At 71.1% G+C, this 53312-nt stretch carries 44 protein-coding genes and 1 tRNA gene; 25 read left to right on the forward strand and 20 right to left on the reverse strand.

The window, feature by feature from the left end; genetic code table 11:
- Window positions 1–153: 153 nt before the first annotated feature.
- From FJ309_10860 to FJ309_10870, 3 genes are all read left to right on the forward strand, one after another.
- A complete protein-coding gene (locus FJ309_10860; protein MBM3955097.1) occupies window positions 154–1194 on the forward strand; it encodes an iron-containing alcohol dehydrogenase in 1041 nt (346 codons plus the stop codon).
- Between the two features lie 9 nt (window positions 1195–1203).
- Window positions 1204–2409, forward strand: a complete 1206-nt coding sequence (locus tag FJ309_10865; protein MBM3955098.1) for an MFS transporter — start codon at window positions 1204–1206, stop codon at window positions 2407–2409.
- A 137-nt stretch (window positions 2410–2546) separates the two neighbouring features.
- Window positions 2547–3074 (forward strand): GNAT family N-acetyltransferase, encoded by a 528-nt coding sequence (locus tag FJ309_10870; GenBank protein ID MBM3955099.1) that lies wholly within the window; start codon window positions 2547–2549, stop codon window positions 3072–3074.
- A gap of 59 nt (window positions 3075–3133) precedes the next feature.
- On the opposite strand, the gene FJ309_10875 is transcribed toward FJ309_10870, so the two are convergent.
- The 5 genes from FJ309_10875 to FJ309_10895 all read right to left on the reverse strand — a co-directional run bounded on the left by FJ309_10875 (window position 3134) and on the right by FJ309_10895 (window position 5457).
- Window positions 3134–3568: a hypothetical protein gene (locus tag FJ309_10875; GenBank protein ID MBM3955100.1), complete on the reverse strand. Its 435-nt coding sequence runs from the start codon at window positions 3566–3568 to the stop codon at window positions 3134–3136.
- Entirely contained in the window at window positions 3565–4518 is a 954-nt protein-coding gene (locus FJ309_10880; GenBank protein MBM3955101.1) for an SPFH/Band 7/PHB domain protein, read from the reverse strand. Before FJ309_10880 ends, FJ309_10875 begins: the two co-directional genes overlap by 4 nt.
- 167 nt (window positions 4519–4685) lie before the next feature.
- On the reverse strand, window positions 4686–4865 hold the full coding sequence (locus FJ309_10885) for a hypothetical protein (GenBank protein MBM3955102.1): 180 nt from the start codon (window positions 4863–4865) through the stop codon (window positions 4686–4688).
- 51 nt (window positions 4866–4916) lie between these two features.
- On the reverse strand, window positions 4917–5213 hold the full coding sequence (locus FJ309_10890; protein ID MBM3955103.1) for an FmdB family transcriptional regulator: 297 nt from the start codon (window positions 5211–5213) through the stop codon (window positions 4917–4919).
- Between the two features lie 169 nt (window positions 5214–5382).
- Window positions 5383–5457: transfer RNA gene (locus tag FJ309_10895), tRNA-Pro, on the reverse strand.
- Between the two features lie 405 nt (window positions 5458–5862).
- Here FJ309_10895 and FJ309_10900 point away from each other — a divergent pair.
- Window positions 5863–7167: a glycosyltransferase gene (locus tag FJ309_10900; GenBank protein MBM3955104.1), complete on the forward strand. Its 1305-nt coding sequence runs from the start codon at window positions 5863–5865 to the stop codon at window positions 7165–7167.
- A gap of 30 nt (window positions 7168–7197) precedes the next feature.
- On the opposite strand, the gene recJ is transcribed toward FJ309_10900, so the two are convergent.
- Window positions 7198–8991 (reverse strand): single-stranded-DNA-specific exonuclease RecJ, encoded by a 1794-nt coding sequence (gene recJ / locus FJ309_10905; GenBank protein ID MBM3955105.1) that lies wholly within the window; start codon window positions 8989–8991, stop codon window positions 7198–7200.
- 132 nt (window positions 8992–9123) lie between these two features.
- On the opposite strand from recJ, the gene FJ309_10910 reads away from it, so the two are divergent.
- Window positions 9124–9606 (forward strand): YkgJ family cysteine cluster protein, encoded by a 483-nt coding sequence (locus tag FJ309_10910; GenBank protein ID MBM3955106.1) that lies wholly within the window; start codon window positions 9124–9126, stop codon window positions 9604–9606.
- A gap of 66 nt (window positions 9607–9672) precedes the next feature.
- On the opposite strand, the gene FJ309_10915 is transcribed toward FJ309_10910, so the two are convergent.
- Window positions 9673–10971, reverse strand: a complete 1299-nt coding sequence (locus tag FJ309_10915; protein ID MBM3955107.1) for a GAF domain-containing protein — start codon at window positions 10969–10971, stop codon at window positions 9673–9675.
- A gap of 122 nt (window positions 10972–11093) precedes the next feature.
- Between FJ309_10915 and FJ309_10920 the strand changes: the two genes are divergently transcribed.
- Window positions 11094–12149 carry an AAA family ATPase gene (locus tag FJ309_10920; protein ID MBM3955108.1) on the forward strand — a complete coding sequence of 352 codons (1056 nt, stop codon included), beginning with the start codon at window positions 11094–11096 and terminating at the stop codon, window positions 12147–12149.
- A gap of 4 nt (window positions 12150–12153) precedes the next feature.
- Window positions 12154–14049, forward strand: coding sequence for a peptidase (locus FJ309_10925; protein MBM3955109.1), 1896 nt, complete (start codon window positions 12154–12156; stop codon window positions 14047–14049).
- Between the two features lie 11 nt (window positions 14050–14060).
- Here the strand turns inward: FJ309_10925 and FJ309_10930 are convergent, their stop codons facing one another.
- Both FJ309_10930 and FJ309_10935 read right to left on the reverse strand, forming a co-directional pair.
- Window positions 14061–15494 carry a DUF1501 domain-containing protein gene (locus FJ309_10930; protein MBM3955110.1) on the reverse strand — a complete coding sequence of 478 codons (1434 nt, stop codon included), beginning with the start codon at window positions 15492–15494 and terminating at the stop codon, window positions 14061–14063.
- A 10-nt stretch (window positions 15495–15504) separates the two neighbouring features.
- Window positions 15505–18588 carry a DUF1553 domain-containing protein gene (locus tag FJ309_10935; GenBank protein ID MBM3955111.1) on the reverse strand — a complete coding sequence of 1028 codons (3084 nt, stop codon included), beginning with the start codon at window positions 18586–18588 and terminating at the stop codon, window positions 15505–15507.
- A 142-nt stretch (window positions 18589–18730) separates the two neighbouring features.
- On the opposite strand from FJ309_10935, the gene hisS reads away from it, so the two are divergent.
- Complete coding sequence (hisS, locus tag FJ309_10940) at window positions 18731–20071, forward strand: histidine--tRNA ligase (protein ID MBM3955112.1); 1341 nt, start codon at window positions 18731–18733, stop codon at window positions 20069–20071.
- 10 nt (window positions 20072–20081) lie between these two features.
- Here the strand turns inward: hisS and FJ309_10945 are convergent, their stop codons facing one another.
- Window positions 20082–21128, reverse strand: a complete 1047-nt coding sequence (locus tag FJ309_10945) for a hypothetical protein (GenBank protein ID MBM3955113.1) — start codon at window positions 21126–21128, stop codon at window positions 20082–20084.
- Window positions 21129–21389: 261 nt separating this feature from the next.
- On the opposite strand from FJ309_10945, the gene FJ309_10950 reads away from it, so the two are divergent.
- On the forward strand, window positions 21390–22091 hold the full coding sequence (locus tag FJ309_10950) for a zinc metallopeptidase (GenBank protein MBM3955114.1): 702 nt from the start codon (window positions 21390–21392) through the stop codon (window positions 22089–22091).
- A 43-nt stretch (window positions 22092–22134) separates the two neighbouring features.
- Here FJ309_10950 and FJ309_10955 read toward each other — a convergent pair whose 3' ends face one another.
- Complete coding sequence (locus FJ309_10955; GenBank protein MBM3955115.1) at window positions 22135–24552, reverse strand: DUF4159 domain-containing protein; 2418 nt, start codon at window positions 24550–24552, stop codon at window positions 22135–22137.
- Between the two features lie 213 nt (window positions 24553–24765).
- Between FJ309_10955 and FJ309_10960 the strand changes: the two genes are divergently transcribed.
- From FJ309_10960 to FJ309_10985, 6 genes are all read left to right on the forward strand, one after another.
- Window positions 24766–25755, forward strand: coding sequence for a MoxR family ATPase (locus FJ309_10960; protein ID MBM3955116.1), 990 nt, complete (start codon window positions 24766–24768; stop codon window positions 25753–25755).
- Between the two features lie 75 nt (window positions 25756–25830).
- A complete protein-coding gene (locus FJ309_10965) occupies window positions 25831–26730 on the forward strand; it encodes a DUF58 domain-containing protein (protein MBM3955117.1) in 900 nt (299 codons plus the stop codon).
- 44 nt (window positions 26731–26774) lie between these two features.
- The gene (locus FJ309_10970) at window positions 26775–29033 is read left to right on the forward strand and encodes a hypothetical protein (protein ID MBM3955118.1); all 2259 of its coding nucleotides are present in this window, start codon (window positions 26775–26777) and stop codon (window positions 29031–29033) included.
- Window positions 29030–31330: a hypothetical protein gene (locus FJ309_10975; GenBank protein MBM3955119.1), complete on the forward strand. Its 2301-nt coding sequence runs from the start codon at window positions 29030–29032 to the stop codon at window positions 31328–31330. Before FJ309_10970 ends, FJ309_10975 begins: the two co-directional genes overlap by 4 nt.
- Window positions 31331–31454: 124 nt before the next feature.
- A complete protein-coding gene (locus FJ309_10980) occupies window positions 31455–33008 on the forward strand; it encodes a HAMP domain-containing protein (protein MBM3955120.1) in 1554 nt (517 codons plus the stop codon).
- A 53-nt stretch (window positions 33009–33061) separates the two neighbouring features.
- Complete coding sequence (locus FJ309_10985; protein ID MBM3955121.1) at window positions 33062–34432, forward strand: sigma-54-dependent Fis family transcriptional regulator; 1371 nt, start codon at window positions 33062–33064, stop codon at window positions 34430–34432.
- Window positions 34433–34529: 97 nt separating this feature from the next.
- Here FJ309_10985 and lexA read toward each other — a convergent pair whose 3' ends face one another.
- The 7 genes from lexA to FJ309_11020 form a co-directional block, all read right to left on the reverse strand.
- A complete protein-coding gene (gene lexA, locus FJ309_10990) occupies window positions 34530–35189 on the reverse strand; it encodes a transcriptional repressor LexA (GenBank protein MBM3955122.1) in 660 nt (219 codons plus the stop codon).
- A 334-nt stretch (window positions 35190–35523) separates the two neighbouring features.
- On the reverse strand, window positions 35524–36063 hold the full coding sequence (locus FJ309_10995) for a hypothetical protein (protein ID MBM3955123.1): 540 nt from the start codon (window positions 36061–36063) through the stop codon (window positions 35524–35526).
- A 143-nt stretch (window positions 36064–36206) separates the two neighbouring features.
- Complete coding sequence (rpsG, locus tag FJ309_11000) at window positions 36207–36677, reverse strand: 30S ribosomal protein S7 (protein MBM3955124.1); 471 nt, start codon at window positions 36675–36677, stop codon at window positions 36207–36209.
- A gap of 6 nt (window positions 36678–36683) precedes the next feature.
- Window positions 36684–37052 carry a 30S ribosomal protein S12 gene (locus FJ309_11005; protein MBM3955125.1) on the reverse strand — a complete coding sequence of 123 codons (369 nt, stop codon included), beginning with the start codon at window positions 37050–37052 and terminating at the stop codon, window positions 36684–36686.
- Between the two features lie 143 nt (window positions 37053–37195).
- Window positions 37196–38038, reverse strand: a complete 843-nt coding sequence (locus FJ309_11010) for a formylmethanofuran dehydrogenase subunit C (protein ID MBM3955126.1) — start codon at window positions 38036–38038, stop codon at window positions 37196–37198.
- A gap of 195 nt (window positions 38039–38233) precedes the next feature.
- Complete coding sequence (locus FJ309_11015; protein ID MBM3955127.1) at window positions 38234–38620, reverse strand: Hsp20/alpha crystallin family protein; 387 nt, start codon at window positions 38618–38620, stop codon at window positions 38234–38236.
- 62 nt (window positions 38621–38682) lie between these two features.
- Entirely contained in the window at window positions 38683–39153 is a 471-nt protein-coding gene (locus FJ309_11020) for an Hsp20/alpha crystallin family protein (protein MBM3955128.1), read from the reverse strand.
- A gap of 376 nt (window positions 39154–39529) precedes the next feature.
- On the opposite strand from FJ309_11020, the gene FJ309_11025 reads away from it, so the two are divergent.
- The 6 genes from FJ309_11025 to FJ309_11050 all read left to right on the forward strand — a co-directional run bounded on the left by FJ309_11025 (window position 39530) and on the right by FJ309_11050 (window position 45323).
- Window positions 39530–40132: a beta-hydroxyacyl-ACP dehydratase gene (locus FJ309_11025; protein ID MBM3955129.1), complete on the forward strand. Its 603-nt coding sequence runs from the start codon at window positions 39530–39532 to the stop codon at window positions 40130–40132.
- Window positions 40133–40419: 287 nt separating this feature from the next.
- Window positions 40420–40812: an acyl carrier protein gene (locus tag FJ309_11030; protein ID MBM3955130.1), complete on the forward strand. Its 393-nt coding sequence runs from the start codon at window positions 40420–40422 to the stop codon at window positions 40810–40812.
- Between the two features lie 190 nt (window positions 40813–41002).
- Window positions 41003–41503: a beta-hydroxyacyl-ACP dehydratase gene (locus tag FJ309_11035; protein ID MBM3955131.1), complete on the forward strand. Its 501-nt coding sequence runs from the start codon at window positions 41003–41005 to the stop codon at window positions 41501–41503.
- A 131-nt stretch (window positions 41504–41634) separates the two neighbouring features.
- On the forward strand, window positions 41635–42930 hold the full coding sequence (locus FJ309_11040) for a beta-ketoacyl-[acyl-carrier-protein] synthase family protein (GenBank protein MBM3955132.1): 1296 nt from the start codon (window positions 41635–41637) through the stop codon (window positions 42928–42930).
- 221 nt (window positions 42931–43151) lie between these two features.
- Window positions 43152–43679 carry a hypothetical protein gene (locus FJ309_11045; protein ID MBM3955133.1) on the forward strand — a complete coding sequence of 176 codons (528 nt, stop codon included), beginning with the start codon at window positions 43152–43154 and terminating at the stop codon, window positions 43677–43679.
- 123 nt (window positions 43680–43802) lie between these two features.
- Window positions 43803–45323 (forward strand): MFS transporter, encoded by a 1521-nt coding sequence (locus FJ309_11050; protein MBM3955134.1) that lies wholly within the window; start codon window positions 43803–43805, stop codon window positions 45321–45323.
- 51 nt (window positions 45324–45374) lie between these two features.
- Here FJ309_11050 and FJ309_11055 read toward each other — a convergent pair whose 3' ends face one another.
- Window positions 45375–46907, reverse strand: coding sequence for a serine protease (locus FJ309_11055; protein ID MBM3955135.1), 1533 nt, complete (start codon window positions 46905–46907; stop codon window positions 45375–45377).
- Window positions 46908–47015: 108 nt separating this feature from the next.
- Window positions 47016–47672, reverse strand: a complete 657-nt coding sequence (locus FJ309_11060) for a DUF454 domain-containing protein (GenBank protein MBM3955136.1) — start codon at window positions 47670–47672, stop codon at window positions 47016–47018.
- Here FJ309_11060 and FJ309_11065 point away from each other — a divergent pair.
- From FJ309_11065 to FJ309_11080, 4 genes are all read left to right on the forward strand, one after another.
- On the forward strand, window positions 47671–48714 hold the full coding sequence (locus FJ309_11065) for a fructose-bisphosphate aldolase class II (GenBank protein ID MBM3955137.1): 1044 nt from the start codon (window positions 47671–47673) through the stop codon (window positions 48712–48714). The two genes, FJ309_11060 and FJ309_11065, sit on opposite strands and share 2 nt — an antisense overlap.
- A 135-nt stretch (window positions 48715–48849) precedes the next feature.
- Window positions 48850–49908 carry a KpsF/GutQ family sugar-phosphate isomerase gene (locus tag FJ309_11070; protein ID MBM3955138.1) on the forward strand — a complete coding sequence of 353 codons (1059 nt, stop codon included), beginning with the start codon at window positions 48850–48852 and terminating at the stop codon, window positions 49906–49908.
- A 27-nt stretch (window positions 49909–49935) separates the two neighbouring features.
- The gene (locus FJ309_11075) at window positions 49936–50478 is read left to right on the forward strand and encodes a phenylphosphate carboxylase subunit delta (GenBank protein MBM3955139.1); all 543 of its coding nucleotides are present in this window, start codon (window positions 49936–49938) and stop codon (window positions 50476–50478) included.
- A gap of 19 nt (window positions 50479–50497) precedes the next feature.
- Window positions 50498–53312 (forward strand): hypothetical protein (locus FJ309_11080; GenBank protein ID MBM3955140.1); only part of this gene is annotated, 2815 nt, incomplete at its 3' end.

Below are 53312 nucleotides of genomic sequence, written 5' to 3' on the forward strand. Positions count from 1 at the left end.
GGACCGCCGCATCCGTGCGGCGGGGGCGCTGGTTTCACGCGGCAAAGCCATCCTGGCCTTTGCCGGCTGGAGGGACCGCCGCATCCGTGCGGCGGGGGCGAGTGAGGGTCGGCGCGGTAGCCTGCTCGGACGATTCCCGCCGAGAGAGCCGCCATGGACCGCCTCCGGAATGCCCGCTACGACGTCGTCTACGGCAGCGGCTGCTCCGCGGAGCTCGTCGCCGCTGCCGCTGGCAGCCGAGTGCTGCTGGTCACGGATCCGTCGCTGTGGAAGGCCTACGGCGATCGGTTTGCCGTGCTCGAGCCGCAGCTGGTCATGACCCGCTCGATGGAGTCACGCGTCCTCGAGGAAGAGCATGCCGCCCTTGGGCCGTTCGATCTGGCGGTCGGCCTCGGCGGCGGCATGGCGATGGACATCGCCAAGTACCACGCCTGGAAAGCCGGCCGGCCGGTCTATCAGGTGCCGACGGCGATTTCGGTCGACGCCATGTTTTCCTACCCGATCGCGCTCCGCGTCGACGGCAAGGTGCAGTATGTCGGCGAGATGATTCCCGAGAAGATCTACTGCGATTTTGCCATCGTCCGATCGGCCCCGCCGGTGATGAACCGCTCCGGGGTCTGCGATCTGCTCAGTTGCCATACCGCCCTGTTCGACTGGAAGCTGGCCGTGGCTCGTGGTCACGGCCGGATGGACGACGAGCTCTGGCAGCGGACGTCCGGGATCCTCGCCGATGTCAAGGAGAACCTCGCCGAGATCCACGACGTCAGCGAACGGGGGCTGCGGATGCTGATGGAGGGGTTTCGGTTCGTGGCCGTCGAAAACCTCCGCGTCGGCCACTGCCAATACGAGGAGGGGTCCGAGCACTTTTTTTACTACTGCCTGGAGTCGCTGACGCGGAAGCATTTCCTCCACGGCAAGGTGGTCAACCTCGGGATCTTCCTGATGAGCCTGCTCCAGGAAAACGAGCCGGAGGCGATCCAGTCGATCCTCGACCGTGCCGGGGTGCCGATCCATCCTGACTCGATGGGGATCGGCTACGCCGATGTCCGCGAGGCACTGCGGACCTGCAACCGCTATGTCCGCGACAAGGGCTACAGCTACTCGATCCTCAACGAGCGCGAGATCACCGAGTCGTTCATCGACCGGGCGCTCGATTTGCTCCGTTCCCGGTTCGATCCGACCGCGGGCGCGTGACGGCTGCCGATGACCACGAGGCTGACGGAAGAGACGCGGTTCCGGGCGGCCCACTTCCTGTTCTGGGCCATGTCGGCGGCGGTGCTCGGCTACTGGGTGATGTACTTCGAGGGGGAGCGGCAGCTCGCCGCCTCGGAGATCGGCGTGATGATGTCGCTGTCCGTCGGGGCGGCGCTGGTCGGGCAGTATGCCTTCGGACTTCTCTGCGACCATCTGCGAAGCAGCCGCTGGCCGATCGTCGCCGCCGCGCTGTCGTTCGCGGCGGTCGCCGCCGCGCTGCCGTTGGTGACCGGTACCGTCTGGATCCGCGTCGCGCTGGCGCTGCTCGGCTTCTTCCAGCAGCCGATCGGCCCGATGCTCGACGCCTGGACCCTGCGGTTCCTCGATCGCGAGGGCGCGGCGCACCGGTTCGGGAGGATCCGCGGCTTCGGCTCGCTCGGTTGGGCGGTCACCGCCCTGGCAACGGCGTTTCTCGTCGTCGGCGTCTCGTGGAACGCGCTGTTCATCGTCGCCGTCGTCGCCGCGGTGCTCCTCGCCGCGGTAGTCGCCATGCTACCGGCCGCGGCCGCGGCGGACGACGGGCGGATGGCGAACAAGGCATCGTTCGCTCCGGGGCGGGCCCTGGCCCGCCTCGGAGCGAATCCACGCTACGTGTTCCTGCTCGCCGTCGTGTTCCTGATGTATCTCGGTGTGCAGACGACGTTCAATTACCAGGGGCTGTTGATCAAGGGGGCCGGCGGCGGAGTCATCGAACTGGGGTGGACGTTCTTCTTCGGGGTGATGTGCGAGATGCCGGCGATGTTCCTGGCGGCGTGGTGGCTGCCGCGTTCGTCCCCCCGGCGGCTGATGATCGTCGCCGGCATCCTCTACATGGTGCGTTACGCCCTGATCATCTTCTTCCAGACGGCATGGATCGTCACGGCGACCGCCTGCCTCGAAGGGCTGGCGTTCGGCCTGCTGCTGTCGGCGCTGCGCGCTGCCGTGTTCGCGGTCGTCGACGAGGAGGTGCAGACCCTGGCGATGACCGTCGTCGATGCGACGTTCCTCGGCCTGACCGTTCTCGTCGGCGGGGTGGTGGGTGGCTGGGTGATCGAGCGGTCCTCGGTCTTCCATCTCGTCGCCGCCTGTGCCGCGTGCAGTGGCATCGCCGTCGGGCTCCTCATGGCCGGCGGACGGTTCGACGTGCCGGCCGCGGCGGAGCGATCGTCGTCATGAGCGTGCCGCACACGGGGGGACGCCCGGAAAGGGACGCGATGAACGGCTTCTCGATCCGCAGGGGAACCGTCGCCGACGACGCGGCGGCGGCGTACGTCTGCCTCAAGACCGGAGACCACGGCGCCGACGGGGAGGGACTGTACCGCGATGATCCCGCAGCGCTCGGTCGCATCTATGTCGGTCCGTACCTCGCCTTCGAGCCCGATCTGAGCCTGATCCTCGAAGACGAGTCTGGCGTCTGCGGCTACACGCTCGGGGCGTTCGACTCGCGGTCGTTCTACGAGCGCTACGAGCGGGAATGGCGACCGCGGCTGGTCGCCCGGTTTCCTCTCCCCGGTGGCGATCCGGCGAACTGGACGCGCACGCAGTCGGTCCACGCCCTCTACCACCGCCCGTGTTACGACTGCCCAGAGCCCTATCACCAGTATCCGTCGCACCTCCACATCGATCTCCTCGAGCGGGCCTGTGGCCAAGGCCACGGACGGCGGATGATGGAGGCGGTGATGGACAAGCTCGCGGCTCGCGGATCACCCGGCGCCCATGTCGGCGTCAGCGCCCGCAACGCCCGGGCGTTGGGGTTCTACGCCCGGCTCGGGTTTCACGAGCTGCTGCGGACGGGATCGGCGACCGACGGAACCGTCTATCTGGGAAAACTGTTCCGCTGAGCCGGCGGTGGTGCCGCATCGACCAGCCGCTCACGATGTCCCTCGGGCCGGTTCCCGGTTCACTCGCGGCGGACGATCAGTTCGATCCCCTCGACGCCGGCCACGATGCCGCGCTCACCGCTGGAGAGGGATTCACCGTGCACCGCCCTGGCCTGCCACGCCGTCCCCCGGTGTCGCACGGTCCCGGCGGCCTGGTCGGTGACGGGCGTCTCCACCACCACTGCCGCACCGACGTGGTCCAGGTAGCCGTGACGATAGCGGAAAGAGCGAAGGAGGAGCGGCCGGAGCACGAACGCGGATGCCGGCGCCGCGGTCGCCGCCAAGACGATTTGCCACGGCGTCGACAGCGTGGCTCCCGCCGCCAACAGCGCGCCGACGGCCAACGCTCCCAGACCACAGAAAATCAGGACCGCTGCCCCCGAGGCGAGCTCGAGCGCCACCAGCGCGAATCCCAACGCGAGCCAGATCGTCGACGGTGTGAGCATGTCGCTCATCGGATCCTCCCTGGTTCCGGCGCGTCTCCGGACCGTCCTCCCTTGTCCGACTGCTTGACGACCGACATCGCCGCCGCGATCACCCCACCGAGGTCGGCGAAATTCGCCGGCAGGATCATCGTGTTGGTCTCCTTGGCGAGCTTGCCGTACTGCTCGACGACCCGCTCGGCGACACGGAGCTGGACCGCTTCGAGACCGCCCTCGGCACGGATCGCCTCGGCAACACGGCGGATGCCCTGCGCGGTGGCCTCGGCGACGGCGATGATCGCCGACGCCTCTCCCTCCGCCTGGTTGATCTGCTGCTGCCGCAACGCTTCCGACTCGAGCACCACCTTCTGCTTTTGCCCCTCGGCCATGTTGACGGCCGACTGCTGCTGCCCTTCGGATTGGAGGATCGTGGCCCGCTTCTCACGCTCCGCCTGCATCTGCTTTTCCATCGCCACCAGCACGGTATCCGGCGGGGTGATGTTCTTGATCTCGTACCGGAGCACCTTGACCCCCCAACCTGATGCCGCCTCGTCGATCGCGGCGACGACGGCGGCGTTGATGTTGGCACGCTCCTCGAAACACTTGTCGAGCACGATCTTCCCGATCTCGGAACGCATCGTTGTCTGCGCCAGTTGCGTCACCGCGAAGGTGTAGTTCGCGATCCCGTACGACGCGAGTTTGGGGTCGATCACCTGGAGGAAGACGACGCCGTCGACCGCCACCTGGACGTTGTCCTTGGTGATGCAGACTTGCTCCGGGATGTCGAGTGCGCCCTCCTTGAGCGTGTGGCGGTAGGCGAGCCGGTCGATGAACGGGATGATGACGTTGAGGCCCGGTGTGAGAACTCCGTTGTAGCGGCCCAGCCGCTCGACGACGTACGCGGTTTGCTGCGGCACGATACGGATGCCGAGGAACACGACGAGGAGAAGGACGATCGCAGCGACGACGGCGACGATTTCCATGGTGAGCCCCTGACGAGAGAAGATTCCGGTTAGGGAGAGTAATTCCGCCACACGGGTGGTGCAATCGGCGGGCCACCGCTACCTGCCCGCGGCAACGGATCCGCCGCACCGGCGGCAGCCAGCGGCGGACGTCGTCGGAATGGACGTGTGAATCCCGGCTGTAGCCGTCACAGCAGTCGTAGTGGACGGTGACGAACCGCGTACCGGCTGGCCGCTGCCCCGGCCTCCTCGGCCGTCATCACTCCGGGCAGCGACAGGCCCAACAGCCCCGCACCCCCGGCCTGGAGCATCGCGCGGCGGCCCGTGCGACGCGACAGTACGGCCGGTACCCCGAGGATTTCGAGCATCGTCGATATCCCCTCGCGCGCGCCGCCAGCCCCGAGGGCGGCCCTCGAACGTCAGTCGTCGGCCGAGATCGTACCGGGTCCCGATCCGACGGTCTTCTCGTAGCGGCCGTCTCCACTCTTGACGTACTTCGTGAAGCCGAGGCGATCGAGATTCCTGTCGGACAGCGACGCCGCTCCACCGGACGCGGCATGCTTGCCGCCGATCGCGAAGCCGGTGATCACCCGCCGCACCGGGGCGCCCGTGTCCGGGTGGCGCTCCAGTGGAGCGGCCGACATCGCCTCGATCCGCTCGAAGCGGTCACCACCGCTCCCGTCAGGCAGGATCGTCTCGTAGACGTAGGTCGGCATGGGGAGCAGATCGGTCGGGGCGGTGCAGGGAGCGGTCTCACGAGGGTGGAACGCTCGCGAAGATCCATCCTCCGTCGGGTGGTGAACCGACGGAACACGATCGCTTCCGGGCGGTGAGGCTCGGCAGGATGCCGTACGCACCGGACGATGGCAGTTTGCAGGCGATCAGTCGGGGCGACTGGATTCGAACCAGCGACCTCTACGTCCCGAACGTAGCGCTCTAGCCAGGCTGAGCTACGCCCCGATCGACGGCCTGCGGCAGCGCCACCGACGGCGCTTCTCTGACTTGACCATGGAATGTACCGCTCGCGGCCTGCCGCCACAACCGCGCCTCGCACGGTGGATGGGGCTCGGCGTGCGAGAAAATGGCACTCGGCTGCGCGTCACCGCTCGCCCCGCCGGAGGCATCACCCGCGACTGAGACCCAGTGTTCGCTCGGGGCGGCTGGCCAGGGGCCACTGCGCTCCTTGCCGGACGTCGCGGTCGGTCAGCGGGTGACCGATCGGTCCCGCACCGACGGCGTCAGCCATCGGGTTGTGACAGCGTGCGAGTCGGGGGCACGTCGCCCGGGGGAGGCCCATGAAGACCTGCTTGGGGGGGCGCTCGTCCGTGTGGGGAGGATGCCGAGGCGATGTCCTTGCTGTAGGGTATGAAAGCTACGACGGAAAGCGGCGTGGCGGGCGGGGGACAAGCTCGCGGCAGGCCCAAACACGTGATCTCGTCGATGCATAATGCGACCCGCCCCGCGGCGCCGTATCGCACGGTGTTCCTCATCACGGGGCTTTCCCGCCGTGATGGCGGTCCATTTCTGTCGGTGTCGGGGCTCGCCCGGGCCGTCGCCGGTCGTGGCCGTGGTGATGTCGCGGTCGTCGGGGTTTACCGGTCCCTGGCGGATTGGCTCGTCGATCGCGAGCAGTGGAGTGGACTGGCCGTGGAGGCCGCAGGATTGCGGTGGTTCCGGGCCGTCGAGTTCCTGCGGCAGCGGCTCGAGCACCATGTCTGTCCCGGTAATCCGCCCGCGGTGATCCACCTCCAGGGGTTGTGGGAAGCGGCTTCACTGGCCGTCGAGCGGCTTGGTGAACGCCGGGGGGTGCGGCTGGTCATCAGTCCGCGTGGGATGCTCGAGCCCTGGGCCCTGCGGCACCATCAATGCCGGAAACAGGTCGCTCTTTTCCTCTGGCAGCGCCGGCAGCTCATGCAGGCCGATCTGATCCACGCCACGTCGCTGTCGGAAAAGCAGTCGATCCGAAATCTCGGCTTCCGCAATCCGGTCTGCGTGATTCCCAACGGCGTCGAGATCCCCGCACCATGGGGTGGAGTCGCTCGGCCGATCGAGGCGACCGGTGGTGACACGGGGCGGTTCCCGCTGCCTGGCCCGTCGCGCCCGCGCCGGTGCCTGTTCCTGTCCCGGCTGCATGCCAAGAAGGGGGTGCCGATGCTCCTCGAGGCGTGGGCCCGAGTCCGGCCGACAGGTTGGGTCCTGGAGATCGCCGGCGGCGGTGACGACGGGCACGAGCGCGAGATCGGTCGACAGATCACGGCCCGTGGACTCGCGGACGTGCGGTTGATCGGGGAGGTGACGGGGGAGGCGAAGTGGCGGTTTCTCTCCGACGCGGAACTGTTCGTCCTCCCCTCCCACTCGGAGAATTTCGGCATCGCCGTTGCCGAGGCGATGGGCATGGGCTTGCCGGTGATCACGACCACGGCGACGCCATGGTCCGTCCTCCAGCGCGACCGTAGCGGGTGGTGGGTGGAGCCCGCCGTCGACTCCCTCGCCCGCGCCATCCGCGAGGCCACCACCGAGAGCCCGGCGCAACTCGCCGAGCGTGGGCGCCGTGGCCGCGACTACGTCCGCGACCATTTCGACTGGGAGGGAATCGGCCAGCGCATGGACGCGTGCTACGCCTGGGTCACGGGAAACGGACCACGGCCCGAAGACGTGAAGCTCGACTGATCGCCGTCGCCGGTGACGATCCGCCGTCGGTCAGTCACCGGCCGATGGGACCGCTGCCGGTTCGGGAAGGTCGACGCCGATGTCGATTCCCGCCGGTCGCCAATCGACCAACTCCACCTCGGCCGAACGGCGTCCGCGAAACTCGTTGACCTTCGGCTTGAAGGCGATGTGAAACGGCTTACCTAACGCCGGCAGGTGGGGCACCCATTCGGCCCCGCCGAAGGCCACGGCCCGGATCCTGGCGGCATGCTGGACGAGCGTCATCGACACGTGCCGGCCACCGCTGCCGATCGCCCGTGGCGGTTCGGCGAGGTGGACACCGGAGGCGCACAGCACCGGCCGGCGGTTGCCCTGGCCGAACGGGGCGAGCCGGTCGAGCTCGTCGGCAGCGTCGAGCGTGAGGGCGCCGAGGGTCGTCTCGCCGTCGATCCGCAGGCCGGGCCGGCGCAGGGACTCGGGGAGGCGCGTCGCGACCGCGTCGCGGAATGCCCGACGAAACTCGTCGATCTGCCGATCTTCGATCCGCAGCCCCGCGGCGGCGGCGTGGCCGCCGCACGACACGAGCAACCCGCGGCAGGCGACCAGCGCCGCGTGGACGTCGAATCCCGGCACGCTACGGACGCTGCCGATCGCCGGGCGCCCCTGGAGCGGGTCGCGGGCGATGAGGACCACTGGACGGTGCCATTTTTCGGCCAGCCGGCCGGCGACGATCCCGATCACACCGGCATGCCAGCCCCCGTCGGCGAGCACGAGCGCCGCGTCGTCGGCAGCGCAGTGCTCCTTCGCCTGCTTCGTGGCCGCGAGGAGGATGCTGCGTTCGAGCGAGTCGCGCTGGTCGTTGAGTTGGTGGATCCAGTCGGCCAGTTGCACCGCGCGCGCGGCATCGCGGGTGGTGAGCAGTTCGATGCCGAACGCCGCCTGGCCGAGACGCCCGGCGGCGTTGATCCGCGGTGCGAGGCGGAAGGCGACGTCCTCGCTCTCCAACCGGCTCTTGTCGTGAAGCTTCGCCAATTCCAGGAGCCGGTCGATTCCCGGCCCCCCTTTGAGCCGCAGGCTCTCGAGCCCGTGGCGTACCGTGATCCGGTTCTCGTCGAGGAGCGGCACGACATCGGCCACCGTGCCCAGGGCCGCCAGGCCGATGCCGCGCAGCAGCACCTCGCGGAGCCGGGGACTCACCTGCCTGGCGCCGCAGTGCCGCACCGCCAGCGCCCAGGCGAGCTTGAAAGCGACCCCCGCGCCGCACAGCTCCCCGAACGGATAGCCGGCCCCGGGCAGTCGGGGATGGACGAGAACGTCGGCGTCGGGGAGGACGTCGCCGTAGGCATGGTGATCGGTGATCACCAGCTCGAGGCCGAGCTCGCGGGCGCGCGCCGCCTCGGCGACGCTGGCGATGCCGCAGTCGACGGTCACCACCAGGGCCGTGCCCCGGCGGTGGAGTTCCTCGAGGGCTTCGCGATTGAGGCCGTATCCCTCCTCGAAACGGTCGGGAACGTACCAATCGACGACGGCCTCGAGGGCCCGCAGGCACTCGACGAGGATCGCCGTGGCACACATGCCGTCGGCGTCGTAATCGCCGTAGACGACGATCGGCCGCCGGTCCCGGACCGCCGCGAGGATCCGCTCCGCCGCCGCGGGCACGCCGGGAAGCGACTCGGGGTCGCGGAGGTCGGACATCCGCCCGGAGAGGAAGGTCCGGGCGGCCTCCGGATCGGTGAGGCCGCGGGCGACGAGGAGCCGGGCGACGATCGGCGAGACCCGCGCCGACCGCTCGAGGGCGAGGACGGCCGTCGCGTCGTGCGGTTCGACCTGCCAGCGCTTGGGCACGACCGCCTCCCTCCGGTGAGCCCGTAGTATAGGGCGGTCATCCGCCGGGTGAATCGGCGGCCGTGGGCGGCCGTGGGACTGGTACCATGCCGCGGTCGGCCCCGGGACGGGCCGACCCTGCGGAGCCCACCGATGTCGATCGCGACGCCGATTCGCACCAAGCCGAAGCGCGAGGAAATCCCCGCCGACCGCGTGCTCTGCGAGTACTGCACGGCGAAGTGCTGCCGCTACTTCGCGCTCCCCCTGGAGACACCCTCGACGCGCGAGGATTTCGAGTACATCCGCTGGTTCCTCCTCCACGAGCACGCCACCGTGTTCACCGAGGAGGGATGCTGGTACGTCTGCGTCCACACCGTCTGCAAGCACCTCCAGCGGGACAATCGCTGCGGGATCTACGACACCCGGCCGCCGATCTGCCGCGAGTACACCACCAAGGATTGCGAGTACGAGGACGACTGGGTCTACGACCAGTATTTCGAGACGCCCGAGCAGGTCGCCGAGTACATGGAGGCCGTGCTCGGTCCCGGCGGGGAAAAGGTGGGAGACGGCCGGCGGCGCGAGGCACGCGGCCGGTCGATCCGCAGCCCGAAGCCGGCGTTACTGCCGATCCTCTGAACGCCGTCGGGCACCAACGCCACGGTTCCCCCGGGCCGGTGGCGGGACGGCAGCGGCGCGACGACGTCAGCCGGTGCGTTTGACGAGCACCGCGGTCAGGTCGTCCGCCTGGCGGGTTCCGGCTGCAAACTCCTCGACCGCGGCGCGGAGCCACTGGATCAGCTGTTCCGCGGGGAGGTGGTGCGAGTGGCGGAGGATCTCGCCGACGCGCTCGGTGCCGAATTGGGCGCCGTCGGGCCGCGCCCATTCGTAAAAGCCGTCGGTAAGGAGGACGAGGATGTCGCCTGGGGCGAGGGTCGTGGCGGTCTCGTCTTCGAACGGCGCCTCGGGCATCAGCCCCAGCGGCAGCCCGTGGCTGTCGAACTCCTCCATCGCCCCGGTCGCCGCCCGGAAGACGAAGATCGGCCCGTGACCGGCGCTCACGAAGCGGAGCCGCCCGGTGGCGGGATCGACGATTCCCAGCAGCGCCGTGACGAACCTCCCTTCCGGAAGATCGGCCGACAGGAGGTCGTTGACCCGGGCGATGACCGGGCCGAGGGGAACCCCCGGGGCGACGATCGCACGGAACAGCGCCCGCGCTTCGGCGGCGACCAGCGCCGGCCCGATGCCGTGGCCGGTGGCGTCGGCGATCGTCACGGCGAGGCTGCCGTCGGCGAGGGGATGGAAATCGTAGTAGTCGCCGCCGGTCTCGTCGGCCGGCCGGTTCCAGCCGGCGACGTCGAACCCCGGCAGCACCGGCGCTTCCTTGGGCAACAGCCCGAGCTGGATGTCGCGGGCGACGGCGAGGTCGCGCTCGATCCGCTGCTTCTCGGCGAGGTGGCCGAGGAGCAGCTGCCGCTGCACGGCGACCCCGGCCTGGCCGCCGAGGAACGCGGCGAGCTGCTCGTCGCGGGGCCCGAACGGACCACCGGCCTTGTTGAGCACCTGGAGCACGCCGACCGTCTGCCCGTCGTGGTCGGCAAGCGGCACCGCGAGGATGCTCGCGGTGCGGAAGCCGCTCCGGCGGTCGAACTCGGGGTTGAAGCGCCGATCGGCGTAGGCATCGGGGATGGTGATGGCGACGCCGCTCCGGGCGACCTCGCCGGCGATCCCGACCCCGACCGGGATGCGGATCTCGTGGATCGGCGAATCCGCGATCCCGGTGGCGACGCGGCTGAACAGCTCACCGGTCGTGCCATCGACGAGAAATACGGTCGCGCGCTGGCAATCGAGGACTGACGTCGCGGCGGCGGCGATCGCCTCGAGGAGCGGATCGAGATCGGTCGTCGCTCCGAGCCGCCGGGCGACGTCGAGGAGCTTCTCGAGATCGGCGATCCGTCCCGCTGCGTCTTCGTGGCCAGGCGATCGGTCCGTCATCGAGGTCATGTCGGGCTCCGCGGAGCGGTGGGGGCGGAAACGGCGACCGCTGTTATACCGTCGGCCGCGGCCGTGGCAGGGAAGGCCAGTGGCTATGCTGACGAGCTCGTTTCACCCGGGGACCATCCGTGATGGAAGCCGCCGCAACGCTCACCCCAGCCCAACTCGCGCCGTTCCTCCTCGAAGTCGCCCCCGTGATGCCGGTGTTCATCTGGGGACCGCCGGGGATCGGCAAGTCGGCGCTGGTCCGGTCGTTCGCTGCTGCCGTCGGGTTGCCGTGCGTGTCGTTGCTCGGGTCGCAGCTCGCCCCCGAGGACATCATCGGCGTGCCGCAGATCGTCGCCGGCAAGTCGCGCTTCTGCCCGCCGACACTGATCGCCCGCGACGACCCGTATTGCCTGTTCCTCGACGAGCTCAACGCCTGCTCGCACGAGGTGCAGAAGGCGTTTTATTCGCTCGTCCTCGACCGGCGGATCGGCGAGTTCGTCCTCCCCGCCGGGACGGTGGTGATCGGCGCCGGTAACCGCTCGCAGGACCAGGCGATTACCCGGCCGCTTTCCTCGGCGCTGGTCAACCGGCTGCTCCACGTGCAGCTCCGGGCGTCGGCCCGTGACTGGCTCGCCTGGGCGCGGACCGCCGGCGTCGATCCGCTCGTGATCGCCTATGTCGAAACCCGCTCCGACCACCTCTGGGCCCGTCCACCGAAGCACGAGGAGCCGTTCTCCACGCCGCGCAGCTGGCACATGCTCTCGCAGGCACTGGCGTCCCATGGCCCCGGGATCGGCCTCGATCAGATCAAGGTCCTCGCCCAGGGTCTGCTGACGCCGGCCCACGCGCAGCAGTTCGTGACCTTCGTCAAGCTTCGCGAGCGCGCCTTCGACCTCGCCGCGATCCTCAAGGGCGAGCGCGGCTGGCCCGAGGCGCCCGAGGAGCGTGACGTCCTCTACTTCCTCGTCCAGCAGCTCCGCGACCGGTTGATCCGCGAGCTTCCCGACGACGAGCGGAGCCTCGGCCGCGAAGCCCGGGAACTCGCCGACCGGGCCAAGGAATTGCTCGTGCCGCTGGCGCGGATCTCGACCGAACTGGCGCAGCTGGTGGTCACCGAGACCGAGAGCGGCGCGGCGCTGCCGGCCTGGTACACCGTCGAGCTGGCCCGGGCACTGCCGCGGCTGGCGGCGAAGAAGTGAGGCCATGGCACGATCCAAGGCGCCGCCAGCGCAGCACCTCGAGGCGATCAAGGGGGGATGGAGCCTGCTGCAGGGTCATCCGCTCTACGGGCGGCTCGTCTCGGGAGCCGGCGCCGTGGTGCAGCTGTGGCTCGGACCGGCGCTGCCATTTCCGCCCGATGGCTGGGTGCGGATCACCGTGACACCCGACCGCGGGGCCGCGTCCTGGCAACGCGGCGGGGCTGACCTCGTGCCCAACGCCTGGCATCGCGGTACGGCCGACGAATGGGCCCACGTCTTCGCCCAGGCGACGCTCCACGTCGCCTTCAATCACGTCGATCCGGTCCGCGACGACGAGGCGTGGCGGCGGGCCTGCGAGTGGGAGGCGGTGCGCTTCCTGCGGAGCATGCCGATCGGGCAGCGGCCCCATGGCCTGTGGCTGCCCGGGGTCGAGCCGCAGGGGCAGGATCTCGCCGCCATCGCCCGGTGGTTCGCCACGCAGGGGCCGGCCGCGCTCGAGGCGACGGCGGGGCTGGCGCTCGCCGGCGCCGGCCAGCCCGGCTGGGTGCACCGCGAGGACGCGGCGGCGTTCGACCGCCGGCGCCGGCAGGCGGCGACGGCGAGCCTCGCCGCGGCGGTCCGGGCCGCGGTGACCGCCGCGGTGGAGGAGGCGGGGGCGACAGCACGCGGCCCGGCCCGGAAGCGCGGCGATCCCAACTCGCTCGCCGAGCGCGCCCGGAGCTGGTTCGTGACCAACTACCCGCTGCTGGCGGCGCTGGCGGCGTCGTTCGAGATCGTCGAGGACGCGGCCTTCTGCACGCGCGAGCGGATCGCGATCGCCGCGGTCGACTCGGAAGCGCGGCGGGTGTTCGTCAATCCCCTTGTCCCCTGGACCTGGGAGACGATGCAGTTCGTGATCGCCCACGAACTGCTCCACGTCGGCCTCCGTCACGAGGCGCGCCGGCAGGGGCGCGATCCGTTCCTGTGGAACGTGGCCTGCGACTACGTGATCAACGGGTGGCTGGTGCAGATGGGGATCGGGGCGATGCCCCCGGGCTGCCTGCTCGACATCGACGCGGCGCTGGAGCGGGAATCAGCCGAGGCCCTCTACGACCGGATCGTCGGTGATCTCCGTCTCCGGCGCCGGCTGGCGAAGGCACGGACGTTCGGCGGCGTCGGGTGTGGCGACATCCTCGGCGACCGGACCCCCGGATGGTGGCGCGGCGCCGGGTGTGACCTCGACGAGTTCTACCGCCGCGCGCTTGCCGACGGGCTCGACCTCCACGTCGAGCGCTGCCGGGGCCGGGGGCTGCTCCCCGGCGAGATGGTCGAGGAGATCCGCAGCCTGTGCCAGCCGCCGATCCCCTGGGACGTCGCCCTCGGGCAATGGCTCGACGACTTTTTCCCTCCCCTCGAGCGGCGGCGCTCGTTCGCCCGCGCCAGCCGTCGGCAGTCGGCCACGCCCGACATCCCCCGACCGGTCTGGGAGCGACCCTGGGAGCGGCTGCCGCTGCGGACCTTCGGCGTCGTCCTCGACACGTCGGGATCGATGGGTCCGCGTGACATCGGCCGCGGGCTCGGCGCGATCGCCGCCTACGCGACGAGCCGCGACGTGGCACTCGTCCGCGTCGTCCAGTGCGACGCCGGCACCCACGACATGGGCTACGTCGAGCCCGACCGGCTCGTCGGCGCCGTCGAGATCCACGGCCGCGGTGGCACCGTGCTCCAACCGGGGATCCGGGTGCTGGAGCGGGCCGAGGATTTTCCCGACGATGCCCCGATCCTCGTGATCACCGACGGTGAGTGCGACGTGCTCACGATCGGCCGTCCGCACGCCTTCCTGATGCCGCAGGGTGCTCGGCTCCCCTTCGCCACCCGGGCGCCGCGATTCGCCTTCGAGACCGACAAGGTGCGGTCTTGAGCGGGGAAGCCTCAGCCGAGGATTCCACCGACCACCGTGCCGTGGACGTCGGTGAGGCGGTAGTCGCGCCCCTGGAAGCGATACGTCAGCCGCGTATGGTCGAAGCCGAGGAGGTGGAGGAGCGTGGCGTTGAGGTCGTGGACGTGGACGCCGTCGGCGACGACGTTGAAGCCGAAGTCGTCGGTCGCGCCATGGACGTGGCCGGCGCGCACGCCGCCGCCGGCCAGCCAGATCGAGAAAGCGCGGTTGTGGTGGTCGCGGCCGTCGGTCCCCCCCTGCATCATCGGTGTCCGGCCGAACTCGCCCCCCCAGACGACGAGCGTGTCGTCGAGGAGCCCGCGCTCCTTGAGGTCGGCGACCAGGGCAGCGCTGGCCTGATCGACGTCCCGGGCGTTGGCCCGCATCCGGTTGACCAGGTCGCCGTGCGTGTCCCAGGCCTCGTGAAATAGCTGTACGAAGCGGACGCCGCGCTCGAGAAGGCGGCGGGCGAGGAGGCAATTCCGCGCGTAGGAGTGGGACGCGGGGTCGCCGATCCCGTAGCGGGCGAGCGTCTGCGGACTTTCGCTCGACAGATCGAGCAGATCCGGTGCGCTGGCCTGGAGTTGGAACGCCATCTCGTAGGCGTCGATCCGGGCGGCGATCTCGGGATCGCCAACGGCGTCGAGCGCCAGCCGGTTGAGCCTGTCGAGGGTGTCGAGGCTCGCCCGCTGGGCGTCGCGGTCGACGCCGCGCGGATTGGAGAGGTAGAGGAGCGGGTCGCCGCCGGGACGAAAGGGGATGCCGCCGTAGGTCGTGGGGAGAAAGCCGGCGCCGTAGTTGCTCGCCCCGCCGCTGGTGCCGTTGGCACTGGTGAGGACGACGTAGCCTGGCAGGTCCTCGGCGTCACTGCCGAGGCCGTACAGCGTCCAGGCCCCGAAGCTCGGCCGGCCGAATTGCTGCGCGCCGGTGTTCATGAGGATCTGGGCGGGGGCATGATTGACCGCGTCGGTGTGCAGCGAGCGGACCATGCAGATATCGTCGGCGAGGCTGCCGATGTGCGGCACGAGGTCGCTGAACTCGGTCCCGGACCGGCCATGGGGGCGGAAGGGGAACTTCGGCCCGAGCAGCGCCGACTTGGGATTGATGAACGCCGCGCGGTACCCCTCGAGCAACTCGGCGGGGGGCAGGCTGCCGCCGCGGCGGGCCAGTTCCGGTTTGGGGTCGAACAATTCCAGTTGGCTCGGTGCCCCGGCCTGGAAGAGATAGACCACGCGGCGCGCCTTCGGCTCATGGTGGGGCGCCCGCGGCGCCAAAGGCCGGGCCGCACCTCCCTCCCGCGCCGCCAGCGCTCCGGCGGCGATTCCCGCCAGCCCGACGCCACAGTCGCGGAAAAACCAGCGCCGTGCCCGCGCCCGGGCCGCCGCGGAGCCGATCGGGTCGGGGAACGATGGGTGGGCGAACGGCATGGGGGCCTCGTCAGTTCTTCGTCACGGTCTCGTCGAGATTGAGCAGCACGCGGGCGGCGAGCGTCCAGGCGGCCGCGTCCTGGGGCGACGAGCCGGGGGGGAGCGCCGGGATCGTGTCGGGGGTGCCGGTGGCGACCTCGCGCGGGTTGAGCCACCCCTCGGCGAAGCGCCGCCGCTGGTCGGCGAGGAATGCCGCGAGCGTCGTGCGTTCGGCGGTCGTCGGGCGCCGTCCGGTGCACAGCAGCCAGGCATGGTCGATCCGCGCCGTGTCGTCGGCACCCCCGTCGCGCAGCACGCGCAGCGCCAGCGCCCGGGCGGCCTCGACGAACACCGGTTCGTTGAGGCCGGCCAGTGCCGCCAGCGGTGTGTTGGAGCGCACGCGTTGGGCGCAGGCGACGTCGCCATTGGGAGAGTCGAACGACGCCAGCAGCGGATCGGGCATCGAGCGGCGGCGAAACAGGTAGACGCTCCGCCGGTACCGCTCCGGGCCGGTGGCCGTCGGCCAGTCGATCCGGACGAAGTTGTAGTCGAGGACGTTTTGCGGCACCGGCGGGAAGACACCCGGGCCGCCGACGGCGTGGGTCATCAGCCCGGCCGCCGACAGCGCCAGGTCGCGGACCACCTCGGCGTCGACGCGGAAGCGCGGGCCGCGTGCCAGCAGTCGGTTGGCGGGATCGCGGGCGACCAGGTCGGGCGCGGCGTGCGACGACTGCCGGTAGGTGCGGCTCGAGAGGACCAGCGCGATCAGCCGCTTCTGGCTCCAGCCGTGCTCCATGAAGTCGACCGCCAGCCAGTCGAGAAGGTCGCGGTACGGAGGCAGTGGCGTGCGCGTGCCGAAGTCGTCGGCGGTATCGACGAGCCCGACACCGAAGATCGTCTGCCACACCCGGTTGACCGCGACCCGCGCCGCCAGCGGCGACCGTGAGTCGACGAGCCAGCGGGCGAACCCGAGCCGGTCGCGCGGGGCGTCGACGGGCAAGGGATGCAAGGCCGCCGGCACGTCGGGCGCCACCTCTTCGAGCGGCTTGTTCCACACGCCGCGGTCGAGCAGATGGGTCCGACGCCGGGCACCCTCGTGTCGGGCGGCCAGATGGAGCACCGTGGTCGCGGCCGGGGTCGCGCGCTGCCACTGTGCGGCGCTCTCGGCGACCGACGGGGCCAATTCCGGGAGGCTCTTCATCCAGGCCGTGAAGATCGCCTCCCGGTGGGCAAGGGTCCGCTCCGGCGCCGGGGTGCGGAGGGCGAGGATCGCGCCGTGGTCGACCGGCGGAGCGGTCGGTTGCGGTGCCGTGGTCAGGCTGAACCGGCAGCAGCCGAGCATCCGGCTCTGCTGGCGCGGCGCGGCGCCGGAGGGCATTCGCAGCGTGAGCCTGAGGCGCGTGCCGGGAGGCAGGTCGAGTGGCTTCTCGAACCGCACCACCGCGACCGACGGCTGGTGGCGGATGACCTCCCCACGATCCGATTCCCACACCGAGTCACCGTCGCCGTCGACCAGCGCCGTGACCGGGCCGTGCGGGATCCGCCGCTCCGGCTGGTTGCCGTCGGCCGAGGCGGGGCGGATCTCGACATGCTCGGGATTGGAATGGTCGGCCGACGGTGCCGAGAGCGGCAGCGGCTCCCAGTCGTCCCTCCCCGGGCGGCGGACCGCGGCGCGCAGCTCCGCCACTCCCCAGATGCCGTCGCGCCCCGGTCCCCCCATGAACAGGTCGCCATTGGGCAGGGCCTCGAGCTGCAGCCCGGTGGCCCCGGCCAAGTCGGGTTCGGACTCGAAGATCATCTCGCCGTCGCGGTGGCCGATCATCAGGATCGATTCGTCGTCGAGCTGTTGCGGGTGCGTGAGCAGGCCGCTGCTGCTCATCTCGTCCATCCGGATCGGTGTCCAGGAAACGAGTCGGGAAACCATCTCGCGCTCCCAGGCGGCCAGTTCGTCGATCCAGCCGGGACGTGCTTCACGGACGCGGGCCTCGACGGCGCCCACCCGGGCACGGATGTCGGCGAGCGTCGCCAACTGCTCGGCCGTGTAGACCGGCGAACGGGCCTCGTGCGTGTCGTTGAGGAAGGCGAACAGTGCGTAGTATTCGTGGTGCGACACGGGGTCGAACTTGTGCGAATGGCACTGGGCACACTGCGTCGTCACGCCGAGCACCGCCTTGCCGAGGCAGTCCATCCGGTCGAACAGTTCGACCATCCGGAACTCCTCGGGAATGATCGCTCCTTCTTCGTTGAGCATGCTGTTGCGCAGGAACCCGGTGGCCACGATCTGATCCTGCGTCGCCCCGGGGAGCAGGTCGCCGGCGACCTGCTCGATCACGAACCGGTCGTAGGGCAGATCGCGGTTGAGGGCGGCGATCACCCAGTCGCGCCACGCCCACATCTCGCGAGGCATGTCTTTCTCGTAGCCGTTGGTGTCGGCGTACCGGGCGAGGTCGAGCCACGGGCGTGCCCATTTCTCTCCGTAGCGCGGGTTGGCCAGCAGGTCGGCGACGGTGGCGTCGGGACCGTGGTCGGCGAAGGCGGCGAGCTCCGCCGGGGACGGCGGCAGGCCGACGACATCGAGGTGGAGCCGCCTGGCGAGCGTGGCGCCGTCGGCGGGAGGCGAGAAGGCAAGGCCCTCGGCGGCGAGCCGTTCCGCGACGAAGGCGTCGATCGGATGAGCCGCGGGATCGCCACCGGGAAGCTCACGCTTCACCGGGATCGTGAACGCCCAGTGGTCGGCGTAGGGGGCTCCGGCAGCGATCCACGCGCGGAGCGACTCGACCTGGGCGGCCGTGAGCGGCTTGGCGATCGCCGGCGGGGGCATGACGACGTCGGGGTCGGTGCTCGTCACCCGGGCGATCACGGGACTGTCGTCGGGCCGGCCGGGCACGATCGCCGCTCCCCCCGAATCCCCTCCTGCCAGGGCGGCTTCACGCCGGTCGAGGCGGAGCCCGGCGGCACGGGCGGCGGCATCGGCGCCGTGGCACTGCAGGCAGTGCTCGGCGAGGATCGGCCGGATGTCGCGCTCGAAGTCGGGAACGGCGCCGCAGGCCGAGGGCGCGGCCAGCGCGACGATCGCGAGTCCGGCGGCGACGAGAGGGGTGGATCGTGGCGGCATCGTTGTCTCTCCCGACGATCCTTGGAAGTTTACCCAGCCCGCCCCTGCGGGGGAGCGGCCGCGACCCGAGACCGTTTGGCCGATGGAGGCCGCGCCGATCGGGCTGGTAGACTCCGCGACCCTCTCTCCGGACGACCCCACCGTGATCGAACCGCGCACCCTCAAGGGCTTTCGCGATCATCTCCCCGCCCAGGCGCTGGCCCGGGAGCGGCTTCTCGACGTCGCCCGCCGCGTCTACCGTTCGTACGGTTTCGCGCCGATCGACACGCCGGCGCTGGAGTACCTCGACGTGCTCACCGGCAAGGGGAGCGCGGAGACCGACAAGCAGCTGTACCGGTTCGAGGACCATGGTGGCCGCCAGGTCGGGCTGCGGTTCGACCTCACCGTGCCGTTCGCGAGGTTCGCGGCGCAGCACGTCGGTGTCCTCGGGACGCCGTTCAAGCGCTACCACATGGCCACCGTGTGGCGCGGCGAGAACACGCAGCGCGGGCGCTACCGGGAGTTCATGCAGTGCGACTTCGACACGATCGGCACCACCAGCGCCGTGGCCGACATGGAGACGGTCCTGGTGGTCCACGACCTCCTCGTCGCGCTCGGCATCGGCAGGTTCACGATCCGCGTCAACGACCGCCGGATCCTCGGCGGTGTCCTCCGCACCCTTGGCCTCGCCGACCGCGCCACCGATCTGCTCCGGAGCCTCGACAAGCTCGGTAAGCTGCCGCCGGAGGGGGTGGTCGCGGAGATGGTCGGGCACGGGGCCCCCGAGGAGGCCGCGGCACGACTGGTGGCGATGGCTGGCCTCTCGGGGGGCAGCGCCGAGGTCCTCGGTGCGGTCGCGGCGCTGGTCGGAGACGATCCGGTCGGCCGCGAGGGGGTCGAGGCGGTGCGGGCGCTCGTCGACGGCGTCACCCGCGCCGGGGTCGCCGACGGGCGGGTGGTCGTCGATCCGTCGATCGCGCGGGGGCTCGACTACTACACGGGGATCGTGCTGGAGACGTTCCTCGACGAACTGCCGACGCTCGGCAGCGTCTGTTCCGGCGGGCGCTACGACGACCTCGCCGGCCTGTACACGAAGCAGAAACTCCCCGGCGTCGGCGCTTCGCTGGGAATCGACAGGCTCCTCGCCGGCCTCGACGAGCTGGGGCGGGTGTCGGCCGCCGAGACGGCTGCCGAGGTGTTCCTCGTCCACTTCGACGCCGCCCATCTCGGCGATTACCTGCGGATCGCCGCGGCCCTGCGGGCCGACGGCATGGGCGTGGAGTTCTTCCCCGAGCCGCGCAAGCTCGGGCAGCAACTCAAGCTGGCGGGGAAGCGCGGCTTCCGCGTGGCACTGATCATCGGCGGCGACGAGTTCGCCCGCGGCACGGCGCAGCTCAAGAACCTCGCCACCGAACAGGCGACGACGATCGTCTGGAACGGCGATCTCCGGGCCCTCGTCGACGCGATCCACTCGCACCTCGAGGCGATCCAGGCCGGGCATTGATCCCGTGGCGTCACCCCTTGGCGACCGCGCCGCAGACGCGGTCGCGCCACACCCGCAGACCGTGGAGGGCGTGGTACAACGCCCCACACTCGAGGTCGAGGTCGGCGGTCTCCCCGAGCAGCCCCACGAGACGCTCGGCGGCCCGGACCACCCACTCATCGGTGAGCCGCTCGGGTGCCAGCGCCCGGGCGACGACTTCGAAGGCATGGCCGGTCGCCGAGAGCGTGGCGGTGACGTCGGCCGAGCGCCCCGGCCGGGCCAGATCGTGCACCGAGAAGCTGCCGTCCGGCTGCTGGTAGGTGCGGATCACCTCGAGGGCCTCGTCGAGCCGGTCGCGCGCCAGCGCCCACCCGCCGCGGAGAGCGTCGTCGCCGACCCCGGTCGCCGCGCGGTGGGAGTCGAGGGCGGCGGCGAGGGCATACAGCCTGTGCATCCCGCCGCACGCGGCGGAGAGGAGATCGGCCTCGGCCTCCATCGCCACCACGCGTTCCACGCTCCAGCGGGAGCCGTCGCCGGCCGTCCACGCTGCATCGGGCGGCGACCAGGCGGCCAGCGCCATCAGGGTCCACGTCGCCTCCTGGCCGGGGCGGATGTCGGAGCGGGCCTGGGCGAGCATGTCTGCGAGGGTGAACGACCGCCCGGCGACGACGATCGGCGTCGTCGCCGGGAACCCGCCACTGCCGGCCTGCGCGAGGTAGCCGAGCCATTGGTCGGGGTGGCCCTGACCGGTGATGCTGCCGGCCTCGACCAGGCCGCGCGGTCCCACCTCTCCCGGGCGCAGGGCCCAGCCGCGGAGCGCTCGTCCAGCCAGCACGTGGTCGATCGCCGGCGTCACGGCACCGTCGTGGGCGAGAAGGAGCTCGTCTCCGTATGCGAGGATGCCGTGCACGACCTGCCAGGCGCCGTTGACGGCCGCATCGAGGCGGCGGGTCTCGCGGCCACGGGCGAGTTCCGCGTCGATCGCCCGGCACAATGTGTCCGCGTCGCGTGTCGCCGCGGGTGCGGGAGCCCCGGGCCCCGCCTCGCCCGGCGCACACCCCGGCACCGCGACGGGCACGAGGCAGACGAGAACCAGCCCGGTCCACGCGCCTGGGCACGGAAGAATGGGGGCGCGGCGAAAACCGGAGCGGTGAACCGGGTGCGGAGCAGGTCCGTAGTGCATGGTTGCCACACGGGGCCGGAAGGCCCGGGAGAGGCGATCGGAAGGGCCTCGGGGGTGCGACGCCGACCGCGTCGGCGGATGCCTTCGGCCCGCTAGACTACTTCCGCGTCGCCGCGATTCCCGCACCGCCGGTCCATGTGATCGCAGGAGCGTTTCATGCCGTTCTTCTTCTTCGATCCCGCCTATTTCCTCGCTATCCTCCCGGCGGTGCTGCTCGGTCTGTGGGCCCAGTGGCGCGTGCAGGCGTCGTTTGCCACCGCCTCACACGAGCCGGCACCCCTGTCGGGGGCGGCCGCGGCCCGCCACATCCTCGATTCGGCGGGAGCGACCGACGTGGCGATCGAGCAGGTGCCCGGCCAGCTCAACGACCACTACGACCCGCGCTCGAAGACGCTGCGGCTGTCGACGCCGGTGTACGGCGGTCGCACGCTGGCGGCGGTGGGGATCGCCGCCCACGAGGCCGGTCACGCCCTTCAGGATCATCAGGGATTCTCGCTGATGACGCTGCGTAACGCCGCCGTCGGCGTGGCCAACATGGGCAGTGGGTTCGGGCTGATGATCTTCATGCTCGGCCTCGTCGTCTCGCTCAAGCCGCTGGCGTGGCTGGGGATCGCGCTGTTCGGCGGGACGGTGCTGTTCCAGTTGCTCAACCTCCCCGTCGAGATCGACGCCAGCAACCGCGCCAAGGCGCAGCTGGTGGATCTGGGGATCGTGCCCGGCGACGAGATGCCGTACGTCAACCGCGTGCTCAACGCGGCGGCCTGGACCTACGTCGCCGCCACGCTGCAAAGCGTGTTCGCGCTGCTGTACTACGCGAGCTTCCTCTCGGGCGGCCAGAGCGAGTCGGAGAGCCGCTGAACCGCGGCGCCGGGCATCACGGGAGCGGCGACGTCCACCCCGGCTACTGATTGAGGCTGTAGAGGACGACGTTGAGCGCGATCCGCTCGGCGTCCTCGCGGCTGTAGCCGGTGCACTCCATGGAGTTCTGCTTCTCCAGTGCGCACGACAGATCGTAGGGGGAGAAGATCACCGCCCAGCGATCCCCGATCCGAATTCCTTCGAGCCGGGGTGCGATCCGGCGCTTGGTCGCGGCGAGCGGGCCGTCGCCGCCCCCCTGCGGTTCCCGCAACGTGACCTCGCGGATGTCGTAGCCGCCGTATTCGCCCGCCGTGAAGATCGGATCGTCAGCGGGAATCTCCTCGAGCTTCGCGTCGGGCAGGGCCGCTGCAAGCTCCCGGCGGAACGCGGTGGCGAATGCCGGCGAGGCGCAGACCGCATCCGCCAGCAGCGTGCCGCCGCGCCCGAGGAACTCACGCAGCTTCTCCCGCCGCGGCGCGTCGAGCGTGAATGGCTGGCGACCGTGCATGAACGCCATGTGATGGCCGAACAGCCGCTCGTCGGCGAGGTCGATGAGATCGGGGGTGTCGTCGACTCGGATCCCCAGTTCCCGGGCGGCGCTGCGGAGGATGTTGGCCAGCGCTGCCGGCGCGGCGTCGCACAGCCCGCCGTGGCGGAGCTTCGCGATCGTCAACCGCCCCCGGTCGAACTGGTCCTCGGAGCCGACGGCGTCGGGTGTGATCGCGAACAGCTCGTCCTTGCGTTTCACCTCGCGGTTGGTCGCGTAGGCGAGGACATTGGTCCCGACTGCGAGGGCCGCGTCGACCTCGCTGGCGATGCCGGCGGCGAGGCCGCGCCGTGCCGGTCCACCGACCTCCCACAGGCACGACAGGCTCGGCATCCCCGCCTGCGGTGCCTCGAGGTCGGTCGGGGGTGCGTAGATGATGCACGTCCGGCAGCCGTACTCGATACCGAGCAGCGGACGCTGCAATTCGGCGGGCACGATCTCCTCGGCGTGCCAGGCGGGGTGCTCCGGCGGGAGCAGCTGGAGGTCGTACTCCGGCTCCGGGAAGATCTCGCCGACGAGCTGGCGGAACTTCCGGTCGAAGCCCGCGCTCCGGGGGCAGCAAGCCTCGGCGAAAATGAAGCCCCCCTCGTCGATGTAGCGGCGCAGCCGTTCGCCGGCCGCCGGCCCGAGGTCGAGACCGTCCTTGCCCGACAGCCACAGCACCGGAGCCTGGAGCAGGTCGGTCACGTCGGCCGAAGGCATGTCGACCACGTGCCACGACAGGCCGGCGGGGTAGTCACGCTTCCAGCGCGTCTCGACGTGCTCGACGAGATGGGCGATGTCGTGCCCGTGTCGGTTCCAATCGATGTCGGGACCGTGACGGCTCTTCGCCACGATCACCGGCCGGCGCCCCTTGGCCAGGAACAACAGCGCGAAGGCGCTGTTGACGATCGGATCCTCGCTGAGCGTTCCGCGGAACTGGCCGGTGAACTCATCCTGGCTCTTGACGAACCATCGCGCCCCCTCGAGGTACCAGTCGGCGTCGCCGATGAAGCGCCGGGCGGTGAACCGGCCGACACGCTCGAGGCCGTAGAGGTAGTAGTAATGCCACATCGGGCCGTGCCCGGGGTTCTCGGCGACGGAGAACCGGCGGCCGAGCCAGTCGAGCCCCTTCTCGAGGACGCGCGGGCTCGTGCCGCCGCCGCAGCAGGCCACGGCGTCCGCCGTCGCGCGGGCGTCCGGCGAGCCGACGTGCTCGGCGGTGATCCAGATGCTCGCCACGCCGGCGCAGGTCATGCTTCCGGTGCCGGCCCCGGCGCCGGGGGTGTAGCCCCATGATCCGTCCGGGTTGGCGGCCGCGGTCCAGTAGCGCTGCGCCTTTTTCCAGACGTCGTCGGCGACTTGGACGCCGGCACGGTCGGCTTCGTGGAGCGCCAACAGCGCGAACTGGGCGTTGGAGTTGTCACCCCCACGGCGGCCCTTGCCGTAGTCCCAGGACCCCGACGCGAGCTGTGTCGTCGACAGCCATTCGACGTTGCGCCGCAGGATCGGCCGGTCGGCATCCGGCGAGACCATCGCCAGCAGCATCGTCTGCAGCGACACGGAATAGGTGTCGTCGGGCTTCTGCCGCCGCAGCCAGTCGAGGCCGCGCTGCATCTGGAGGTGGTCGCGGCCGACGCCGGCGTTGGCGAGGGCGAGCATCACCAGCGCCGACGGTCCGGTGCGGTTGTTCTTGTCCCCCATCGTGGACGCCCACGACCCGTTGGGCTCCTGCTGCCGGAGGAGGAAGTCGCGGGCCTTCTCGACGGCGCGCTGGATCCGCTCGGCGGAGACGCCGGCCGCGGCGTTCCGCTCCCCCTCCTGGCCGAGGCCGGACGATGGTCCGCAGAGCAGCGCGGCCGCCAGCCAGGCCGCGAGCGATCCGCGCGGGCACCATCGTGCCCGGCGGCCTGTCGATCGACGGTGGAGCGCCATGGCAGCCAAACGGAGACCCTCGGGGGGCGTCGGTGGGACCCCGCTCGGCACCCCGCCCGGCCGCAGTATACCGGCGGAGGTGGTGAACACGGCCGTACGGAGCGGTTCGATTGCCCGTCGGCGTCCGCGCCGGATACTCTCCTTTGCCCCCTGCGCTGTTGGAAAGGAACGGTGCCCGTGTCCGGCAGCCCCCGCACCAAGACCCTCGACGACATCCTCCTCGAATTCAGCCAGCACCGGCGGCTGATGCAGGAGGAGTTGCAGAAGGTGATCGTCGGCCAATCGGACGTCATCGAGCAGCTGTTCGCCGCCATCTTCACCCGTGGCCACTGCCTGCTGGAGGGTGTGCCGGGCCTGGCAAAGACGCTGATGGTGTCGACGCTGGCGCGGATCCTCGACGTCGGCTTCAAACGGGTCCAGTTCACCCCCGATCTGATGCCCTCCGACATCACCGGCACCAACGTCCTCGAGGAGAACGAGTCGGGGCGGCGCTCGTTCCGGTTCGTCGAGGGGCCGATCTTCACCAACATCCTCCTCGCCGACGAGATCAACCGGACGCCTCCGAAGACCCAGGCCGCCCTCCTCCAGGCGATGCAGGAACGCGAGGTCTCGGTCGGGCAGGAGACCTACCAGCTCCCCGATCCGTTCTTCACGATCGCCACCCAGAACCCGATCGAGCAGGAGGGCACCTACCCGTTGCCCGAGGCACAGCTCGACCGCTTCATGTTCAACATCAAGGTCGGGTATCCGTCGGCGTCCGAGGAGGAGCAGATCCTCCTGGCGACCACGCGGGCGGAGAAGCCGGAGGTCCGGAAGGTCCTGTCGGGCCGGGCGATCGTCAACATCCAGAAACTCGTCGGCGGTGTGGCTGTCAGCGACTACATCGTCAAGTACGTCGCCCGTCTGGTCCGGGCGACGCGCCCCAAGGATCCGCAGGCGCCGCCCTACGTCGCCGAGCTGGTCGACTGGGGTGCGGGTCCACGGGCCGGGCAGTTTCTCATCCAGGGGGGCAAGGCGGTGGCGGCGATGGACGGGCGCTTCAGCGTCTCGATCGACGACGTGCGGCGGATCGCCGTGCCAGTCCTCCGCCACCGGATCGCGACCAACTTCCAGGCCCAGGCCGAGGGGCTGACGAGCGAAACGATCGTCGAACGGCTGGTGCGCGAGATTCCCGAGCCGGAGATCCCCCGGCTCGTCAAGTGATCACGCCGGGGACGGTGCGGGCTCAGCGGAGCCCGGTGGCCGGATGATGGCGGGCCGGTGGGAGGGAGTGGCCGGATGGTGCGCGCTGTCGAGGAGTATCTCAAGCCCGAAGTGGTCCGCTCGATCGCGCGGCTCGATCTGCGCGCGCAGTTCATCGTGCGCGGGTTTCTCCAGGGGCTCCACGCCAGCCCATACCAGGGGTTTTCGGTCGAATTCAGCGAACACCGCAAATACACCGCGGGTGACGATCCCAAGGACATCGACTGGCTGGTGTACGCCAAGACCGACAAGCACTACGTCAAGAAGTTCGAGGCCGAGACCAACATCACCGGCTACCTGGTCATCGATACCAGCGGCTCGATGGCCTACACCTACCGCCAGGAGCTCACCAAACTCGACTATGCGGTCTCGCTCGCCGCCGCGCTGTGCTGGCTGATGGTCCACCAGCAGGACCCCTGCGGATTGATGGTCTTCGGCGAGAAACTCCAGGCGAGCCTGCCGGCCAGGTCGCGCCGGTCGCAGATCGCCCAGGTTCTCTCCGTGCTCGCCCGGATCAAGCCGTCCGGGGGCACCGATGCGGCACGGAGCCTGATCCAAGTGGCGGCGATGCTGCGCCACCGCTCGCTGGTGATGGTGTTCAGCGACCTGCTCGCCGATCCCGTGCCGATCCGCGAGGCGCTGCTCCGCCTCCGGCACCGGGGCCACGACGTGATCCTGTTCCACGTCCTCGACGAGGCCGAGGCGCGCTTCCCGTTCGCCGGGATGACCGAGTTCGTCGAGCCGGAGAGCGGCGAGAAGCTCGTGGTCGACGCCGATGCGGCGCGGCACGAGTACCTCGAGACGGTGGCGGCGTTCCGCGCCGACTACCGGCGCTCCTGCTTCCAGGCCGGGATCGACTACGTGCCACTCGACACGAGCATGCCGTTCGACAAGGCGCTGATGGAGTACCTGCTCAGCCGTCGCCAACGGTTCTGACACCTCTCCGACGCCGACCGCTCGGGCACCGCCGCGATCACGCCATGGGCCTCACGTTCCTCACCCCGCTGCTCCTCGCCGGCGCCGGTCTGGTCGCCGTGCCGCTGATCCTCCATCTCCTCATGCGGCAACGCCCGGTGCCGCGCGAGTTCCCCGCGCTGCGCTTCCTCCGCTCGCGCGCGGTCGCCAACCGGCGCCGTCTCCGTCTCCAGCACCTGCTCCTCCTCGCGATGCGGATGGGGGCGCTGGTGCTGTTGGCCGTGGCGCTGGCCCGGCCGACGCTCCGCGGAGCCGGCTGGCTGGCCGACGGCGAGGGGCCGGTGGCGGCGGCGTTCGTGTTCGACACCGCGCCGCGGATGCTCCTCCGCGAGGGGAACGCCACGCGGCTGGAACAGGCGGCGACGATGGCGCGATCGTTGTTCGCGAAGCTCCCCGCAGGGAGCGAGGTCGCGGTCCTCGAGACCGGAGGCGGAACCGCGGCGTTCTCACCGTCGCCGGCGGCGGCCCTGACGCGTGTCGAGCGGCTGGCCACCGCGACCCCCGTGCGATCGCTGGCAGCGGCGGTGGCCGAGGGCTACCGGTTGCTGGAAACGGCGAAGTCCCCGCGCCGGGAACTGTACCTGTTCACCGACGGCAGCCGCGGTGCCTGGCAGGACGGTGGCGTCGCCGACCTCGCCGCCGCCCATCCCGGCACCAGCCTCCTGGTGGTCGACGTCGCCGCAGCGGCGCCGGCGAATTTCGCCATCGACGCGGTCGAACTGTCCGCCGAGCAGGTCTCCGCCGCCGGGATACTGGGGCTGTCGGTGGTCACCTCCCGGATCGGCCCCGACGCCGATCGCCCACTGGTCGTCGAGGTGCTCTCGGCCGACGGGCGTTACGTGCGCCGGGCGGTCAAGCCGGTGACGTGGCGGGCCACGGCGCCAGGCTCGGTGGAGTTCGAGGTCACCGGCCTCGAGCCGGGCGTGCGCCAGGGGCGCGTGGTGCTCGAGGGTTCCGACGATCTCGAGGCGGACAACGCCCGATTCTTCTCCGTCTCGGTGGGCGGGGCCGCCAGGGTGCTCGTCGCCGCCCCCGCTCCCGCGGCGACCACGGCCTTGTTCGTCGAACAGGCGATCGATCCGGCGGCGCTCCGCAAGGCCGGAGGCAGCCGGTTCGCAGCGACCGTGGTCGACGTCGCGGCGCTCGACGCCACGCCGTGGGAGCCGTTCGCCGGGATCGTGCTCGTCGATCCACCGCCGCTCCCCGACCGCACCTGGGAACTCCTCGGCCAGTGGGTGGCGTCCGGCCGTGGCCTGGTGGTGTGGCTCGGCCCCGGTGCCGCCGACGCGGGACGGTTCTCGTCGTCGGCGGCCGTGCGCGTCCTCGGCGGGAAGATCGAGCGGGTGTGGCGCGATCCGTCGGGGGAGAATTACCTCGCGCCCGCGGCGCTCGATCATCCGCTGCTCGCCGCATTTCGTCGTGTCGGTGATGCCGTTCCCTGGGAGGACTTTCCCGTCCGCCGCCACTGGGAGTTCATCCCGGCCGAGGCGGGGGGGGAGGGGGCTCCCAGCGGAGCGATTCCCGTCGCCCCGTACCGCAACGGGCTTCCCGCGATCCTCTCCCATCGCCTCGGCCGCGGCACCGTGGTCGTGTTCACCACTCCGGTCTCGCAGAGCGCCGACGATCCCGACGCCTGGAACAGCCTCGCCACCGGCTTCGAGCCCTGGCCATTCTTGGTCCTCGCCAACGAGTCGCTGCTCCACGCCGTCGACACCGGCGGCGATCGCAACATCGTCGCCGGGGCCCCGGCCGTGGTGCACCTCGACCGGCGCGACGTCGCCTCGGTGTTCGTCGGCACGCCGCGTGGCGACGATTTCCCCGCTGCGGTCGACCCCCGGCAGGGCACGGTGACCGTCACGGCCACCCAGGTGCCGGGGAACTACCGGATCCGTGCCGGCGGCGACGCCGCCGGCGTCGCCGAGGGGTTCAGTGCCAACCTCCCCCCGGCGGCGACCGACTGCACGCCGCTGGCCGCCGAGACGCTCGCCCCGCTCCTCGGTCCCGAGGCCCGCGTGGCGCGGACCGAGCGCGACCTGGTGCGCGACGTGAAGCTCGAACGGGTGGGCACGGAGCTGTTCGGGTGGATCATCCTCCTCGCCGCGGCGGCGATGGCCGCCGATTGGATCGTCGCCAACCGTTTCTACGCGCCGCGCGACGACGCCAGCGCCCGGGCCTCCGCCGCGGTGCGCGGCGGTGAACCACGGCCGCCCGTCACGGCGGCGCGGTCCCCGTCCGGCGTCCCCGCCGCGCAGGTGCCGGCATGAGCGCCGCTTCCCCGTTCGACGGGCTCTCGGTCGGCTTCGACCCGCTGGGTTCGGGGTGGTTCGTGGCCGGCGTCGCCGTGCTACTGGCGGTGATCCTCGTCGTCTTCGGCCCCGACGCCAGCCGCCTCGCCCCGGGACGGCGGCGGGTTCTGGTGGCGCTGCGCGTGGCGGCGTTCCTCGCGCTGGTGGCCTGCCTCGTCCGGCCGACGATCGTCGCCGTCCGCAAGGCGCGGCAGCAGGGAACGCTGCTGGTCCTCGCCGACGCCTCGGAGAGCATGACCGTACCCGACGGCCCGGCCGGGCGCACCCGGTGGGAGGAGATGACCGGGGCCCTCGCGGCGAGCCGGCCGGCGGCGCAGGCGCTGACTGCCGACGGGGGCGTCGACATCGCCCTGTGGCGGTTCGACCGCACGGCCACGCCGGTTCCAGCGACCGACGACGATCCGTTTCCTTTGGGAAACTGGCAGCGGCTCCCGTCGACCGACCAGACCGCCCTCGGCGCGGCTCTCGACGACGCCCTCCGCGCCGTGGCCGGGCAGACGATGGTCGGCGTGATCGTCCTCAGCGACGGGGCCCAGCAGGCCTATCCGCCGCGCGACACGCCGCCGCAGACCGTCGCCCACCGGGTCGGGGATGCCGCCGTGCCACTGTGGACCGTCACGTTCGGCCAGCAGCTTGGCACCGGCCAGGGGCGCGACGCCGCCGTCGTCAGCCTCAGCGCCGCGGAGACGGTGTATCTGAAGAACACGCTCGAGGTCTCGGGGCGGGTTCGGCTGGAGGGGTTCGGCGAGCGCGACGTGCCCGTCGCCCTGCTGGCAGAGAACGACGCCGGCGCCCTTGAAGAGGTCGCCCGGACCTTGGTGCGGGCATCGGCACGGGGGACCGACGAGCCCGTGCGGCTCACCTGGACGCCGAACGGCGTCGGTGAGAAGAAGATCGTCCTCGCCGTCGATCCGCAGGAAGGCGAGGTGGTCGTCAGCAACAACGAGTTGACGACGTTCGTCGACGTCATCGACGGCGGGCTGCGCGTCACGTACCTCGAGGGCTCGCCCCGGGTCGAGCAGCGGTTCGTGCGGCGTGTGCTCGCCGCCAGCCCCGACATCCAGGTGACGTACGAGGGGCTCGATTCGACGGCTGCGGCCCGCCGCGACTGGCCCGTCGATCTCTCGCGCACCCTCGCCACCGACGCCAACGTGTACCTCGTCGGTGACCTCGACTCCGCGGCGCTGCGGCCCGAAGACCTGCGCGTGATCCTCGCCCGGGTCGGCGCCGGTGCGGGAATCGGGTTTCTCGGCGGCTTTCACGCCTTCGAGGCGGGAGGATGGGGAGGCACTGCCCTCGCCCCGCTGCTCCCCTACGAACCGGACCAGCTCGCCCGCCAGCCGTTCGACAAACCGATCCGCCCCGGCCTCCATCTCCCGGGACCGATCCAGATGCTCCCCGACCCACGGTTCGGATCGGTGGCCGTTCTCCGCCAGGGGCCCGACCAGGCACGGTCGCTGGCGGTCTGGCAGGCGCTGCCGCCGCTCGACGGGGCGAACCTGCTCGGCCGCCTGACACCGACCGCGAAGCCACTGGCCGTCTCCGGCGACGGTCGGCCGCTGCTGGTGGCCCGCGAGTTCGGCGAGGGCCGGGTGGCGGTGTTCGCGGCCGATTCGACGTGGCGCTGGGCGATGCAGGGGGCGGCCGAGCAGCACCGTCGGTTCTGGCGGCAGCTCGTTCTCTGGCTAGCGCGGCAGGAGGACGACGAGGCCGACAAGGTGTGGGTGCGCCTGGCGCAGCGGCGCGTGTCGCCCGGTGCGAGCCTGGCCTTCGACGCCGGCATCACCCGGTCCGATGGCACGCCCGTGCCGGAGGTGTCGTTCGAGGCGACGGCGATCGCTCCCGGCGGAGCGACGAGGCCGGTGCGGATCACGCGCCGCGGCGACGTGTTCAACGGCTCGATCGCCGAGTTCAGCGAACCCGGGGATTGGAAGCTGGAGGTCAAGGCGACCCGTGCCAACGGCGAGGTCACGACGCGCAGTGCCCGGTTCACCGTCTTCCGCCAGGATCTCGAACTGGCCAATCCCCGTGCCAACCCGCTCCTCATGCGCCAGCTCGCCGAGGCGGGCACCGGCGGTGTCCGCTCCCCGGAGGAGTTGCCGCGTTTGTTCGCCGAGATCGCCGCACTGCCCTCGGCGTTCGAGACCGAAGAGCAGTGGAGCTACAGCCCGTGGGACAAGTGGCCGATGCTCCTGCTCCTCGCCGGCCTGATGTGCTGCGAGTGGTTCCTGCGGAAGCGGTGGGGCCTCGTCTGACCGACCGGGCGCGGCAGCGAGCCAAAAGCACCGTGTCGACCGCGGTTTTCGCCATTCTGGCGGGTGGCCGAAGCCTGCTATCGTCGCGGCCCCGGGAGGGTACCCCCGGGGCGGGAGCGTGGCGATGCCCAAACGGCGACCGATCCGGGAGAAGCTGCTGCTCGGCGGCCTGCTCGTCGGCATCATGGTCGCGGTGTTGTCGGCCAGCGGCTTTCTCGGCATCTATTCCTACCGGCGGTTGGTCCGCGGGTTGAGCCGTCGGGCCGGCGAGCTTCCCCGGGCAAGCGCCCTTGGCGACGCCGTCGGGCGCCTCCGTTTGCGGCATGCGGTCGCCGCCGGTCACGGCGACGGTCCCGGAGGGATCGAGCGGTTCCCCGTGGCCCTCGCCGAGGTGCAGGACGCGCTCCAGCGCTACCGGCTCGAACTCGAATCCGGTGAGGTCGACGACGTTCCGTTCGGCGATCGGAGCCGGGAGCAGGCGACGGCCCACGCGATCGATGCCTCGCTCCGCCGGATCGACGGCCTCGTATCGGCCAGTGATCCCGGTCGCGACGCGCTGGGAGCCGAACTCGAACGGCTGGCCGCCCTGTCGGCGGCCCTGCCCAGTTACCTCCAGGAGCACCTCCACGATCTCGCCTCCGAGGTCCGCAGCGGGTACCGGACCCTGATCCTCACGACGTCGGCCGCGGCGCTGGCCGCCGCGGGGTTGTTGACGGCCCTGGGGGTGCTCACCTACCGGTGGGTGTTCCGGCCGCTCCGCCTGCTCGGCCATGGCTCGCGCCGTGTGGCTGACGGCGACTTCGACTTCCGCATCGCGCTCGACACGCGCGACGAGATGGCCGAGCTCGCTGAGGCGCTCAACGGGATGACGACCCGGTTCTGCGAGATCCGTGACGACCTCGACCACCAGGTGCAGCTGCGCACCCGCGAGGTGATCCGCAGCGAGCAATTGGCGAGCGTCGGCTTCCTCGCCGCGGGTGTCGCCCACGAGATCAACAACCCCCTGGCCTCGATCGCGATGTGCGCCGAGTCGCTCGAGGGCCGGCTCGGCACGCTGCGGCTGGAAGACGACGACCTCAAGGTGGCGGGCCGCTACCTGGAGCTCATCCAGAGTGAGGCCTTCCGCTGCAAGGGGATCACCGAGAGGCTGCTCGACTTCTCCCGGCTCGGCGAGGTGCGGCGCCAGCCGACGGCGCTGGTCGGCTTGGTGCGGGACGTCGCCGAGATGCTCGGCCACGTGGGGCGGTTCGCCGGCCGGTCTGTCGAGATCAGGGGCCCTGACGACGACGGCGACCTGCTGGTGATGGTCAATCCGCAGGAAATCAAGCAGGTCGTGCTCAATCTCCTCGTCAACGCCCTCGACAGCATCGAGGCGGAGGGGAGCGTCCGCGTGATGGTGCGGCGCGAGGGGGGCGAGGCGGTGCTGGTGTGCACCGACGACGGCTGCGGGATGACCGGCGAGGTCCTCGAGCACCTCTTCGAGCCCTTCTTCACCCGCCGCCGCGCGGGGCAGGGGACCGGCCTGGGCCTCTCGATCGTGCACCGGATCGTCGCCGATCACGGTGGGCGGATCACCGCCTCGAGCGACGGGCCGGGGCACGGTTCGAGCTTCCGCCTCACGCTGCCCGTGGCGACCGTCGCCGCGGTGCCGCCGCCCCGCCAGGCGCGGGCTGCCTGAATCACCACGCCGGCACCGGCCGGGAGGAACCGATGGCGATGACGACGCGACCGATGCGGATCCTGTTCGCGGACGACGAATGCTCGCTGCAGGAATTGATGCGGATCGAATTGCCGCGCCTCGGCCACGAGGCGACGGTCTGCCCCGACGGCCGCACGGCGCTGGCGGCCCTGGAGCGGACCGCCTACGACTGCGTGATCGTCGATCTCGACATGCCGGGCGTCGGTGGCTTGGAGGTGATCGGCCGCGTCCGCGAGATCTCCCCCGACACCGAGACGGTGATCGTCACCGGGAAGTCGTCGCTGGAGACGGCCGTCGCCGCGGTCCGGCAGGGGGTGTTCGATTACCTCACCAAGCCCTGCAAGCTGGCGGAGATCCAGGGGGTTCTCGAGCGGGTACGCCGCAAGCGTGAGCTGACGGCCCGGCTCCGCGCCCTCGAGGGGCGTGTCCTCCGGGCCGAGGGAGCGACGCGGTTGGTGGGGGAATCGCCGTCGCTGGCGGAGGTCCGCCGCCTCATCGCCCGGGTCGCCGCGTCGTCGGCGACCGTGCTCATCCGCGGGGAGACCGGCACCGGCAAGGAGCTGGTCGCCCGGGCGATCCACGAGGCGGGTGCCCGGGCGGCCGGCCCGCTGGTCGCGGTCAATTGCGGAGCGCTCCCGGAGCAGCTCGTGGAAAGCGAACTGTTCGGCCATCGCAAGGGAGCTTTCACCGGTGCCGACGAGCACCGCGCCGGCTTGTTCGAGGTCGCCGACGGGGGCACGCTGTTTCTCGACGAAGTCGGAGAGCTGCCCCGGGCGCTCCAGCCCCGGCTCCTCCGGGCGCTGGAGAGCGGCGAGATCCGTCGCGTCGGCGACAACGCCCCGACGATGGTCGATGTCCGGGTGATCTGTGCCACGCACCGCTGCCTCGAGGAGATGGTGGCCGAGGGGACGTTCCGCGAGGATCTGCTGTTCCGGATCAACACCTTCGAGATCGCCGTTCCCCCGCTCCGCGACCGGCTCGACGATCTCCCGGCTCTGGTCGATCACTTCGTCCGTCGCGCCCGCCCCCAGACGCCGCCGCAGGCGGTCGCGGCGACCGCCGACACTGTCGTGATCCTCGGCAGGCACCGCTGGCCCGGCAACGTCCGCGAACTGGCCAACGTCGTCGAGCACGCGCTGGTCCTGTGCGACGAGTTGCCCTTGTCCGTCGGTCACCTCCCGGCACGGCTGACCGCCGGGCGGCCACCGGTGGCGACTGCCACCGGCGCGGTGGCTCCCGCCGTCGACCGCCCCGTCAGCCTCCGCGAATTGGAGACCCAGGCGATCCTCGCCGCCCTCGACCGCCACCAGGGCAACAAGCCACGGGCCGCCGAGGAACTGGGGATCAGCCTGAAGACGCTCTACAACAAGCTGGCGGGGGTGGCGTCATCCGCCGCTTCCTGAACCGCCGGCCCGCGTCCGCGACCGCTGCGAGGGCGGATTGGGTTCCAGCCCGCCCTCGGCCCCACGCGGCAGCACACCGCAGACGATTGGCCACTGGTCAATGGGTCTTGCGGACGACGCCGACGAGGACACCGAGCACGCGCGCGTTGCGCACGTACATCGGCTTCATCGTCGCATTGGCGGGCTGGAGCCGGATCCGGTCCCGTTCAGGGAACCAGTACTTGAGCGTCGCTTCGCCGTCGTCGGTCTGGGCGACGACGATGTCGCCCGCCCGTGCGTTCTTCTGCCGCCGGATCACCACCCAGTCGCCGTCGGATATCTGGGCATCGATCATCGAATCGCCCATGACCTTGAGCACGAAGTGATCGTCACGGTCGAACAGATCCTGGAAATCGATCCGCTCACGCTGTTCGTCGGCGACGCGCAGCGTACCCGCGGCCACGACCCCGGCCATCGGCAGGCCTTTGAGGTGCGCCGGTTCGGCGACCAATTCGATCGCCCGCGACATGTTTCGACCGCGGCTGATCAGGCGCTTTCGCTCGAGTGCCTTGAGGTGGCAGACGACGCCGTTGGGGGATCGGATGCGAAACGCCTCGCCGATCTCCCGGACCGTGGGACCGAACCCCCGGGAATGAATCTTGTCGCGGATGAACGCATAGATCTCCATCTGCCGCGCGGTCGGCGCGTTGCCACCGGCGTCGGCCGAATCGGCGTCGAGCTCCAGTGGTCCGCCGAGCAGCGACGCCACCCCGGGCATACCGGTGCGGTGCAGGGACGTTGCACCACCGTCGCCGCGGGGGGCAGGGGAGCCGCCCCCCTTGCCGGTCCGGGCCCCACTGCCGATCCGCTTCGTCGTCGCTGACTTGACCGCGAGCGGCTTCCGCCCCCGGCGGGCGCCGGCGGAGAGAGCCCCACCCGCCGCACCGGCGTGGGGGGCGCGACGTGGCTGTGTCTTGCCGCTGTCCATGGCATGGCTCCCGAGACGTTGGTCAGTATGGACAGCAGTATCTTACTATACGGCTGTTCAAAGACAAGGTGTCCCCGGCGCTCGGCCACGCGACGTGGCGGCGGAAACCTGGGCCCCCGGACGATCAGGGCCCGAATGCCGCCCGGTCGAGCTCGGCCGGCGACAGGGAATGGGCGCGGGCGAAGCCGGCGACCAGGCGGGCCCCGGTGGGGATCAAGGCCACCAGCGAGAAGTCGGCAAATCCGAAAAACGCCGCCGTGTCGGGAAACCGGCCGACGTAGGTGTCGTGGAGCGCCGTATATCCGGCCATCTCCCGCGGCACGAACCGGGCCTCCGCTTGGATCGCGATCCGCGGGACGGCCTGTGGCATTCCCCCCCCGCCGTCCGCCGGGTCGGGGCCCGTCACCAGCAGGCACACCGCGGGGCTGTCGAGCATGTCGCGCGTGTGGGCGGAGAGTCGGCTGACGTGGGTGACGAGGATCACGCGACCGCCGCCGGTCGTGGGCGACGTGCCGGAGTCGGAGCCCTCGCCAACGGCGGCGTCGTGAAGGGCAAACGGCACCATCGACGCCGCCGGCAGGCCGCGGTGGAGGGTCGCCAGGGCCGCGACGGTGCGCGACGAGAGAAGGGCCCGCACGATCCGCTGTGCATCGTCGTCGATCATGGCACGGTGCCAGGGGAAATGGCCGGCACGGTCACCCCCACGGCGGTCCTCCGCGGGCCGCTGCACCAGCCACCGCCCTCACGCCACCGCCGCCAACACGGCCAGCCGCGCGGCTGCCGGATGGCAGGCACACGATGGCCGGATCACCAGGCGAAGTGTGCGAACGCCTTGTTGGCATCCGCCATCCGGTGAACGTTGTCACGCTTCGTGACCGCCGCCCCCTCGCGCTTGTAGGCGGCGATGATCTCCTCGGCAAGTTTCTCGTGGGTCGCCCGCCCCTTCTTCTCACGGACCGCCTGGAGCATCCAGCGGATCCCGAGCGACTGCTGCCGGTTGCGGTTGACCTGCATTGGCACCTGGTACGCGGCACCGCCGACACGCTTCGAGCGGACCTCGACGGACGGCTTGCAGTTGTCGAGTGCGCGATTGAAGACCTCGATCGGCTCGCAGTCGGTGATCTTCTTGGAAACGATTTCCATCGCGTCGTAGAACACCTTCTGTGCGACGCTCTTCTTGCCGTCGACCATCAGGCAATTGATGAACTTGCTGGCAAGCAGCGACCCGTACCGGGGATCGGGGGTGAGCTGTTCGCGACTGGCGGTGATTTTTCCCATGGAAGACTAGCCCTTCTTCGCTCCGTAGAGGCTGCGCGACTGCTTGCGGCCCTGGACGCCGAGCGTGTCGAGCGCGCCGCGGATGATGTGGTAGCGCACCCCCGGCAGGTCGCGGACACGGCCGCCGCGCACCAGCACGATCGAGTGCTCCTGGAGGTTGTGTCCTTCGCCGGGAATGTAGACCGTGACTTCCTTGGCGTTCGAGAGCCGGACGCGGGCGATCTTCCGCAGCGCCGAGTTGGGCTTCTTCGGCGTCATCGTCCGCACCTGGAGGCAGACGCCACGCTTCTGTGGGCAGCGGTCGAGCACGGGCGACTTGGAGAATTTCCGCTTCGGCCGGCGCCGGCTGCGTACCAGTTGGCTGATGGTGGGCATTGGGGAGAGGAAGGAAAGCTCGGGTGGTGGGCGGGACGGGCAGACGGGCCGCGGCCTCGACCGGATCGCTGAGGATAGTCCAAACCGGCGGGCGGCGGAAGCGGTCTGGAAAAACCGCGGATCGGCACCGAATACCCTGCCGCTCAGCCCCACGGCTCGGCTTGGAGGACCTCCCCCCGGCCGCCGTGGAGTGGATCGCCATGCCACTGCCGCCACCTTCCGCAGCGCAGCGCGGCGGCGACGCCAGCCCAGGGAACCGCGTCCGGCAGGGAACCGGCCAGGAGACGAATGAACGGCGGGTCCCATGCCCGCCCTGCGATGAACCCGACCGTCCCACCAGGCGGCGTTGCGGCGTGGTCGAGGATCACGACGCTGCCGCGCTGCATGCCGACGGCCGATCCGGCCCCGACACGGTTGGTCACCAGCGTGCCGGCGCGGAGTTCGAACGCCGCGCCCGGCCCGCACGAGCCGGCCACCACCAGAATCCCGCGCCGCATCAAGCTGGCAGCGAAGGCTCCGGCGTCGCCGGCCACCAGGACCCGACCGCCCGTCGGCCCGCGGTCGGCCCCGGGAAGCGCCGCAGCGGCGTGATCGCCGACGTCGCCCGTCACCACCACCTCGCCCCCGGCCATCCCGGCGGCCAGCCAGTCTCCAGCGTTACCGGTGACCAGGAGCCGGCCACCGGTCATGCCCGCGCCGGCATGACGGCCGACGTCACCGACGACCTCCACCGTGCCCCGGTCCATGCCGGCGGCGATCCCGTGGACGCCGCTGAAATCGCCGCGGCAGATCACCACACCGTCCGCAGCGTCGCCGCGGAGCGCGAACAGGCTGCCGAGAGCGACGGTGCCCGTGTCGGCACCGATCGGCAGCGCAGCGATTGCCGGGGCGGCGTGCCCGGCGAGCAGCCCGGGCACGATTCCCGTCAGGTCGATCGATAGCGTTCCGCCGGCGCCACCGTCACGCGGCTCGATGACCAGCGCCATGGATGCGTCGCCCCTCACCTGACTGCCGCGACGCACCTCGGTCGGGCGTCGTGAGGGTACCCGACGGATGACTTGCTGCCACCCGCCGGTCGGTCGGACACGGTGCGGCGCCAGCCGGACCGGCAGCGCGGCGTCGGGACTGCTCCCCACGGCACGGCATGCCGGCCCGGCGGCGCACACGCGTCGGCGGGGCGATCAGCCCCCCTGCACAGGGACTTTGCGCGGGCGCTCGGCGGCAAGCTTCGGGATGCGCACGGTGAGCACGCCGAGCGCGTAGACGGCCGTGATGCCCGTCGCATCGAACCCCTCGCCGAGACGGAATTGGCGGCGGAAATCGCCGATCCCGTACTCCTGCCGCACCACGCGGCCGGGCAGGTCGCGGGCGGGCACCTGGGCGTGCAGCGCGAGCACGCCGTCGGTGAACGCGACGTCGATCGACCCCGGCGTCGCGCCGGGCAAGTCGGCGACGACCACCACGTCACCCTGCTCGACGCGGAGATCGACGTGGGGCTGATAGGTCAGGGCCGCGGCGGCGTCCGCATCGCGTGCCCGATCGGGAACCGAACCGTTCATCGTCACCATGGCTTCACCTCCGGGTTGAGGGATCACGTCTTTCGATCACTGCGTCGTCGCGGCCTGCGGCATCACCCGCCCGACACCGGCACCCGGCGCGGCTGGGCCTCCGGGGCCTTGGGGCAACGGACGGTGAGCACGCCGTCGACGAGACGGGCCTCGACACGGTCGGCGGCGACGGCGACCGCGAGCGGAATCCGCCGTTCGAACCGACCGCTGCCCCGCTCCCTCCTGTGCCACACCACCTCGTTGCCCGCGCCCTCGCCGGCGGGGCATGCCCCATCGGTGCGCCGCTCCCCTTCGAGCACGAGCGCGTCGTCAGCGACCGACACCGAGACATCGGCGGGGGCCAGGCCGGGGATTTCCGCCTCCACCAGCACGGCGTCGTCGGTCTCCCGGACGTTGACAGCCGGGAACGCCGCGCGCGGCGTACTTCCCCAGCCATGGAGCGGCGGCGCGGCGATCAGCGTGGTCCAGAGGCGATCGACCTCGGCGCACAATTCGTCCAACGGGTGTGCGCTGCCCGGACGGGTCGTTCTCATCGCAGGTGTCCTCCAAAGCACGAGATGGTGGCGCGGCGGTGCCGGCGATCCGCAGCGATCGCCGTGAGCATCGTGCCCACGCCACGAGAGGGGAAGTGCAAAGGCCGTGCCCAACGCCCGGCTGCCACCGTTGGTCGATGTTTCCCGCGGGATCCGCCCTGTTTTCACGTATCAGATCGATGCCTTGGGAAAACCCTGCCGTCCGTTCGAGTCGTGTCGGCTGTCAGCTTGGCAGCACGGTGAAAACATCCCTGTGTGTCGCCCCGAGCGTGTTGTGGGACAGGGGGCGTTCCCTATACTGCCGCCTGCTTTCGGTCGATCGCGTCGATGGGTGTCCGCCGCAGGTTTCGGGCCAACCAGCGAAACGGGTTTCTGAATGCGGTTTTGTCTGCTCGATCGCATCCTGTCGGTGGAACCCGGGAAGACGCTCACCGCCGTCAAGACGGTGTCGTTGGCCGAGGAGTACCTCGGCGACCACTTTCCCCGGTTCCCGGTCCTGCCCGGGGTGTTGATGCTCGAGGCCCTGACGCAGGCTGCCGCCTGGACGATCCGGCTCGGGGAGGACTTCGCCCACAGCATCGTCGTGCTGCGCACGGCGCGGAACGTCAAGTACGGCGACTTCGTCCAACCTGGCCGGACCCTCACGGTGTCGGTCGAGGTGCTCGAGCAGGACGACTCGACCACCCGCGTGAAGGCCACCGGAGCGGTCGGCGACAAGACGAGCCTCACCGCCCGATTGGTCATCGAGCGCTACAACCTCGCCGACCGGCTGCCCAGCGGCGATGCCCTCGACGCCCGGGTCCGGGCCGAGATGCGGCGGCAATGGGCGATCCTCTGCCCGCCGGGGCGGGCCGCCGGGAGTGGTCGCCCCGTGGTCTACCGGCCGAACCCGCCGGGTGGTGGCAGGCACGTCCCCGAGGCACCCGGTGCCGGAGTGCCGGGAGCCGTAGGCCGGGCTGTCGCGGTGCCCCCGGGGTGAATCGGTGCCCGCTGCCGGCGTGACCGGAAACGGTGCCGTCGCTCCGGCCCCGGGGCCGTCTGGATGCGGCCTGCCGGCTCACTCGTCAACGTCGGGCTTTTCCGTGGACGACGGACCGTTCACAATACCGAGCATCTCGCTGCGGGTCCCCGCCATCGACGAGGGAGGTCTCTCCCGAGTCCGAAGCCGGGCGGTCGCTGCCGGTGAGCCAGTCGATTCCCAGAAACGCCGGAGCGCGGGCGACCCTCCAAGCCGCCCGTCCGCGATTCCTCATCCACCGAGGTGCCATGTCGATGTCCCCCCGTGACGAAATCTTCGAGAAGGTGAAGAGCGCCCTCGTGGACGCCCTCGGTGTCGAGGAGGACGATGTCCGTCCGGAGGCCACCATGGTCGGCGACCTCGGTGCGGAGTCGATCGACTTCCTCGACATCGTCTTCCGTCTCGAGAAGGCCTTCGGCATCAAGATCCCGCGTGGGGAACTGTTTCCCGAGGATGTGCTGTCGAGCACCGAGTTCGTCGACAACGGCAAGTTGAACGCCGCCGGAATCGCCGCGCTCAAGGCGCGGATGCCGTTTGCGGATCTGTCGAAGTTCGAATCCAACCCGAGCGTCCAGAACTTCGCCAACACGCTCACCGTGGAGGACATGGTCCGCTACGTGCAGACCAAACTCGCCGCCTAGCCCGCTCGGCCGTCGACAACGCCGTCGGCCGCCGGGGTGCGGCCGACGGCGATCCGGGGCACGGCTCGGCGTGTCCCGTGGTCACCTCGGTGGACGCAGCCCGTGAATGGCCTCGTCCACGGCCAGTGGGACAGCTCGCCTTCGGTGGCAGGAAGTCCTCCACAGTCTGCTCACGCCCGCGGAACAGTTCATGCGCTGGTTCTGGATCGACCGTTTCGAGGAGTTCGTCCGCGGTCGGTCGGCGATCGCGATCAAGAACGTGTCGCTGGCGGAGGAGCATCTCCACGACCACTTCCCCGGCGCCGCGCTGATGCCCAACTCGCTGGTCGTCGAGGGCATGGCGCAGACGGCCGGGCTGCTGGTCGCCGACGCGATCGAGTTCAACCGGCGCGTCGTGCTCGCCAAGGTGGCGGCGGCGGAGTTTCATTTCGACGCGATCCCGGGTGACTGCCTCCGCTACCGTGCCGAAATCCTCGACCTCAAGCCGGCCGGCTCGCTGACGCGCGTCTCGAGCCACTGCGGCGACAGGCTTCAGGGGGAGGCCGAGTTGTTCTTCGCCCATCTCGAGCCGGGCGAGGGCGTGCCCCGGCTGTTCGAGCCCGAGGAACTGCTTCGTTGGCTCGACCAGATGCACATCTACGACATCGGCAGGGACGAGTCGGGCAAGCCGCTGGCCCGGCCCGATTGGTGAGTGGGGCCGCCGTCGACACCGCGCAGGCGGCGGACGGGAGCTGGTGACCGCGCGGGGAACGTGCGGCTCACGGCCGCCCGGTCGGATCGCTCGGTGGGTGACGGCCGGGATCTCGTGAAGGGGGGCAGACGATGGCAGCGGGCAGGCGGCGGGTGGTGATCACGGGGATGGGCTGCGTCACGCCGCTGGGGGTCACGGTCGGCGAGATGTGGAACAACCTCCGCATCGGCGCCTCGGGAGTCGGCCCGACCACGGTCTTCGACGCCTCCCGGTTCCCGACCCGGATCGCCGCCGAGGTCCGGGGCTGGGACATCACCCACGAAGGCGAGGTGGAGAAGGATTGGCACTTCTGTGGCCGGCACACCAAGTTCGCCGCTGGCGCGGCGCTCCAGGCGATGCGCGATGCCGGCCTCGCCGGCGGGCTTCCCGGGGATCCGGCGCGGTTGGGGGTGTACCTCGGCAGCGGCGAGGGCCAGCAGGATTTCGCGGCCTTCACCAGCATGATGACCGCGGCGATCGAGGGCGACACCCTCGACGTCGCCAAGTTCACCAAGCTCGGCCTCGAGACGCTCCATCCGCTCGCCGAGATGGAGCAGGAGCCGAACATGCCGGCCTGCCACCTCGCCGGCCTGTTCAATGCCCACGGCCCCAATCTCAATTGCCTCACCGCCTGCGCCGCCTCGAGCCAGGCGATCGGCGAGGCGGCGGAGTTGGTGCGCCGCGGCGATGCCGACGTCATGCTCTCCGGCGGCGCCCACAGCATGATCCACCCGTTCGGCGTCACCGGGTTCAACCTCCTCACCGCCCTCTCGACGCGCAACGACGAGCCGACCCGTGCCAGTCGCCCCTTCGACCGCGACCGCGACGGCTTCGTCCTCGGCGAGGGTGCGGCGATGGTCGTCCTCGAGGAGCTCGAGCACGCCAAACGGCGCAACGCGACGATCCACGGCGAGCTGCTCGGGTATGGCTCGACCGCCGATGCCTACCGGATCACCGACACCCATCCCGAGGGGCGCGGCGCGGCCTCCTGCATCCGCATGGCGCTGGCCGACGCCGGGCTCCCCCCGGAGAAGATCGACTACATCAACGCCCACGGCACGAGCACGGCCGTCAACGATCGCGTCGAGACGCTCGCCATCAAGACGGTGTTCGGCGAGCGTGCCTACAAGATCCCGGTGTCGAGCACGAAGAGCATGATGGGCCACCTGATCGCCGCGGCGGGAGCCACCGAGCTGATCGTGTGCCTGCTGGCGATCCGCGACGGCCTGCTGCCGCCGACGATCAACTACGACGTCCCCGATCCCGACTGCGACCTCGACTACGTCCCCAACCGGGCCCGTGATGCGGCCTGCGACGTCGCCCTCTCCAACAGCTTCGGCTTCGGCGGGCAGAACATCTCGCTGATCGTCGGCCGCTTCGCCGGCTGACCGGCGCGGCCCGGTGCCGCGCGGCAGCGGTGGTTGCCGGGAAAAACCGCCCGCCCGCCGCGGCGCCCGGGCGGGTATGGCGTTGCCCCGCCTGCCCAGGTTGCCGCCGGCAGGGTTTCCTTGAGCGGCACCGCCGGCACGACCGATACCTCCGGCACGAGCGCGGTCGCGGACCGTCGGCACGTCGCCGGCACCGTCGATCCCCCTGGGGTGCCCCGATCATGAAACACGTCCTCTCGTTTCTCGCCCTCGCGGCCGTCGTCAGCCTGTCGAGCGGCTGCTCGATCGTCGACCGGCTGTTCCTCCTCAACACCGACGGACCCTACGGCCACCATGTCGGCGGTGCCTGCCAGGACGGCGCGTGTCAGGACGGGGCCTGCCAGGACGGGGCATGTCAGGGCGGCGCCTGCCAGGATGGAGCGTGTCAGGACGGCGCGTGCCTCGACGGCGCCTGCCACGGCAGCGCCCGCCATGGGCGCGCCTGTCCGGAGGGCGTCTGTGCCGGCGGCAAGTGCAGCAAGTGTCCCGACGGCAACTGTGGCCGCTGCGCCCACTGCCGCCACCTCGGCCGCTACGGCGGTCTCGCACGCCACCACCTCTCCGCCGCCGAGAAGCAGGAGTTGATGCAGTCGGGCTATGAGAACGGTGGCCCGGCCGGCCCCCCCACCGGCGCCGTCGGCTATCCCTACTACACCACGCGCGGTCCGCGCGACTTCCTCGCCAAGTGCCCGCCGTCGATCGGGCCCTGACCGTCCGTCGCCCACGCCCTCCAGCCGGGCGGCATTGACGCACCGGCCGGCCGGCGTCACTACACTGCGTCCTCTACGGGAGCGGCGTGATGCCGCTCCGTTCCTTTCGTGGAGCACGGGTGCATGGCGGCCACTCCTCCTGCCGGCGCTGGCAACGCCGGCCTGACCGAGTCGGGACGGCTTTCAGCCACCGGCTGGCTCGTGTGTGCGATCGCGGCCATCGGGTTCGCGTTCGACATCTACGAGCTGCTGATGCTGCCGCTGATCATCAAGCCGGCGATCCAGGAGCTCGCCAAAGGAGAGGTCCAGGCGCTCGTCGCCGGTGGGATGCCGCAGGCCGACGCGCTGGCCCTGTGGAGCCCCGGTGGCAAGAGCTACGTCGGGTGGGCACGGACGCTGTTTTTCGTGCCGGCGATCGCCGGCGGCGTGTTCGGCCTGGTGGGGGGCTACCTCACCGACCTCCTCGGCCGCCGCCGCGTCCTCACCTTCAGCATCCTGCTCTACGCGTTTTCCGCGCTGGCCGCCGGGTTCGCCACCACGCTTCCGCAATTGCTCGTCTGCCGGTGCCTGGTGTTCATCGGGGTGTGCGTCGAGTTCGTCGCGGCCGTGGCGTGGCTCGCGGAACTGTTTCCCGACGCCAAGGCGCGGGAAAACGCCCTCGGCTGGACGCAGGCCTTCTCGTCGATCGGCGGCTTGCTCGTCGGTGCGGCCAACATCCTCGCGGCGAAGTTTGCCCTCGCCCTGCCGGCGATCCACGGCGACCATCAGGCGTGGCGGTACACCCTGATCTCCGGAGTGATCCCGGCGCTGCCGTTGATCCTCATCCGGCCGTTCCTACCCGAGAGCCCCGTGTGGGCGCGGAAGAAGGCCGCCGGGACGCTCCGGCGCCCGAGCATCGCCGAGCTGTTCAGCCCGGGGCTGGTCCGCACCACCGTGATGACGACGCTCGTGTTCGCCGCCAGCTACGGGATCGCGTTCGGCGCGATCCAGCAACTGCCGCAGATCCTCGGCGCCCCGAAGGGGGGCCATGCCGCGATCCTCGCCGAGGCGAAGTCGGCCCAGGACCGTGCGGCCGCGGCCGCGGAGGAGAAGGGCGAAAAACTCTCGCCGGGGCGGCTCAAGAGCATCGCCGGCAACGCCACCGACGAGGCGGTGGCCGGAGTGACGATCTTCCAGGAGGTCGGCGGGCTGGTGGGGCGCGTGCTGCTGGCGCTGGCGGCGCTGCGGATCGCGAGCCGCCGAACGCTGTTGCGGATCTTCCAGTGGCCGGCGCTGTTGTTCGTGCCGGCACTGTTCTGGTGGATCTCGACACGGCTCGGCGATGCCGGCTCGCTGCCGGCGATCAAGGCGGGAATCTTCGTCGCCGGCCTGCTCACCGTGGCGCAGTTCAGCTTCTGGGGCAATTACATCCCGCTCGTCTTCCCGACCCACCTGCGCGGCACGGGGGAGAGCTTCGCGGCCAACATCGGCGGCCGGATCCTCGGCACCGCGGCCGCATGGCTGACGCTGACGTTCTCGGCGGCCACGCCCCCCGACCCGGTGAAGATCGCCATGGTCGGCGCGGCGGTGGCAGGGGCGTACGCGCTCCTCGGCTCGATCCTCACCCACTGGCTCCCGGAGCCGGGTGCCGACGTCGAGCACTGAGCGGCGGAAGGTCTGCCGCGGTGCGGCCCCGGCACGAGGACCGCGGTGCGGTCACGGGGCCGCCGCAGGGGGTTTCTCGTTCCACACCGCCAGCGGTCCGGGCGATCCCTGCGCGCGGACGCCGTTGTCGGTGAGGATCTCCTCGGTCGTGGCGATCGCCTCGCGCCGCGGGAACACCAGCGGCGGGGCGGCCCGGCCGGCGAATTCGAAGACGACGAAGTCCTCGGTCGAGTCGCGCAGCAGCTCGACGAGGTGCCCGAGGTTCTTCACTGGCTGCTTGTCGACCGTCGCCACGATCCGGCCGACGGGGCTGTCGTAGCCGCGGGAAAGGCGGTGGGGGAACAGCGGCGAACAGATCATCACCAACCGCTCGCCGGGAAACGCCGGCCGGTCGGCGCGGCGCGTGGCGAGCGGGTTGCCGAGCGCCGCCAGCATCGCCACGACGCGGGCGTTGCCCTCGGTCGACGCGGCGTGCTCCGCGGTGGCCGCGGTGAAGACCAGCGGGCCGAACACGAAGTATTCGGGATAGTCCCCGATCAATTCGGGGAGCACCAGCGGCGGCCGGGCCGGGCAGGGGACCTTCACCTCCTGCTCGGCGCCGTCGCGGAGGATCGAGAGCGGCAGCGTGCCGTCGGCGGCGGCCCGCTGGACGTCGTAGTGAAACGACACGCGCGGCATCCCCTCGACCGCGATCCGCCCCTGGTCGTCGATCGGCGTCGCGCCGATCCTCGTGACCACGTCCCAGCGGCGGAGGACGGCATCGGGGCCCGGAGAGTCGGGTTCCGTGACGACGACGCCGGTCGTGCCCTTGGGAACCCGGAGCGAATCGCGGAGGGCCTGGTTCTCCAGTTTCTCGACGGCGACGGCAAGTCGCGGCTTGCCGTCGTAGCGGCCGTCGGCGATGTCGGCGAGGAAGATGTCGATCTCCTCGTTGGGGATGATGTAGCCGATGTTCTGCGCGGATTCGAGGCGGCTGAAGGCCAGCCCGATCATCTCCTCGCCGGCGATCGCCGGCCCGCCGCTGTTGCCGGGATTGATCGCGGCATCGACCTGGATCCGCAGTCCGCCGGTGGAATAGCCGTAGCCGGCAAACTCGATCCGCGACACGATCCCCTTGGTGATCGACAGCGCCGTGCCGCCGGTCGGGTAGCCGTAGGCCATCACCGTGTCCTTGATCGCCGGGAGCCGCGTCGATCGCTTCACCGCCGGGTGATCGTCGAACAGCGACTCATCGTCGAGTTTCAGGACCGCCAGGTCGATGCCCGGCCCGATCGCCTCGACCGTGGCCGCGATCTTCGCTCCGCTCTCGTGGGCCTGGACCTCGACCTGGCTGGCGTAGAGGACGACGTGTGCGTTCGTAAGGATCCGCTTGCCGTCGACGATCACACCGCTGCCGGTGACCGTGTCAGGGGGCTGCTTCGTCCACGGTTTGTTGAGATCGGGGCGGCGCAGCGTGGCGAAGATCTTGACGACCGAGCTCTCGATCACCGCCGCGCCGCCGGCGGCATCGGCGCCGGCGCTCCGTCCGGCCGAAGCCAGCGCCAGCACGGCGGTCGCGAGCAGCAGGGGGAACGGTGACCGCATCGGGATGCTCCGCGAGGGAAGGGCACGTCGGCTGTCGGTTCGGAGTGGTGCCAGTGTAGGTCAGTCACCCGGCGGCTGCCGTCGGCCACCGACCGGTCGCCACGGGAATCACTCGTCGCCGCGGGTGACGCGGGGAAAGGCGTTGCTGCCGTCCGCCGCCGGCGCGGGCGGGAGCCTGTCGGGGAGCGTCGGCACCATCCAGATCACCGTCAGCCCGACCGCGACCATGCCGAGGACGGCGTAGCGGCCGTACCAGGGCAGTTGGCTGAAGAACAGGCTCGTCAGCACCACGACGGTCACCAGCGCGATCGCGCGGTACTTGAGACCGCGTCTGATCCCGCGGTAGTGCTCCCAGTCTTCGAGCATCGGGCCGAACTGCTTCGAACGGTGGAGCCAGGCGTACATCCGCGGGCTGCCGCGGTAGAAGCAGTAGCTGGCGAGGAGCAGGAACGGCGTCGCCGGCACCAACGGCAACACGACACCGAGCCCGGCCACGACGAGAAACGTCCAGCCGCCGCACATCCACAGGAAGCCGATGAGCGGGTTCCGCTCCGGCCGCGGCCAGGAGGCCGGAGCGAGCCGGCGCAGGGCGTCGCGCAGCCGATCGCCGGCGAAGGGGGAGGGCGTGTCGGGGGTGCGTCGCTCGTTCATCTGCCGGCCGCGTGGGAACCGATCCTCCGGCCGGGATTCTAGCAGGCCCGGTTTTGCCGTATGATCCGCGCGACCGTCCGGTCCCGCCCCTCGTTCTTCCGGAGCCCACCCCATGCCGCTGGTGCCGATGCGCGTCCTTCTCGACCATGCCGCCGAGCACGGCTACGGTCTGGCCGCCTTCAACGTCAACGACATGGAGCAGATCCAGGCGATCATGGAGGCGGCCAGGGAGACCGAGTCGCCGGTCATCGTCCAGGCCTCGCGCGGCGCGCGGAGCTTCAGCCAGGACGCCTACCTCCGCCATCTGATGCTGGCGGCCGCGGAGCTCTATCCGTGGATTCCGATCGCGATGCACCAGGACCATGGCAATTCGCCGGCGACCTGCCAAAGCGCGATCGACAACGGCTTCACGAGCGTGATGATGGACGGGTCGCTGAAGGAAGACGGCAAGACGCCGGCCGACTACGACTACAACGTCCGCGTCACGCGGCAGGTGGTCGAGCAGGCCCATCGTCAGGGGGTGAGCGTCGAGGGGGAGCTGGGGTGCTTGGGGTCGCTCGAGAGCGGCCATGGCGAGGCCGAGGACGGCCACGGCGCCGAGGGGCAGCTGTCGCACGACCAGCTCCTCACCGATCCCGACGAGGCGGAGCGATTCGTCGCCGCCACCGGGGTCGACGCGCTGGCGGTGGCGATCGGCACCAGCCACGGCGCCTACAAATTCACCCGCAAGCCCGACGGCGAGGTCCTCGCGATGAAGCGGATCGAAGAGATCCATCGCCGCCTCCCCAACTGCCACCTCGTGATGCACGGCTCGTCGAGCGTGCCGCAGGAATTGCAGGACATCATCAACGCCTACGGCGGCAAGATGCCGCAGACCTGGGGCGTGCCGGTCGAGGAGATCCAGCGCGGCATCAAGCACGGCGTGCGCAAGATCAACGTCGACACCGACAACCGGATGGCGATCACCGGCGCGATCCGCAAGGTGCTCTGGGAGCACCCCGAGAAGTTCGATCCACGCGACTACCTCAAGCCGGCGCGCGACGCGATGAAGAAAGTCTGCGCCGAGCGGATGGTCCAGTTCGGGCAGGCCGGCCACGCCCGGAAAGTCCCGGTGGTGACGCTGGCCGAGATGGCGAAGCGCTACGCGACGGCCTGATCGCGGCCCGTCCGCCGGGACAAAGCCGCGTTGCGGCGGTTGCCCAGTCGGCCTATAGTCCCGCCCCCCGTGCCGCCGGCACGGCGCGCCTTTGGCGGCGCCGCCGACGACGGGACGCCGCCGGGACGAGCGCCGATGCCCGACCGTCACGAATCCACTCCCGCGCCCGCCGACGTCCTCGTCGACGGCCGCCGGATCCTCCACGCCGAGGCGGAGGCGCTCCAGCGCGCCGCGGCCGCGCTCGATGAAGCGTTCGCCCGGGCGGTGGCGCTTGTCGAGGCCTGCACCGGCAGCGTCGTGGTGACCGGGATCGGCAAGGCGGGTCTCGTGGCCCGCAAGGTGTCGGCGACGCTCGCCTCGACCGGCACGCCGAGCCACTTCCTCCATCCCGCCGAGGCCCTCCACGGCGACCTCGGCATGCTGCGCGGCGACGACCTGCTCGTCGTGCTGTCACAGTCGGGGGAGTCGGAGGAGATCGTCCGCCTCCTTCCCCACATCGTCGCCCGGCGGATTCCGATCGTCGCCCTCACCGGCCGCCGCGGCAGCACGCTCGGCCGGGCGGCCACCGAGGTGATCCTCACCGGGGCAGTCCGCGAGGCCTGCGGGCTGGGGTTGGCGCCGAGCACGAGCACCACGCTGCTGATGGCCCTCGGCGACGCCCTGGCGCTGGTCACCAGCGGCCGGCGCCGGTTCACCGCCGACGACTTCGCCGCCCGCCATCCCGGCGGCAGCCTCGGCCGGCAATTGACGCGCGTCGACGAGGCGATGCGCCCGCTGGCCCGATGCCGGACGGCGCTGGCCGAGGAGACGGTCCGCGCGGTGTTTTCACGGCCCTTGCCGGCGCGGCGGACGGGCGCGGTGATGATCGTCGACGCCACCGGCCGGCTCGTCGGCCTGTTCACCGACAGCGACCTGGCGCGGCTGTTCGAGCAGCGGCGCGACGACGCGATCGACGCGCCGATCGGCGCGGTGATGACGCCGCAGCCGACGACCGTGCCCGCCGGGGCCCGGCTCGACGACGCCCTCACGATCCTCGACGCCCGGCGGATCAGCGAGCTGCCGGTCGTCGATGCCGCCGGTCGCGCGGTGGGATTGATCGACGTCGTCGACCTGCTCGGGATGGTGTCCCCCGACCATCCGGCGGCGCTGCCGGCCGCTGGCGCGGTCGCGTCGCCGGCGGCCGAGGCCGCCTGACCGAGCTGCCCCGCCCCGGAGCCCGCCGTGCCCCCCGCCACCGACCTCACCACCCGCCTGGTCCGCGTCGAGCTGCTCCTCCTCGACGTCGACGGCGTCCTCACCGACGGCGGGGTGACGCTCACGGCGACGGGGGAGGAGCTGAAGACGTTCTCGATCCGCGACGGCCTCGGCCTGCGCCTCTGGCAGCGGGCCGGGTACCGCGCCGGGATCGTCACCGGCCGGGAGAGCGGCGCCGTCGCCGCGCGTGCCCGGGAGCTGGGGATCGCGATCGTGCGCCAGGGAGTGGCCGACAAGACGACGGCGGTCGCCGAGATCCTCGCCGCCACCGGCTTGGCCTGGGAGCAGGCGGCGTTCGTCGGTGACGACCTGCCCGATCTCCCGGTCGTGCGCCGCTGCGGACTGGGCGTGGCCGTCGCCGATGCCTGTGCCGAACTGGTCGCCGAGGCCGATCTCGTCACCGACCGGCCTGGCGGGCGCGGCGCGGTGCGCGAGGTGGTGGAGCGGCTCCTCCACGCCCGCGGTGCCTGGCCGGCCGCCGTCGCCGGTGCCACCGGCGGCACCGCCTGACCCCCAGCCCGGGCTTGCCATGGACAATCAGCTCGGTCGGACCGTGCGGGTCTTCCTCCTGGTGCTCGGCATCGCCGGGTTGCACCGGCTGGTCGTCGTGCCCTTGGTGGAGCCGACGGTCGTCGCTGCCGACCCGTCGCTCGAGATGACCGCCGAGGAGGTCGCGGCGGTCCGGGCGCGGGCCGACCGCCGGATGGCGGCGCTCGAGGGCATCTTCCCGGCCGACGCCTGGGAACGGAAGGATCCGATCGTCCTCGAGAGCCGGCAGATGCGGCTCCTCTTCCGGCAGTACAACGCCGTCGACGGCGGCCGGGTGCATCTGGTCCCCTGCACGCTGGTGATCCTCCCCGACGCCGCCGAAGGCGCCGCCCCCGGCCGGACGCTCGTGCTCCGCGCCGAGCAGGGGGCGGTGCTCGAGTTCGACGAGCCGCTCGACCTCCGCCAGGGCCGGCTCGCGCGACTGGTCGGCGGGAGCCTGCGCGGGCCGGTGACGATCCGCGGCAGCGCCTCGAAGCCCGGGGCGGAGGACGAGATCGAGATCGAGACCCGCGACGTCGAACTGGCCGAGCTCGAGGTCCACACCAGCGAAGCGGTCCAGTTCCGCTACGGGCGGTCCACCGGCAGCGGCCGCGGGCTCCTCGCGCGGCTCCTCCCCAAGGCCGGGGCGGGTGGCCAGGGGCCCAACATCGGCGGCGTCGATTCGATCCGTCTCGAGCGCGACGTGCGGCTCAAGCTCGAGGGGCTCGCCGGCGGACTCCTCCCCGGCCCGTCGGCGCCGACCGCCGCCGCACCCCCGATCGCGGCCGAGGCGGCGCCGGCGCTGGTCACCTGCTCGGGCGCGCTGGTGATCAACATCGGCGCCAACCTCGTCACCCTCGAGGACCACGTCGACGTCGTCCGCACGCTGCCCGACGGCACCGCCGACCAGCTCGCCTGCGACCAGCTCGCGATCCTCCTGTCGCGCGCCGCCGACGCGACCACGACCACGGGGGGCCTCGAGCCGCGTGAGATCCAGGCCCGCGGCCGGCCGGTCGTGGCCACCAGCGCCGCTGCGGCGCTCGAGGCGCGGGGGGGCCGGCTCGGCTACGAAATCGCCACGCGCCGGATCCTCCTCGACGGCGAGGAGCCGGTGTCGTTGGTGATCCAGGGAACGGAGATGGAAGCGCGGTCGATCGACTACGTGCCCGGCCCGGCCGGCACTCCCGGAGCGCTGCTGGCGGTCGGTCCCGGGTGGCTGCGGACGCGCTCCGAGGGCCAGCCCGCGGCCCACGTGAAATGGCAGAAGTGGCTGCGCGTCCGCCCCGACGGTCCCGCCCACGTCGCCTCGCTGGCCGGCTCCGCCGACGTCACCGTGCCGGGGCAGGGGCGACTGTCGGCGGCCGAGATGCACCTCTGGCTCGAGCCGCTCACGGCGCCGGCCGGCGCCGCTGCCAGTCCGCTCTCGGCCGTCCGCCCGCAGCGGATGCTCGCCCGCGGGGTCGTCGAAGTCGATTCCGAGAGCCTCGCCGCGCGCACCGATCAATTGCAGCTCTGGTTCCGCCAGGTGGAGCCGGCAGCCGCACCTGCCGTGGCGCCCGCCCCGGCGGCCCCGGTCGCGCCGCCGGCGACTGCCAGCCCGGCCCCCGCCCGCCCCGCGCCGATCGCGGCCGCGCCGGGAGCGCCGCCAGCGCCCCTCTCGCGTGGCCCGGCGGTGCCTCCCGCGCCCCCGCGCGGCCGCATGATCGCCGTCGGCGCCCTCGTCCGGGGCCAGGTGCTGCTGCTCGGCCGCGGTGCCGAAGTCGAGGAGCTGTCGATGGAGGGGCAGGTACGGCTCACCGAGGAAGTGGCCGATCAATCCGCCGCGGAAGCGGGGCTCGAGATCGGGGGCGACCAGATGCAACTGTCGCGGCCGCAGCGCCCCGAGGCACGCGCGATCGTCTCCGGTCGTCCGGCGACGATCACCGGTCGGGGCATGCATCTCGAGGGTCCGCTGGTCGAGTTCGACCGCGGTGCCAACCGGATGACGGTCGACGGTGCCGGCCAGCTCCGCCTCCCGCTCGAACGGGGCCTCGGCGGCCTCGACGCGCTGGCCGCCACCGGCGGGCAGCCGCCCGCTGCCGCCGCCGGCCCTGGCGCGCTCGACGTCCGCTGGCAGGGGCGTCTCGACTTCGACGGCGGCACCGCCCGGTTCGTCGACCAGGTCCGGACGATCGCAGGCGAGACCGGCCTCGATGCCGGAGTTCTCACCGTCACGCTCACGCGGCCGATCGACTTCGCCGCGCTGTCGGAGCGGCGCGGCGCCGGCCCCCAGGCCGACGTCGCCCGGATCGCGTGCGGGAATGGCGTGCGCCTCGAGAGCCGGTCCACCGCCGCCGACGGCGGACGCTCCGTGGAGCGGCTGTTCGTCCGCGACCTCGTCGTCGACCGGATCAGCGGCGACGTCAACGGCACCGGCCCGGGCCGTCTGACGAGCACGCGCTTCGGACGGGTGCCGGCGTTCACCCCGCCGGCGCCGCCGGGCACGCCGCCGGCGGCTCCAGCGCCGACCGCCGCCCCGACCGAGGCGCAGCTGACGTTCCTCGGTGTCGATTTCCAGCGCGGCCTGCGCGGCAACCTCCAGCGCCGCGGTCTCGAGTTCCACCAGCGTGTCCAGGCGATCTGGGGGCCGGTCGCCGCCTGGGACGACCGCCTCGATCCCCACGCCGCCGACGGCCTTCCCGCCGGTGCGGTGAGCGTGGCCAGCGACGCCCTCGGCATCGGCCAGGCCCCGCCCCTCCCCGGCCAGACGCGCTCGGCGCTCGAATTGGTCGCGGCCGGCAACGTGATGGTCGAGGGGGAATCGTTCACCGCGCGGA

Source organism: Planctomycetota bacterium (assembly GCA_016872555.1).
GTDB lineage: Bacteria > Planctomycetota > Planctomycetia > Pirellulales > UBA1268 > F1-20-MAGs016.

Excerpts from the sequence above, each read along its gene's own strand:
- FJ309_10860 (MBM3955097.1), top strand. The coding sequence starts at position 154 with ATGGACCGCCTCCGGAATGCCCGCTACGACGTCGTCTACGGCAGCGGC.
- FJ309_10865 (MBM3955098.1), top strand. The coding sequence starts at position 1,204 with ATGACCACGAGGCTGACGGAAGAGACGCGGTTCCGGGCGGCCCACTTC.
- FJ309_10875 (MBM3955100.1), bottom strand. The coding sequence starts at position 3,568 with ATGAGCGACATGCTCACACCGTCGACGATCTGGCTCGCGTTGGGATTC.
- FJ309_10880 (MBM3955101.1), bottom strand. The coding sequence starts at position 4,518 with ATGGAAATCGTCGCCGTCGTCGCTGCGATCGTCCTTCTCCTCGTCGTG.
- FJ309_10885 (MBM3955102.1), bottom strand. The coding sequence starts at position 4,865 with ATGCTCGAAATCCTCGGGGTACCGGCCGTACTGTCGCGTCGCACGGGC.
- FJ309_10890 (MBM3955103.1), bottom strand. The coding sequence starts at position 5,213 with ATGCCGACCTACGTCTACGAGACGATCCTGCCTGACGGGAGCGGTGGT.
- FJ309_10900 (MBM3955104.1), top strand. The coding sequence starts at position 5,863 with ATGAAAGCTACGACGGAAAGCGGCGTGGCGGGCGGGGGACAAGCTCGC.
- FJ309_10910 (MBM3955106.1), top strand. The coding sequence starts at position 9,124 with ATGTCGATCGCGACGCCGATTCGCACCAAGCCGAAGCGCGAGGAAATC.
- FJ309_10915 (MBM3955107.1), bottom strand. The coding sequence starts at position 10,971 with ATGACCTCGATGACGGACCGATCGCCTGGCCACGAAGACGCAGCGGGA.
- FJ309_10920 (MBM3955108.1), top strand. The coding sequence starts at position 11,094 with ATGGAAGCCGCCGCAACGCTCACCCCAGCCCAACTCGCGCCGTTCCTC.
- FJ309_10925 (MBM3955109.1), top strand. The coding sequence starts at position 12,154 with ATGGCACGATCCAAGGCGCCGCCAGCGCAGCACCTCGAGGCGATCAAG.
- FJ309_10930 (MBM3955110.1), bottom strand. The coding sequence starts at position 15,494 with ATGCCGTTCGCCCACCCATCGTTCCCCGACCCGATCGGCTCCGCGGCG.
- FJ309_10935 (MBM3955111.1), bottom strand. The coding sequence starts at position 18,588 with ATGCCGCCACGATCCACCCCTCTCGTCGCCGCCGGACTCGCGATCGTC.
- FJ309_10950 (MBM3955114.1), top strand. The coding sequence starts at position 21,390 with ATGCCGTTCTTCTTCTTCGATCCCGCCTATTTCCTCGCTATCCTCCCG.
- FJ309_10955 (MBM3955115.1), bottom strand. The coding sequence starts at position 24,552 with ATGGCGCTCCACCGTCGATCGACAGGCCGCCGGGCACGATGGTGCCCG.
- FJ309_10965 (MBM3955117.1), top strand. The coding sequence starts at position 25,831 with ATGGTGCGCGCTGTCGAGGAGTATCTCAAGCCCGAAGTGGTCCGCTCG.
- FJ309_10970 (MBM3955118.1), top strand. The coding sequence starts at position 26,775 with ATGGGCCTCACGTTCCTCACCCCGCTGCTCCTCGCCGGCGCCGGTCTG.
- FJ309_10975 (MBM3955119.1), top strand. The coding sequence starts at position 29,030 with ATGAGCGCCGCTTCCCCGTTCGACGGGCTCTCGGTCGGCTTCGACCCG.
- FJ309_10980 (MBM3955120.1), top strand. The coding sequence starts at position 31,455 with ATGCCCAAACGGCGACCGATCCGGGAGAAGCTGCTGCTCGGCGGCCTG.
- FJ309_10985 (MBM3955121.1), top strand. The coding sequence starts at position 33,062 with ATGCGGATCCTGTTCGCGGACGACGAATGCTCGCTGCAGGAATTGATG.
- lexA (MBM3955122.1), bottom strand. The coding sequence starts at position 35,189 with ATGCCCGGGGTGGCGTCGCTGCTCGGCGGACCACTGGAGCTCGACGCC.
- FJ309_10995 (MBM3955123.1), bottom strand. The coding sequence starts at position 36,063 with ATGATCGACGACGATGCACAGCGGATCGTGCGGGCCCTTCTCTCGTCG.
- rpsG (MBM3955124.1), bottom strand. The coding sequence starts at position 36,677 with ATGGGAAAAATCACCGCCAGTCGCGAACAGCTCACCCCCGATCCCCGG.
- FJ309_11005 (MBM3955125.1), bottom strand. The coding sequence starts at position 37,052 with ATGCCCACCATCAGCCAACTGGTACGCAGCCGGCGCCGGCCGAAGCGG.
- FJ309_11010 (MBM3955126.1), bottom strand. The coding sequence starts at position 38,038 with ATGGCGCTGGTCATCGAGCCGCGTGACGGTGGCGCCGGCGGAACGCTA.
- FJ309_11015 (MBM3955127.1), bottom strand. The coding sequence starts at position 38,620 with ATGGTGACGATGAACGGTTCGGTTCCCGATCGGGCACGCGATGCGGAC.
- FJ309_11020 (MBM3955128.1), bottom strand. The coding sequence starts at position 39,153 with ATGAGAACGACCCGTCCGGGCAGCGCACACCCGTTGGACGAATTGTGC.
- FJ309_11025 (MBM3955129.1), top strand. The coding sequence starts at position 39,530 with ATGCGGTTTTGTCTGCTCGATCGCATCCTGTCGGTGGAACCCGGGAAG.
- FJ309_11030 (MBM3955130.1), top strand. The coding sequence starts at position 40,420 with ATGTCGATGTCCCCCCGTGACGAAATCTTCGAGAAGGTGAAGAGCGCC.
- FJ309_11035 (MBM3955131.1), top strand. The coding sequence starts at position 41,003 with ATGCGCTGGTTCTGGATCGACCGTTTCGAGGAGTTCGTCCGCGGTCGG.
- FJ309_11040 (MBM3955132.1), top strand. The coding sequence starts at position 41,635 with ATGGCAGCGGGCAGGCGGCGGGTGGTGATCACGGGGATGGGCTGCGTC.
- FJ309_11045 (MBM3955133.1), top strand. The coding sequence starts at position 43,152 with ATGAAACACGTCCTCTCGTTTCTCGCCCTCGCGGCCGTCGTCAGCCTG.
- FJ309_11050 (MBM3955134.1), top strand. The coding sequence starts at position 43,803 with ATGGCGGCCACTCCTCCTGCCGGCGCTGGCAACGCCGGCCTGACCGAG.
- FJ309_11055 (MBM3955135.1), bottom strand. The coding sequence starts at position 46,907 with ATGCGGTCACCGTTCCCCCTGCTGCTCGCGACCGCCGTGCTGGCGCTG.
- FJ309_11065 (MBM3955137.1), top strand. The coding sequence starts at position 47,671 with ATGCCGCTGGTGCCGATGCGCGTCCTTCTCGACCATGCCGCCGAGCAC.
- FJ309_11060 (MBM3955136.1), bottom strand. The coding sequence starts at position 47,672 with ATGGGGTGGGCTCCGGAAGAACGAGGGGCGGGACCGGACGGTCGCGCG.
- FJ309_11070 (MBM3955138.1), top strand. The coding sequence starts at position 48,850 with ATGCCCGACCGTCACGAATCCACTCCCGCGCCCGCCGACGTCCTCGTC.